This window comes from Escherichia sp. WS1118, from assembly GCF_046487695.1.
GTDB classification, from domain to species: domain Bacteria; phylum Pseudomonadota; class Gammaproteobacteria; order Enterobacterales; family Enterobacteriaceae; genus Escherichia; species Escherichia coli.
The window spans coordinates 1-52,102 of the sequence record NZ_JBJQIZ010000021.1; the positions used below are offsets into that span (position 1 = coordinate 1).

Here is a 52,102-nt window from a genome sequence, read left to right on the forward strand (position 1 = left end):
CCACAGAATGATGTCACGCTGAAAATGCCGGCCTTTGAATGGGTTCATGTGCAGCTCCATCAGCAAAAGGGGATGATAAGTTTATCACCACCGACTATTTGCAACAGTGCCCAGCGGTTTTAGTGCCCTAAATCGTACGTTTTCATCCAGTTGCCCCTCAAACCCCATGTTCAAGTCAGAATAGTGGACAGGCGGCCAAGAACTTCGTTCATGATAGTCTCCGGAACCCGTTCGAGTCGTTTTCCGCCCCGTGCTTTCATATCAATTGTCCGGGGTTGATCGCAACGTACAACACCTGTGGTACGTATGCCAACACCATCCAACGACACCGCAAAGCCGGCAGTGCGGGCAAAATTGCCTCCGCTGGTTACGGGCACAACAACAGGCAGGCGGGTCACGCGATTAAAGGCCGCCGGTGTGACAATCAGCACCGGCCGCGTTCCCTGCTGCTCATGACCTGCGGTAGGATCAAGCGAGACAAGCCAGATTTCCCCTCTTTCCATGTCAGATTTCCTCCTGACCAGTCGCCGGTGCATCCAGCCATTCTCGTTCTTCAGCTGATATTTCAGCATTCGGATCACACTGTGCCAGTAGCTCAGCCAGTGAATATTGCGGGCGTCTGTACGGCTCAACAATCAGCCGGCCATTATCAATGACCATGCCAACTTCATTATCTGTGCCCAGAGACAGCGCATTCAGCAGTGCCGGTGGGACGGTCAGCATAACTGAGCCGCCAACCCTCTTCAGTCGGGTGGTATGCATTCTTCACCTCCATAAAAGTTATATTTAAATATAACATCCACTAAAAAAACACACCAGGCTTTAACGCACAATGTTTAATAAAAATATAACTTTCAACCAAACAGTAAACCCAGCGTGGTTGCTTCCATATGCAGCAATACCGGCAGCAGCAGGCCACCACTTCTGATCCTGGCCACTGATGTAATCAACCCCACCAGGAACAGTTCTGCCAGTGTCAGCAGGTTCTGATACTGGCTGTGCGCGGCGACGAACAACAACGACGTTATCAGCGCCCCCAGCCACATCGTCCAGCAGTACCGTGAACGGAAGACGTTCAGCATAATCCCCCGGAACAGCGTTTCCTCATTCAACGGGGCAAGGATAAAGATGGTCAGCAACGTCAGGATCACGTCAGGTATGGACTTATCGGCAAAAAGTTTCGTCATAAATGGCTCAGCAGGCAGAGCCAGCGCCTTACCGAGCAGAAATACACCGACATACACCACGGCCATCGCACCGACCAGCCACGGTACGCCAACGTTGCGCAGCTGACCAACGACCGGTAGCGGAGCTATCCAACGGCGGTATACCAGGAAAACACACAGCAGGTACATCAGAACAGTACCATGACTGAAGAACAAATAGTTTTTTCCTGATCCATAAAGCAGAACGGCCTGCTCCATGACAAATCTGGCTCCCCAACTAATGCCCCATGCAGCCAGCATAACCAGCATAAACTGCAGATATTGATTACGTGTTTGAATCATTGCATCGCCTGTAAATTTTTAACTTGTCCTATTTTTGTCATTACCACGTATATACACATGTATAACAATTCAGATATCGTTACCAGGATATGCCGCATCAGCGGCATGGAAGGCGGCACTCTGTTGTTTCATATGATACAGGAGTAAAACCGCCGAAGCCCGGCGTAAGCCGGTACTGATTGATAGATTTCACCTTACCCATCCCCAGCCCTGCCAGACCATACCCGCTTTCAGCCATGAGAGAGCTTCTGTGCGCGGTCGGAGTGGTCCCGACGAGGGTTTACCCGAAGTCGGGGCGTATCTCCGCGTTAGCGGGCCGTGAGGGCCGCTTACGAGCGTGTACTGAGAACTTCCAGCGAGAAGACTGACAGCGATGAAGATGTAGTTACAACATTCATAATTAAAAGCGACTCTGTTCCGGCCCTTTGGGCCGGGGCGGGGCCGCTTTTCAGTTATGAGGGAGGGGCTTTGTGGTTTCAGTTCTGCGCTGGTTCGGGGTTTTTCTGGAGGTTGGTTTTGTGTGTTGTAACTAAAGTGGCTCCGGTTGGGGCCCGCCGTTTACGGTGGGAGGTGCATATCTGTCTGTCCACAGGACAGGCAGTGAATAGGTTTTCTTTTTAAATGAATGTAATTAAGTAGTTTAAAGGAGATATAAACAGGTGTTTAAAAGATACATTGCACCCTGTAAGGCTGGCGCCTGGCGCTTTATGACATGAACGGTTGTAACCTTATGGGGAAGTCCATTGCAGTTAAATGTGGATAAGCAAAATTCCCCGTCTGTGAGGCGTGTTTTGTATCAAAAACAGGGGGGGCCAGATGCACCAGAAGGTGGATGATGAGGTTGTTTTTTGTATGAGGTGCTGCTTTTTTGTTCGCTGGCAGGCTTCAGGCGTGCGAATGCCTCCGGTGCGGGCCGGATTATTCAGAAGAGGTCACTTTCAGGGGGAAGCTGTGGCCAGCCGGCTGTAATTACGGTTACGTGACAGAATCATGCGCTCTTTCACACGACGCTCCACTTCGCGTTTTACCGCCTCACGATTGGCAGTGAAGCGCCCTTCCGAGATTTCACGCGTCAGCTGCCGTTTCACCAGGGTGACGATATCCTGACGTTCCCTGTTCGCATCACGACGCGCACGGGCACGCTTTATTCCACGGGACTTAAGCTCTGTCTGGTAACTGCGGAAACGCTCACGCACAAAACGCCAGGCTTTCGCTATCAGTTCATCCATACCCAGGGTATCCAGCCCCTGCTTTTTGCGCTGTCTGTTTTCCCATTCAACACGACTGCGGCGCGCAGCAACCACTGCATCCTCAGACACATCAAGGGCGGCAAATAACGCCGGTGTGAACGTGATATCGGTCGGAATGTAGCACCCGATAAGCGGATCATATTCCGTCTGGTAGGTAATCAGTCCCAGCTCTGCAAGGAACGTCAAGGCTCGGGAGGCCCGGGTGATGGAGAGTTTTCCGGCAGCAGACTCCGTCGCCAGTCCGCACTCAATGGCCAGCGTAGTGATGGAGCACTGGACGCGGTTGGCCAGCGGGTCATAGTGAAAACACAGCCCCTGCAGCAGCGCATCAATAGCCCGGCGACGCAGTACCGGTGGCATGCGCCGACGCAGTCCCTTCGAACGGGCATGTGCCACATGAATGGCGAAATCAAAACGGGAGGTGAAGCCCACCGCCTTTTCCATCAGTTTTTCGCAGAACTTCAGCGTTCCGGCACCTTCACGGGGTGTGAACACCGGATTCGGATTTTTAACCTGTGAATAGTATTTTTGAAGGAGATCAGCCATGTCCCCCTCCAACACTATTCCCCCTCCTACGGGCGGTAACTAGCTCGTCTGGGCCGACACGTAAAGTTTCGAACATATCTGGTCTGAACCAGATGGTTCCTCCATCAAAAGCGATGAGATGAAGATCATTATCAAGAGTTTTGAGGGCTCTCCAAACACGAGTGTATGAACCTCCACTACAAACTGAAAGCTCTTTAACAGATAAGTTAACTTTGTTCGTATCAGGGATGTAGTGTGCGCACATTACTTGTACGAGGGAAACATAAAAACTAACCATCGACGCGCTGATTTTATTTTTACGTTTGCCATGCGCTATTGCAAGCAAACCTCTGATGAAGATCAGATGCTTGAAGGAGTCAAAATGAGCCCTTTTCTGGAGAAGGCTGCAAAACGGGTGAGGATACTTGCTGGAATCAATGTGAAGATCTGATTCAATCCCACCCGCTATTACTGAATGTGTTTCATGATTAGCCACACCATCCTGCACTTACAATGCACAGAAGGAGTGAGCACAGAAAGAAGTCTTGAACTTTTCCGGGCATATAACTATACTCCCCGCATAGCTGAATTGTTGGCTATGCGGTTTTATGGGGCCCCGGTAATCTTTCTAGTCGCCAAACTTGAAGAAGATTATCGGGGTTTTCGCTTTTCTGGCTCCTGTAAATCCACATCAGAACCAGTTCCCTGCCACCTTACGGCGTGGCCAGCCACAAAATTCCTTAAACGATCAGCAATCTACCACTCACTCCTGAGATAAGCAAGAATGTGAATATTTACGAAGTCGCTCTGCGTTTCAGCTCTGATTCAATCAGTTTTTCAAGCATCTGCGCCTGAGTAATACCTTCCTCATCCGCCAGTTCACTCAGCCTGTCTTTTAACCGGGCCTGAATAACCGCATGAAAAGCCTTATGAGTGTTGCTTCTGCGAGCCAGAGAAGCTCTTTGCCTCTCTCTGGCCGGAACAGGGTTACCTTTCCGGTATGTACGCTTGGTGCCTGATGAGGAAGTCACTGCATTTTCTGTCTGCGACATCTCGCCTCCTCAATTCTCAAACAGGGATCGTTTCGCAGAGAATACTACAGTTTTTTGAAATCAGCGACTTGAAAGTTGTGACGATGATCTGTGTTGGCGCACAAATCATGTCTGATTACGACCGTTTAATGTGATTTTGATAATGAAATGACTGAAAAGCTGGAAATGCCTTAGCCAGGGTGCCGGCCCCGGGCGGGACCGGCTGTTTCTGGTATATAGGGTGTCTGCCCCTGAAATACCTCACACTTCCGGAAAGCGGGGACTTCCGTCCCCGCCCGGCAGCTTACTTCCGTGCTTCGTAGGCCAGAGTTACCTGCACCACTGTATTTCCTCTGTGAATATTCAGCTCACATAACCGTTCCCTGAATATCAGTGAAAAACACAACACCGTGGCGCACACGGCGAGCAACCCGATAAGGGCATATTTCGTCATAAACTTTGACCTCTCAGCAAAGAAGAGGCTACAATCAGTAGTGTTAAGGTACTTCATGCAGACCTCACGAGTTAATGGATTAACGAGTGGGGTCTTCGCATTTCTGGTACCTGCGTCTTGCCTGAACCAGAAAGGCTCAAACACCCGCCGCGATAATACCACATTCCCTGTTGCTGACTATTACCCCCATTTGCCTGTTTTTGTTACAAAAACGCCGGGAGCGGGGGAAAACTTACTTTTTCCCGTTTCCGGGGGGGACAACTGAGCATTGCGAACGCGTCAGCTACGATGTTCCGGTGATTGCTGATCAGCCCCTGTTGTATTCATAAACTAATTAACATTCATTCTGTCTGGTGCATAAATCTGCCCGTGAACATCTGCAGACAATACCGGCCATGAAAAGATAAATAATACCAGTGGAATATATTTCCTCATGTTATTCTCCATATCAGATAAATGGCACCTGTATTTCAGCCCCCCTGAATATCGCAGCACACATTGAATAAGACCTTATTTTGTGAAATTAATCACAAAATATAAAATCGCGACTTAATACGGAAAAAACTCTGTGCTACTCAGAACTGGCCGGTCATACTGCCCGACCGGATATTAAAAAAAGCAAATCTCATAAACTCCTTTCAGCCTTCTGACTCCTGGAGTAATGAAGGCTGCTTTTTTCGTTACACCCTTCCCCGGCAGCGCCGGTGGCAGTGTTCAGCCCTTTTCCGGGCAAACTGTTGCCAGTCTGTCCGGGGAGCTATGCAGGCAGCCCGTCGCCATGCTTCTGCCGCTTCCATCCAGCGTCCACTGACCTCCAGAATAACGGCCCGCCCGCCGGCACGCTGGTAACGCCAGACCTGACCGTTCCGTGAACTGTTTCTGAATCCATTCATTTTTCTGCTCCTCCCTTTTAGTCGTCAGTATTATTGTGGTAAATAATTCAGTGGACTGGCTTCCTTTCGGGTACGGAAGTTATTTCCTTTTAAGCCTTATTGTTTCAGCCTCCCCGGTTTCCGGGGAGGCTTTTTTTATTTCCCATCAAGCACGGCCTGAAGTTCTGCCTTTGTCCGGTTCTGGCGGCGAATTTTCTCCAAACGCCCTGCCGCATACGCTTCCTCCTCCTGAGAAATATGCTCCGTCACATACCCTTCCGTGTCATACCGGCAGGCACCGGCTTTCATGGCACACAGATAGCTTTCTGAACGGGTGATGGCCTTCAGCGCCCGGCGCAGTTTTTTATGCGAGAGCGGGATATTCCGCTGCGCCACGTCTTCCAGTAACACGTCCCGGATACCGCAGGCCAGAAGCCGGGGCGTGTTACCGTCAAACAATCCCGGCCACCAGGGTTTCAGAGTGTTCACCGCCTCATCCAGCGAGGGCAGCGTCAGATAAATGGACAGCGCCTGTCTGGCCTGTGCTTTCTTCGCCGCCAGCTCTGCTTCCCGGGCAGCCTTCTCCGCCAGTTTCTGCTTTTTCACCTTCCATTTTGGTGGCGTGGTGACATTGATGATGGTTTTCCGGCTCCGGGTCGGTGTTTCCCCTTCCGTTTTCCGTTTCAGTGTCAGTACCGGTCGTTTCTGCTCTGTCATGATTGCCCTGACCTTTGTGAAAATATGTCCTCCAGGTCGTTGAAACTACTCACTATGATATTAAGCTGACCTCAACGACCTCTGACATATTAATACCGACAATTAAAGATGTTTTTTAAACCATTGCGTCTGTACTGCCGCCACACGTTCAAAAAACGCGCCTTTATAAATATCATAATGGCATGCGTCAGCTTCCTCGTATAATTCCTTAGTACCAGAAGCAACAGCATCATATAAGGCTCTTCCCTGTTCTGGTGGATTAACACTATCCTGGCCGGCAATAACAACCAAAACTGGGCACTGTACTTTGGCTGCGCTCTCTGCCGGTTTATATTGCAACGTCTCCATAACCGTAAGGAAAGGTATTTTTATATCCATTTCAGGATACTGACCTTTTACCTTCTCGAAGAATACCTTTGATTCATTATCACTCAGTACCCGGGTAACCCCCACAAACATCTCTTTCCCGGTATTTTTCTTCTTTTCTGCCATTTTATTCAGCGTGGACAGAAAAGAAGCTTTCTCCAGTTCATTCATTTCTCCGGTAACCAGAACCTCACCGTCAGCAAAAGCCAGCTGGCTGACAATACATTTTACGCGTTGGTCCTGCGCAGCTGCACTGAAGACATGCCCCCCTCCCAGCGATGTTCCCCATAACCCAATACGCTGATTATCAATACATACCTGCTTTTCTGCCCAATTGATAACTGAAATAATATCTTCGGTCTGCATTGCCGGAACCAGACGACCTCGTTCCCCTTCACTCTCACCGAATCCACGATAATCAAAAGTAATCGTTGCAAACCCGGCTTCTGTAAACGCATTCGCAAAGGAAGGCAGCAGAACATTCCGGATACCGCAAAATCCATGGCATAAGAGAATCAAAGGATGTTTTATATTTCCTTCCGGGACACGAAATGTCAGGGCAATACCTTCAGGGAGTTTGTGATCCGTAATTTTCATAAATATCCTGTGTTATGTTGTTTATTAATAAGCAGAATCAGCGCCAGCATCATACCAGTCACACAGCCAGAACGCCCAGCACAGTAAGATGACAGGCATAGAACGTCGGGAAAAAATCCCCGTACCAGAAACGGGGTAGTGATTTCCCTGTACAGGACACCAGACCAACAGTCAGCACCGTCATCACAAGGCCGGCCACCGCCGCTGCATCACTGGTGGCAAGGTTAAGCGCCGGAATAACAGCCAGCAGGCAGGCGACCAGCGCCAGACGTTCCATTCTGTCTTCCGCCCGGTACAGCCTGTGGCTGACTGCCAGCATCAGCAGCCCGGCAATGCCGTAACTGGTGCCGGAGAAAGGCAACCACATTGCCAGAAGCAACATGGTCTCTGCGGAACGCCACCAGGTGCGCGTTTCACACCATGTCAGCACCTGTGCCGCAACTGCAAAGGCAAACAGGATATTCCCCTCATACCAGGTGCGTATTTTCATGAAAGGAGATCACTCAATAACTTCCATCGAGATCGGGTAATAACATTTGAACAGATCGCTGAATAACATCGATGGAGATCACTTTTGACTCATTTTGTTATTCAGTGATCTCCATCAATGTTATTGGAACTTCACAGGTGTGTTGATCTGTATCTTTTGCCATTCCGGTAAAGGATACCTATGCCAACAGTTCCAATTTCTATGAGAAAACTTAAAGAAATTCTTAGGCTTAAATACGGTGTTGGACTCAGCCATCGACAAATTGGTCGTAGTCTTGCAATCTCCCCTTCCGTTGTATCCAGATATGCTAATCGGGCGGCTCAACTTGGCATAAAGCAGTGGCCCTTACCTACAGGATGGGATGATACAAAACTAAAACATGCGTTCCTTCAGACCCAGGTTAAGATGAAGAAGCACTCTCTGCCTGACTGGGCTACAGTACACCGGGAACTGCGTAATAAATGCGTGACGCTGCAGCTACTCTGGGAAGAATACTGTGAGCGTAATCCAGGCGGTTTTTACAGCTATAACCATTACTGCCGGATGTACCGTGAATGGCTCAAAACCACTTCACCATCAATGCGTCAGGTACATAAAGCTGGCGAAAAACTTTTCGTTGATTACTGTGGACCTACCGTTGGCGTTACCGACCCTGAGACCGGAGAAATAAGAACTGCTCAGGTCATCGTAGCTGTTCTCGGGGCATCAAGTTACACATGGGCAGAGGCCACCTGGTCTCAGCAGCTTGAAGACTGGGTGATGAGTCATGTTCGCTGCTTCCAGTGGTTGGGTGGCGTTCCTGAACTTGTTGTTCCGGACAATCTGAAAAGCGCCACATCCAGGGCATGTAAGTATGATCCTGACGTTAACCCTACCTACCAGCAGATGCTTGAGCATTATAATGTCGCAGTTTTGCCTGCGCGGCCACGTAAACCGAAAGATAAAGCCAAAGCTGAAGTTGGCGTTCAGGTTGTTGAACGCTGGATCATGGCCCGAATCAGGCATGAGATCTTCTACAGCCTTGCATCGCTTAATCAGCGCATTCGGGAGTTGCTGGAAAGACTGAATAACAAAATAATGCAGAAGTTGGGTTATTCACGTGCAGAACTCTTCATCCAGCTTGATAAACCCGCACTGAAGCCTCTTCCTGAAGCCAGTTACAGTTACACCCTGGTGAAGAAAGTCAGAGTTCATGCCGATTACCACGTGGAAATCGACAAACATTACTACTCGGTTCCATGTTCGCTGTTAGGCCAGCAACTGGAAGCATGGATCTCCGGAGAACTGGTAAGACTCTTCAATCAGGGGCAGGAGGTTGCTGTGCACCCGCGCAAGCGTACTTATGGCTACAGTACCCGCAACGAGCACATGCCTGAAGCTCATCGACAGCATGCCACCTGGACGCCAGAGCGTCTTCTGGAATGGGCGGGGCACATAGGCAGTGAAACTCATAGTTATGTGCTTCATATACTGAACTCTCGTCCACATCCGGAACAAAGCTATCGCTTCTGCCTTGGACTCCTGAACCTTCATAAAAAATACAGTAAAGCCAGACTTAATGCAGCATGTGCAAGAGCTCTGAAAACAAAGGTATGGCGTCTGTCAGGTATTAAATCGATCCTGGAAAAAGGTCTGGATAAACAACCTGTTCAGGATCCAAAACCAGATCTGTTATCCACGATGGAACACGAAAACGTACGCGGCAGTGAGTATTACCACTGATACGGGATCCAATGATGAATCATCTTTACGAACAACTGACCGCACTTAAACTCACCGGCTTCCGTGATGCGCTTAAAAAGCAACTTGCTCAACCGGGCACATACCAGGAGCTGGGCTTCGAAGAACGCCTGTCATTACTGACAGCAGAAGAACTAACCTGCCGTGAAAACAGGAAGGCAGAGCGTCTGATCAAACATGCACGGTTCAGACTTAATGCTGAGTTATCAAAGCTGGATTATCGTAACAATAGAGGGCTGGACAGGGCCCTCATCCGTTCACTCAGTCAGGGAAACTGGTTAACCCTGAAACAAAATATTTTACTGACCGGGGCCACCGGCAGCGGTAAAACGTTCCTGGCATGTGCACTTGGTCATAATGCCTGCCGACAGGGATACAAGGTCTACTATTATCGCCTTAAAGCGCTGATGGAACAGTGCTATCAGGGGCATGCTGATGGAAGATACAGCAAACTTTTGACCAGGCTGAATAATAGCGATCTGCTGCTTCTGGATGACTGGGGGCTGGAACCTCTCTCATCAGAACAGCGTAGCGACCTGCTGGAAATAGTGGATCTGATGTACCAACGAGGCTCAATCATCGTAGTGAGCCAGTTGCCGGTGGAAAACTGGTACAAAATGATCGGAGACTCCACACATGCGGATGCCATCCTAGATCGACTGGTTCATGGCAGTATCAAGATCGAACTTAAAGGAGAATCAATGCGGAAAATACAATCTCCGTTGACCGAAGGAGATCAGTGAAGGTAATTTAAAAACGGTTCTGTGAAAGTGACACGAACCGATCTCCATCGATGTTACTCACCGATCTCCTTCACGGTAATACGCACCAGGGAAAGCCGGCCAGATAATATGCGAACTGGGCAATCACCGCCCATCCCCACAGCCGGTTAATGGCCTCCTGCCGGATATGCGTATGACGGGACAGATTCAGCCCCCACACCAGGGCAAACAGCGGAAAGGCCCCACGCCCGACCAGAAACATCCACGACTGGTCCAGATGCAGAATGCGGTTTGCATGGTCCAGAACCATCAGCACCAGTGCCACCGTTTTGATGATATCCCGCTGTCCGGGTGACCAGACCAGCAACGACTGCAACCAGGTATCGGTCCGGGCAGCCAGTGAATCATTACGTGTTGTGTTCGTGTTATCCGTTGTCATCAGCGTTTATCTTCCTGTGTCAGTCTCCGCCCAGGGTTTTCTCTTTCTGCAGGTCACGAACCATATCCCGCTCCATCTGCTGCAGTCGCTCCTGCAGCAGATTTTCCCGGGCAACCTCCCGGACCGCTTCCCGCACCCGTTGTGGTTCACGCAGTACACTCTCCGGCAGCGCGGCTTCCCGTTCAGATATGGCAGACCGGTCACGCTCCAGCCCGGCAATATCCCTGACAGCCTGCTCTGTTTTGCCGTCCGGCAGGTCAGGTTTGTTCTCTGCCATTTTACGGACAATTTCATCCGCACGGCGTTCCGTTTCACGGCGGATGGCCTCTTCAGCCTGCCGCTGTGCCAGTACCTCTGCCGTGACCGGTTCGCCATTTCCGGCTCCCGGCTGAACGCTGTTGTCCGGGATATCCCCCCACACGCGACCACCGGTGATGGTTCTGGGATTCCACGGACGACCTTCACCGGCGATTCTTACCACCACACCGCTGTCAGGATTATCACGGGCAATCCGGACACCATCCTGCATATTATCAGCCAGCAGGCTCTCTCCGTTACGGCTGCCCTGCAGGGCCACGAACTGCGCATCCCCGCTGCCTTTCACCCGGCCTTCACCACTGAAGCCCCGCAGCCCGTTTCCGTCATCCGTGGTCAGCGGGTTCAGCCAGATACCAGCTGACTTGCCGTTACGGTCAAAAGCCGGCAGTGCCACATACGGCTGCGGATATTTGCGCCCGGGTGCAATAAACCGTGCAGGACTGTCTCCCCCGGCCAGCCCTGCCTGACGGAGAACGGCACGGCCGGCCACCACGTCCCGCAGCTCCCGCGCCGTACTGAACAGCCGCTCTGCATTCATGACCTCCCGGTCCGATTTCGGCTCTAGCACATCGTGGGCAGTTCCTTTCTGTACGGCATTGTTGATGGCATCCGTCCAGCCCTGACGGTTATCGGTGTACACCTGCACATGCTGCTTCATACGCGACAGGGCCACGTAGGCTGACTCAAAGCCGGCCATCAGTTTCCGGTTACCTTCCGTGCCTTCAAGCGCGATGGCAAAGGTTTCACTTGCCCCCTGCGCACCGTGGGCGGTGATGGCATAAGCCAGGTCAATATGTTGCTCTGCCCGCTCCTGACCTGGGCGAATCACCCGGATCTGCTGTCCGTCCGACAGCGTGACACTGTCACCGGAAACCGCTGTCACCGTCCAGACGCTGTTGGCCACATAACCTCGCTCCCGGTCACTCTTCGTGAAGCGCATCCGGTCACCGGTTCCCACCCGGATGGTGTCCGGGGTGTACAGTGTGACGCCTTCAGCCACCGCCTCCCGGGGCGAAATCAGCCGCGTGTTACCTTCCGCATCCTCCAGGGTTATCAGCCCGTCATCCTTGCTGATACCGGCAATCCGGTGATACACACTATCCACCAGGGCAAGGGCATCCGGGTTATTCTCCCAGGTGGAGAGACGACGCAGTTCTCCGTCACGTATATTCGCTGTGTTCAGGACAGGCACCATGACCTGCTCTTTGCCCAGCTCACCGGCCTTTTCCCGTGCATCATGAATCATGCTGTTCAGTACGCGCCGGTCCTCATTCAGGTGTGTGACAATCAGCGTCTGCTCCCGTGCTTCCGGTGTCCTGCCGGTATAGTCGCGGACAATGGCTTCATACAGTGTCATGGGGATATCCGGGAAAGCCTCGCCTTTCAGCATCGCCTTCTGCTGCGCTTCTGCCAGTTTCGCTTCCTGGCTGTGACTGAACTCCGTCACGGAGTGCTCCGGTGCCCATGCGCCCTCCTGACGGGGAACCTGAGACGGTTTCACACTCTCAAGCCCGGACAGTGCCCTTTCCACATCCCGGTTAATCAGGCTGTATACCGCCTCCCGCAGTTCCGGCGTCTGACGCACAATCTCCTTCATGATGACCACATCGGCAGCACTGCGCGTCTGCTGGAGACGGAAAGGCTGACCGGGCGCGATGGCCTGCAACTGGTCCGTGTCACCACTGGCCACGGCACGACCGCCACCGGCCGCAATCAGGGCGTATGCCCGTGCCATGTCGGTATTGCCCACCATAGAGCTCTCATCGAGCAGGAACAGCGTGTTGCTGAAATTCGGCGTTTCTCCGCTGCGCTGCAGCAGCTGCGTGTCATGCAGAAAGGACGCCAGCGTCTGTGCATCCACGCCGGCGCTGCGCATCTCACCGACCGCACGGTGCGTGGGCCCCAGCCCCACGACACGGGGACGTTCACTCTCCGGCAGCATGTTCACGGCTGACATCACCGCCCGGAACTGTGTGGTCTTACCCACACCGGCATAGCCCTGCACCACCGTGAAACGGTCGGACGTTTCCAGTATCATGCGGGTAGCGGCACGCTGTCCTGATGTCAGTTTCTCCATGAGTTCGCCAGGTACTCTCTCCATCAGTGGCGTGACCGCCTCCTTACCTTCGAGAATATGGCGAAGAATGCTCTTTTCTGCCTCATACGACGCACGGGAAACCAGCAGGCCTGTGCCATAGCCTTTTGCCACATCCACATACAGTAAATCACCGCGTTTTATCTGCGCATTGATTTCCCCTCCCAGTTCAGTAAAACTGGTTCCTTCTGCAGCAAACGACTTCGCCTCTGTCAGCAGGTCCACCATGCTGAAGGCCAGGTTTTTACTTTCCACCACAGGAAGCGCCAGATGAATAGCCTGCTGTGCCGGCGTGTGAAGCCCGGTTTTCTGCAGACTGATAACGGTTTCCAGCAATGTCTCACCGGCACGCGCCTTTATCTGCTCAGAAACCACCGTAAAGGAGGGATGGCGGGCAAGTTTTTCCGCAGTACGGGTTTCATCCAGTGAGGAATACAGCCGGACATCACGACCGCTGCGGGCCAGACCGTTCAGGGTGGCGTTGTCCATTGCCATCTGTGTGACGGAGGCAAAAACCTTCGCACTGTCGCTGACGGAATGCCCGGGCGTTTCCACCCAGCCGTTCTCCAGCTTCAGTGCCATGAATGGTGAATCGCTCACAGGCAGGGAGGCCGGTTCAGCCCGCCCCGGCACAACAACCGTCATCGCATCTTCACTGACGGATGCCACCTGCAGGCGGTCACCGCCGGAGACGCGGAGTCCGGGAATTTTCCCTGTCACCCTCAGTCGCTCGCCGTCTGCCACCGGCATTTTTTCCGGCCGGAACAGCGACCAGCTGCTGTCCAGGGAGGAAATACGCACCACCTGCGTTTCATCCTGCGCATCCCGCAGGGTCAGGCTGTTACTCTGCGCCGTCACCCGGTCGATAACATAGCGGTCATGACTGCGTGTCTCCGGGTTCCACTGCTCCATCACCATCCCCGGACGGTACATATCCCGCAGATAACGGCTCCGGCTGTCCAGCCAGACCGGCGACAGGGCGGTCATGGTTACCTCCGGGCGTCCGAGCACGCCCTGTGTTTTCAGCTCACTGCGAATGGCCTGTGTCAGTATGGCCTGTTCCCGTACCCCGCTGACCTGTGCCACGCTCTCTTCTCCGGCTTTCACGCTGGCAGCAAAATCTCCTGCCAGCCGGGCATAGCGGACATTACGGTCCGGTTCACTGATGATGGTGGCCGGCCGCTGTTCTCCCCCCTGCCAGCGATATGTGTTCACCCCGGCATCTTTCATGGCCATCAGTGCACTGCCTGTACCGGTTCGCTGCCCGCTGTCGGTTATCAGGACCTGTACGTTATGACGTGCGGCACCGTCCAGCAGGGTTAACGTCTCTTTCAGGGAGAGTTTTTCGCCCTGGTCAACGATAACAGTATTGCCCGGCGTGAAGGCCATGCCCTCCTGCAGCTGACGACGTCCGGTTATCAGCTCACCGGACAGCCGTTCATCCTGCTTCAGGTTCATCTGCGAGCGACGGTCAGCGGCGATAATCTGCACCTCCCGCCCCTGCTCCCGGGCCATCATGACCAGCTCCGCCACCCGCTCACGCTGCCCGGCTGCACCGCCCTGCCCGGACACAATAGCCAGCGACGGGCGATCCTGTGCCAGAACACTGACCGCATCGCTGTAACCGGCCGTCCGGGGGACACTTTTCTCCGGATGTACGGTCACCCGGTTCTGTTTCATGATGTCACGACTGAGTGCCCGGACTGACAGCTCATCGAGCACATGAATCCCGGACGTGAACAGCCCCTTCTCACGATCGAGGGGGATAAGCTGCTCACGGCTGATGGCCTCATCGATACCGGCGCGTGCCCGTTCAATCACACCATTTTCCGGCGGCAGTATGCCGACCGTTCTGGCCAGCACGTCCGTGTACGTAAACTGCACTTTGCGTTCACTTAATCCGGCAATGGCCTGTGTCACCGCCTGCTGCACATCCGGCCCGTCCTGTGAAGCGGGTCCGGGCGTCTGCGTGCGGGTCTCCGCCCGTTGGTCCGCCGCGTCACGATACGCCCGGATGTCGAACCCGGTTTCCTTCAGCGTCTGCATCCATTCAGCCATTCTGACTTCAGGATCGACGTGCTGTTTGGATTTTCGCGTATCCAGTGCCGCCACATCCCGGGATTTCAGCGAGGCGTCTTCCCCGACGGCCTCCCGGATAGCCTGTGAGCGTCCGGAGAAGGCCTCCACCGGTACGCCCGGCATCTCCCACATACCGTGCTTACCAACCACTTCCGTTTCATAGCCTAGCGCCTCAACCTGCTCTTTCAGTTTTTCCCGGTAGAGCCTGCCGAAGGCAATCTGATTAGCGTACACATTCTCAATGAACCCCGTTTTCCCCACTTTGTCACTGCTCAATGTCTTCCACTCGCCGTTATGCTGCGTGACATTGGCCACTACCGCATGTGTGTGTAACTGTGGTTCCTGATCGCGACTGGTGTCGTGGTTAAACAGTGCCATCACCAGATTACCGGTCAGCACCGTTTCTGACTGTCCGTCCGTCATAACCCGTGTGGAAGCCAGCGCCTCCACCTGACGGACAGCAAAATCCACGGCCTGGTTATGTGCATCAATAAGACGTTTATCACCGCCTAACATGGCCATCACGGAGACACTTTTGGGGGCGGAGAAGGTCAGGTCGTAGCCGGGACGATGCTTATTACTGCCATCCTGCATGCGGCTTAAATCCGCTCCGTCCGGCAGCTTCCCCTCCAGAAGACGGGTAAAAACATCCTTATCGACGCTGCCCTGCAGCCCCAGCTGTTCAGCCCCCCTGCCGGCCCAGCGTTCTCCCATGCTGCCCAGCACATAGTAATTATCCTTGTCGGTATAATAGTTACCGGCACTTCCGGCCGATCTGACCTGCGCGATACTCATCATAAACGTATATCCCTTTGACATATCCCGGTATCAATCCCACAATGGATATACACAAGACATATCCACATAAGGAGGCAAATAATGGAAACCACCGTATTTTTCAGCAACCGCAGCCAGGCGGTCAGACTGCCAAAAGCGGTTGCATTGCCGGAAAACGTAAAACGCGTTGAAGTGATTGCTGTCGGACGAACCAGAATCATTACGCCAGCCGGAGAGACATGGGACGAATGGTTCGACGGACACAACGTCAGCGCCGATTTTATGGATAACAGGGAACAGCCCGGCATGCAGGAAAGGGAGTCATTCTGATGCTGAAGTTTATGCTCGATACCAACATCTGCATTTTCACGATAAAGAACAAACCCGCCAGCGTCAGGGAGCGTTTTAACCTGAACCAGGGGAGAATGTGTATCAGTTCGGTCACCCTGATGGAGCTGATATATGGTGCAGAAAAAAGCCAGATGCCTGAACGTAATCTCGCTGTGATCGAGGGATTTGTTTCCCGCATTGATGTTCTGGATTACGACGCTGCCGCAGCCACACACAGCGGCCAGATAAGAGCAGAACTTGCCCGTCAGGGACGCCCTGTCGGGCCATTTGATCAAATGATCGCAGGTCATGCCCGCAGTCGGGGACTGATTATTGTGACTAATAACACCCGGGAATTTGAACGTGTGGACGGTCTGAGAATTGAAGACTGGAGCTGACCTGTTCATCAGAAATCATCTCCCGGCTCAACATCCTCCCCGCGCTCCCGGTGCACATTGATGTTCACCTCTTCACGACGCTGCATCTTCTGCTGGATATCCGGATTCTGCTCCCGTTGCCATGCCTCATAAACGGCCATATCCACCACTTCACCGGATTCACTGATCCCGGGTGGCAGTTGCTGTTCCATCTCTTCTTCCGGTTTCATTTTCAGCTCCTGCTCGATCCCCCCTGCCGGAACATTCACACCTGCATCTGACTTCTTATCGTTGATGGCAGGAGACACCGGCTGTTGCGGCTGTTCAGCCTGAGTCACGTCTTCTCCGGAAACAACCTCCGGGACATCCGGTTCGAAGAGGCTGGCCATCTGACGACCTTCTGCTTCCCTTGCGGCAAGTACGGCACTCAGACGGTTCTCCATTTCCGGGTTGATGTCACGCGGAATAAACTCCGGAGCGACCTTCGGTCGTGTCTGATATTTCAGGGAGAGTTTTACTGCCGGATACGGTCCGGGCAGGGTGACATAACAGGTCAGATCCGGCAGAGACTGAATGTCGGAATAACTGACCAGCGTCTGACGCTCCATATCCTTACCGGTCGATACCCCGTCACGTACCGGATCAGCACCGTAGGAATACTGCTCGCTGGCTTTCAGGTGCTCTTTCTCACCAATTTCACCGGCAGCGAACTCTGCAATCTTATGGCTGGGAGAACGGAAAAAGGCACGGGTGTTCATGACGTCAAACAGCGTGGCAGCCGCTTTCTCACCGTAGATATCTTCCAGCTGGGCATAGGACTGGATACCAAACACATAACAGCCACCGAACTTACGGGCTTCCGGCAGGATCTCCACCAGATCCGGCAGTTTGTGTAACGTGGGTAACTCGTCACAGAAAAACCACACACGACGGTTACGGTTTTCTCCCATTGCCAGCAGACCACGAATAGCAATGGACAGCCACATGGAGATCACCGGCTTCAGGGAGGCATGGGTGTCGGCGTTCGACGAAATAAACAGCCAGCCGTTTTTCTGATCTTCCCGGACACCACGCATCCAGTCACGGATGGTGAAGGGCTCACCGTTATGCTCAATCCCCTGCAGGTAACGGATGGCTTTCACGTAGTTGGTCAGCACAGCACGGATGGATATGGCCGTTTTCTCGATTTTCTCTTCCACCAGGTTGGCCGCCGGTGAATTACGCAGGAAGGTACGCAGCTTTTCAATTTTGATGGAAAGCAGTGTGTCCACCAGTTTGCTGTAGCTGCGGTTGGGGTCATTACGCATCAGGTATGCCGCTTCCGCAAAAATGGTACGTCCTGAACCCTGCCAGAACGGGTCCTCTTTTGTCCCCATCGGGATCAGAGTATTTGCGGTATTATCAAAATCTGGCTGTGTCAGGCACTCCTTCCACAAATCCCAGGCAGCACAGCGTGCATCCAGCGGATTCAGGATTTTATCGATGGAGGGATCATAGTAACTTTTAACAAATTCCCCCGAACGGTCATAAATCACCACCATATCACCACGCTGACGGGCGTAGTTGGCCAGACGACGGATAACCTCCGACTTACCGGCCCCGACAGTGCCGTGCAGACAGAAGTTCTGGATTTCAGAATCCCGGATAATCGGCAGATCGCCAATCCGGATATCGGAATCCTTGCCATCTTTTTTCAGCATCCTGGCCACCTCTTTCGGATTGTCAGTCAGCTGACGACCACCTGTGATTTCATTTTCGCTCTGTTGTTTACCCTGACGCCCCAGAATCCAGGAGACAACAAAGAAGGTGATCAGGCAGATAACCAGGGCCACGACAGACGCCAGAACGAATGCCGACCATAACTGCTCACCGCACCAGATCATATATTTATCATGCAGTACCTGAGCCGCGTTCATCCGGAAGGTTTTGCCGTAATACTGGATCTCATAGACCGGCTGGGACCTGATTAAATCCCGCATGCCTTCCAGCGTGGTGCACCACCAGTAAATGCAGCCATTCACAAACGTCTGCCAGCTTATTTTTACCCATAAAACCAGACCAACTAGGATCCAGAAAAAAATAAACAGGCAGTAAAGTATGATATTGGCGATCTGACTGAACATGCGGATACGCATGGACGCAATCTGACCGCCCTGGGTCATATCCTTTGCGTTAAAACTCATGATGATATTCTGAAGAAAGAAAGTCAGTCGGACTGATTATTAATGATGAAAAGATTAATAACCGTTAAATTCCGGCTTCGCCGGCAACACTTCACGGTCGCACAAAGAATTTGCACAACCGCTCAGTGTTTTCATATTTATTTCGGAAACGCCGGGGAGAAATAAAATTTATTTTATTTCTCCCCGGGGTTGGACAACGAGCAAAGCGAGGCGTCAGTCAGGAGGCCGGTCAGACCAGCCTCCGGAAGATAATCAGAGAATATTTGCGATTGATTTGGCCAGCTGGTCTTCGAGAACAGGCTTCGCCTCTTCAAATTTCAGGTTAACCTTGTTCGCATTTGAGACCACACGGGTCTGGTATTTATGCTGGTTACCTGTTTCAGTACTGGTCTGAATTTTCGCACCTGATGTGCCCTGACGCAGGGCGGCAACATTATCCGTTGTCACCGTTGCCTTAGTACGCTCTGCAATCTGCACATCCGTGATCATGGTATAGTTCACATCTTCCACCATCGCATCTGCAGCCATACCCACCAGACCGGCAGCAAGGCCCACACCGAGTGTGGCACCGGCAGAATTGGAATTATATCCGGTGATACCGGCACCTAACGCTGCACCAACTGCTGCGCCTTCATAACCACGGTTCAGCCATCCCTGAGACTCCCGCAGATCCATCTTATCGGCCTTCAGCACATTCGCCTGAATCCAGTAGTAGGCTTTATCCGGAGAAGTCACCACCTGATACCCTTTTGCTTTCACAGCATCAGCAATTTTGCCCTGCAGCCCACTCATGTCTTTATCAGACGTGTTTTTGATCTGCAGAAATACCGTGCGTTCGCTGGCGGGTTCAAGCCAGATGGTCTCACTCATCTGAGTCTTCACCTCAAGGTTACGCTTCTTGATTGCTGTGCTCATCGCACCACACCCTGAAAGGGCCAGAGTGGAACTGACCAGTGTAACCATCATCAATTTTTTTGTTTTCATCAAATTACCTTTTTTACAAACTACAGTTTTCTTATTGCCTGTCATAATAGTCCTGCCAACGAGTCCCAAAAGTATTTCCCGCTGAATCAAAGCCTCCATGCATAGGATATCCGGTTGAAGGGTTATAGTAGATCGTTGGGGTCTGTTCAATGCCCCCGAAGTCTAACTTTTCACTCCCATCATATTGGTCTTTGAGTTGATTTTGCCCCCATTTTTTTATGCTTATGCAACCACTAACTTGCCTTAATTCGTATAGTGTACCAATGATAAAAACCATCAGGCTTAATAACGGAGAGAGTAAGGAAGATACTGGCATCGTTATATACCAAACGCCTTTACTAAACTTAAACTCATCCGACACATCCCGTTTTTTTCGTATTTGAGAGAACAACCAGATAAACAGTCCCTGCCATAGCACTATGAAGAACAGCATAAAAACTGTTTCGGCATTCCCCCAATCAGCCAGATAACAGGCGATAAACTGTATCACTGTTACCAGAGCAATATGGGCTAAACATCTCATTATCATCTCCCAAACACAGTATTATTGCTTATACTTATCCTGATACTCCTTTGCCCTTTTCATCAGTTCCTGTGGACTGTCAGCCCCGGGCATTCTTTCCTGAGCCGACTTTTCTTCATTATATTTATTATTCTGAGATAATGCCTCTGTTTTATGGTGATTCTGCAGTTCAGAATACTGTCCTCTTACAATATTTTCCTCGCCACGTATGCTGTTCTGAGTATCACCTATATTCCCTTTATATTCTGTGACCATATTATCAACCTGATGTTTTACATCATTACGGATATTACTGTCCTGCGTTCTTTGCTCAATAATGGCCTGATGTCCCTGATGGTCAGCAATAATATCCTGACTGCCTCCACCCGAAGGTACGCTCTCCATTCCTTTACCAATATCGCCACGGGATTCCCGCCAGGCATTATCAACACCAGGCTGTATCTGTTCCTGCACAAAAGACCAGGCCATTGCCCGACGGCGTTCTGCAATCTCCGGCGAACTGGTATTTGTCAGAATAGCTTCGGCATCCTGCGGTGCGTGTTTCATCACATACTGTGCAAACTGTTGCGACAAATCTTCGCTCATCTGCCCACTCATGCTTTCAGTACGGGATGCCATTTCAGCATATTCATGGCTGCGGGTCATATTCGTCGTGTACTGGTCGTAACTCTGTTTCGCTGAATTCAGGGCTGCAGACAGTTGATCCACCCGGGAATCAGCATTATTGTCAGTATGGCTGCCGGATTCACTGACTTTGCGACTGGTAAAGTAATCGCTGGCCTCTTTAAAGTCCTTACTGGCTTTAGCGTCAATATCATGACGAGCATCATAGCTGGCCCGTGAACCACTGCTGGCCTGATGCGCATCATCATCACTCCAGTCAATGCCAGCCCGACCACCACCTCTAACGCCTAATCCTCCACCAACACCAAGAATTTTAGGTTTAACCCCCCATTCAGCATGAGCATCTCCATACATCCCGGCAGAAGCTCTCGTACTTCTGGATGCCAGTTCCTGAGTCGCCTGCTCATTACTGATATTATGCGCCTTCGCATAGCTTTCCACTGCACTGCGCATACGGCTGGCCATCATGGAGTCCTGTGCACTCATCGTACTGTCAGCACCACTGGTGACAGAGTCACTGCTCCCCCGGTTAGAACCAAACTGACTGAGCGTGTTCCAGGCACTGGCAATACTGCTGCTGAAACCATGCAGGGCACTTTCTGCTCTGTTCGACGCCTCCCGGGCCATTTCCTGTTGTGCCACTGCAATCTGACGCGTTGCATTGATACCGACCGGTAAACGGGACATCGCTCCGCTTGCATCCATCACCATATTACCGTCACGGGTCTGTGTGGCGGTTGCGCCACTGCCGGTCTGGTACATCATCTGACCAAACGACGTGGTGCTGTTGGTGCTCCAGCTGAAGCCGTTCACGTTTTCCGTCTGCATGTTGCCGTAGGAGTAATTACCGTCAACCACACTACCTGCCGCACTGGCAGTCGGGCTGATAGCAGAGGAAGCGAAATGGCTGTACACACTGGAAAATCCGGCCCCAAGCCCCCTGACCATCATCCAGGATAATGGCGGGATCATCATGGAAAGATACCCGGCAGTGGAAGCCAGATCGGAGTATTTCAGTTGTATCTGTGAAATTTCAGAGAGCACCACCGGCGCACCATTCTGTTTCGCATAAAATGTCATGGCACTGTTCAGAATGGCGTACAAGAGTGGCCATGACTGCAGCCACATCAGGGCAAACACATAACCTTTCAGGACAGACAGCGTCAGTTTGTTGAATACAGCCGCCAGTACCAGGAGCGGGAAAATACCGATGGCGATCCCCGTCAGGATGGTCTGCGTCATGGGCAGTGTCCGCATCGCCACATGACCGATGGAGACATGTGCCAGACGTTGTTTCTCCATCGATGACGTGGTGGCCAGATTCACCAGGCTGGCCGAATCACCATTACGTGCGGCATAACTGGTGATCCCCTCCTTCAGCGCATTGATGGTGACATTCTGGCGGATGATCTGGCTGGCTGATTTACTTGAGCCATAGAAGTAACTGTAACTGTCGCCAATCAGCGTACTGAACAGCAGGTTAGGATCAGGGCGTCCACCAAATAGCTGCTGGGCATAATAATGCCAGGTTTTTCCGCCACTCTGTGTGTCCAGATTCAGCTTGTCTTTCAGCGAAACCGACGCGTCCTTACAGGTTACGAAATTATTATTGCTGTCATAAACGCCCCGCAGCGGGCTGGGGCGGGAAAAAATCAGCGTGTAGGGATCAGCGGAGGCCATCAGCTCCTCCAGCGTGTATTTGTGGTTCAGGTAAATATCCCCCATAACACAGTTCTGCACATAATCCTGGAAAAGATTGGCGATTTCCGGATTGCGGGACAAAAAGTCGGTGCTTTTTGATACCAGTTCTGCGCCAAACAGCATCCCCGTTTTGCTGTAGGTGACACTGTCCGGTTGCGTGAAGATCATCTCGTAACTGGCCACCATTGCATGCCCGATACGGGTCGTCAGTGAAAGTGGCATCGCCAGTCCGACCGGCACATTATCCACCCGGTGAACTTTGACCAGGTCACTGTTATCAATAATCTGCACCGATGTGCGGACATTAACCAGCAGGCTGATAAGCACAAATACGGCCACCCAGCCCAGCAAATCCATCACGTTGTGCCGCTGTACCCACATTACGGCCACCGCGAGAACAGACAATGTGAGCGCAATTTTTTCAATGGAATCCCACGTCCTGGTTCCCATAAAGGCGGCAATGGCGTTCAGGTTATTCCGCAACCACTCACCACCGGCAATCACATAAACTTCATTCACCGCGTGCTCCCTCCGAAGTGATAGTTGTTTTGGTAACGACTGAGCATGCGGGCGGAAAGCTGCTGACGCATGTAGCTCATCTGACGATCGACAACCAGCAGCGCATCCTGCTGTACCTGCACCTGTGACTGAAACGCCGCAATCTGCCGGGTGGCATCATTCATGTTGTCGTTAATATGTCCGATAACCGCTTCGTCATAATTTCCCGTGGCCACCATCGCCCGGGCCTGCTGTATCAGCTCCTGAATGTACTGCAGCAGGATGTCGTAACCGATATAGTCCGTCAGCTGGTAAATCATGCTGTTGGAAACTCCGAGCATCTGCGGGTCAACCAGGTATTTGAAGACGGGGATGGTGGTACTGGAAATAAAGCCTTTTTCCTTGTCATCCAGAGGCGTGTCACTGACCGCCTTGTTCTGAATGCTGGCCAGAAGTTTAGTAATCTGAGACTTCAGTGCATTATCCCGGCTGATAGTCACCGGTGTGTCTGCCACCACTTTCAGGCATTTATCAGAATCGTTGCAGTGATAAATTTTTGCTGTGCCGCCTTCCATCATGGCCCGGATAATTGAGCGGTCAGTGGTTCTGGCTGACAGCGGTGTGATTTCGCCGTTGGGACCAAACACCAGTGAGCCGGTCAGCGTCATCACAAATTCTTTCAGCTCTTTGTTGCCGTCAAACATTCTGTTTTTGGAAAGCGCATTCCACATGATGTTGATGTTTTTGGTCACCCGCTCCTTATCCTTGTCGCTGGCTTTATCCCTGACACTGTCAGATTTCCCGCCAACGGTACATCCCTGCCGGGAAGCCGCCCAGTCAGCAAAAATATTGCTCTCACCGGCAATGTCCTGACAGACTTTCTGCTGGGACACCTGCGTCCGGGGGAAAAGCCCGCCGATAATCCCCTGTGCAGCCTGGCAGGAACTGAGGTTCATACTGTTAATGTCGCTTGCCATTTTCTGCACGAAGTCTTTTGCGGTTTTTATTTCCGGCACCGTTGTCTGCAGGGCAAGGTCAAAAAAGTAACCGGCAGCATTGCTCATAATCTGCTTAACAAAACGCTGCAACTGCTCACCATTAATAAAACTGAACGAGCCGAGATAGGCGTCGATGCCGCCACATCCAGCATTGATATCCGGCAGCGTCATGGAAATTAGCTGAACATTTTTGACCTGAGTACGGGCATACAGGGAGCCACCGTAAGCATAGCCGGCGGCCTGCCCCTGCCAGACGCCCGGCTGTGTGGTATTGGAAGCAAATCCCAGCTTATTAAAGAACTGATTCATGTCGCTGTTCACATCCGCTGACGCTGCAGGCGTCACCGTCAGTAAGGCGGCACAAAGAACCAGAAGAGGTTTAATGCGTGGCATCATTCTTGCCCTCCCTTAATGTGTTCTCCCGGTGCATACGACATTTCATCAGGAATATCTCGATATTTCCGTATATTAATTCGTACATTGGGGACAGAAAAAAATGTAACAAGAAACCCGGCTGCAAGCGCATATAACGCATACGGAATGGCATATATCAGGATATTCCACATATAACTCGAATTATTTAATTCCGGGTCCGCTTTCCACGAATCAATACAGGCATCAAAAATAATATCCATAACTGTCCATAAAACAATTCCGGCAGTCAGGAATACCAGAGACAACCCAGCATACCTGCCAGTAATTCTGGAAATGTATTTATAATCTCGTTCTGTACTTCTGATTTTGAGCTCAGGATTACTTTTATTTTCTCTCATTATAAGTTCCCTCTGATATTTCCGATGATTCATTCAGACCGGTCATGCGGCTGTAATATATTTCAGACACCGAAATCCATCCCACAATTGCCCCCACAAAAAACACAACAGAAACAGAAAAGGTAAGACTCAGCGAAACGACAATTTCTACAGGGCTGGCGGGATAAAAAAGCCCCTGACGGATAAAGGGGATATTCAGGCTGACGATTATTCCCGTCACGATGCCGGATATTCCGGCAATGAGTAACACCACCTGCTTATTTCGCACCTTTTTTTCCTCCGTACATCTGCAAAACGGTATCCACCCGCGCCATAAAACCGGCGGCATCCGTTGCCCCCTGTAAAAGCGGTAATGCCTCAAGCGTGTTGACGTTGACCAGGAAGGTGGTCGGTGTGGCCACCGGGATATTCGGGAAGAAGGTCTGCATCACCTCCGGTGGCACCGGTAATGCTTCAGGAAAGGCCGTATCCCCCTGACCATCCAGGGTGTAGGAAAAAACGGAAAAGCCGTACTGCTGTGCCAGCTGTTTCAGTACCGGGTCAAACTGGTGACAGTAAGGGCAATGCCCCTGCATAAACAGCACCACCTTCCAGTCGGCCAGGTTAACCTGCCTGCCATTACTGAGGCGGAACCAGCGGGGAGCCGGCTTTGCTGTCCTGGCTGACGTGCCTGCTGCCGGTTGTGCAGGCTGCGTAGCCATACCCTGCGGATTCCAGAGTCGCTCTATTTCATCCCGGGTGGAGGCCTGCACAGCAGCGGCGCTCAGCAACAGGGTGAACAGCAGTGATTTAGTGAGAGACATGTCCGCCCTCCTGCTGCCCTTCCATCATGGCCTGTTGCCTGGCTTCCAGTGCCTCACGCTCTTCCCGGCTGACACGGGCAATCCATGCATCCAGCACCTGGTATGCGCCGAACAGTACGAGAATGGCCGCAATCAGCTCCGCCAGAAAAAAAGCCATCCAGGGTTTGCTGTAAACAAGACGGGCGACGATATGAAACCAGACACCCAGGGAAAATACCCACATTCCCGTAATATCAAGCCGGGGTAAAGAGAATCTGCGTTTACTTATCATGTTAAACTCCGGTTATTATTTACATGAGAGTATTCATGTCTGTAATATTCGCGTTTGTGTGATATTAATCAGAGGTACAAATGGAAAAGCGATCTTTTAAAGAAAAACTGGAAATAATCAGAAACATAATAAGAGAGTCGTTACCGGGAAATGCGGCAATTATTGCGCTGATATATGCAGCATCACATTCATTACCGGTCAATGCCTTCCCTGACTATCTTGTAATAAGTTTATTAAGTATCGCAGCAGGCATCGTTGTATTATGGTTATTTTCAATTATCTATATTTATTTTTGTGAGCTATTCAGAAGCCACTGGATTGCGGTATGGTTTATCATATGGTCTTCAGTAATCAACCTCATTATTTTGTATGGTTTTTATGACCGTTTTATATGACTTAGCCTGTCATAAGCCCCCTTATAAAAAACCACATCACTCCGGACCATACCGATGACAACACAATACAGATAAATATTCTTCTGAACCTGTCGAAGCTCGTAACGTCCGGTAATGCGGCCGCAACTATTGAAACAACCAGTGCTGCGCCCTGACTCATAATTGCACCACACAGAAACCAGAGACTGGCGGTAAGCACATATAAACACGCGATATTAATAACAAGGAAAACCAGTGAGCTCAGGAGAAACATTTTCCTGTCATTACGCTCAGAAAAGAAATAACCGGCAATAATGACAAATATTAACAGAACAACACCTGTAAACATTTTCAAATAATCTTCACTCATAAATCAAATCCGCGATTAAAAATTGGGTTTAAAATCTTCAGAAACGTTCAGGAACTGTTTTGCCAGGTCGTCCTGCGAAATAAAGCCGTATGATAACGGGCGAATACTGCCCTGTTTCGGGTCAACCAGCATCATGGCCGGGAAATATTTCACGCCGAGGCGCTGCGCCTGCCCCTGGTCAGTCCGGGAATCCGGCAACAGCGGATTAATCACGCCATCCACGGAAACGGGAATAACACTCAGACCATACGTATCCCGGAAGCCATTAATGACCTGCGCCAGTTGCCCGTCGATGGGGTCCTGCCCCCGGTAAAAAAACATGATGCCGTAGTGTTCAGCCAGTTTCGCAATGGCCTGTCGCTGCTGCGCCTGGTCTGCTGCCAGCTGGTTCCGTACCGTGCCGTTGTAATGGCTGTACTGCAGGTTATAGTCCAGTTCAGGATGTGCCAGCATGGCCTTTCTGGCGCTCATGGTGAAAAGCCCGGCCTGCTGAGTCCAGTAATTTTGCAGCCGGAAATATTTCACAAAATTATCCACGCCGGGATACAGAATGGCTTCGTACAGCGCCCGCTTTGTTGCCGTCTGCAGTGCGGCCAGTTTCTGCATAATATCCGGTTCCTGACGGGGGGCTGCAGATACAGGTTTATTTTCTTTTTCCTTCGGATTTATTTTCTCGTTATACCACTGCCAGCCTGCATCTTTTCCTGACGCCGGAAAAATAAAGCAGCAGAGTAACAGTGGCAGTAATGCTTTATTCATCTTCATTCCTTTCATCACTTTTTCTTTCATCAGGTTTCTGCAGGTCAGTCAGGGCAGAAAAACAAAAATACAGAATAAACAGGAGCACACCGGAGTAAAGGATAACGAAAGCAGCGGCAAGCATCCCGTCTGCCGTGGTTTCTTTTACCGTATCCCACGACCAGATAATTACCGGAGAAATGACAATCGCTGTAATCAAAAGCCGGATAAGAAAATCAATAAAACGGTTCGACGTGAATATGACTTTCATCATTTCCCCCGGTTATTTCCCATACCTTACTGTCCTGCCTGTTTCAGCTGGTCAGCAATCTGCTCTTTCACTTTCTGCGTCAGAACGCCACTGTCCGGGATTTTCTGGTTATTCATCAGGTCTTCGTAGAAGTTAGTGAAATCCAGTCTGTTGAACTGAATTTTCTGCAGCTCATCAACCGTAATCCCCCGACAGTCAGGATGCTTCGCACTACCAAAACTGATACGCAACTGACCGTTGCGCCCCTGCTGCTGGACTATCTGCGCCAGCTTCGAATCAAACTGACAGTAGCTGCGTTTTTTCTCCAGACAGACACCCAGCACTTTCTTCGAACAGAACTCCCCGACGCTGACGGTCAGTTTGTTTGATTTTGCTTTAGCCAGGGCCTTTTCATCACTGCTGCATTTGGCCAGCCCGATATCCTGTCCCCAGCCGCTGTCCTTACAGCAGTTGCTGTATCCGGCTGCAGCCTTCTTACAAAATTTCGCCTGACCGGTGAAAGCACGGACATCCCCCCCGTTCAGCGCCGCAACATCCTTACCTGCTGCGGCCAGTGCCGCCAGCTGAGAAACGGCTTCGGCAAAATCATTACTCTGCCCGCTCTGAGCCTTATCGCATTCGCCATCGAGACAGAATACGTCTCCCCCACAGACCATCACTTTCCCGGATGTTTTTGACTCACAGGAGTACGTGGCATATTCATGCAGACAGGCACCTTCTTCGGAGTAAAAGGCACACTGGTGTGACACCAGGGTACAGGCAGGATTGTCGGTGTAGGTCTGACAGGTTCCCTTGTCTGCTGACTGCGTGACATACGTGTCCCGGTATGCCCAGCAGCTCTGGTACATGCTGTATGACTGACCGTCTTTCACCAGCGTCCTGTTCCCGCCAGCCTCCGTACATTCTGTTTTTGTCAGTTTCCCCTGCTCCTTGCTGAACGGGCAGCTTTCAGACCAGACAACATACGGGGTGTACGAGGCTTTTTTTACCCTGACAACCAGACGCAGCTTCATTGCCGTATGACGTTTGAATTTTGTATTCCCGACCCGGACGGGGTGAGATGACGTAAAAGCCACACCGGCAGTCAGTGTTTTCTGTACTGGTGTAAATGAGGCATCTGCTGAGTATTTGGCATTCCAGCTCAGTGGGGTTCCCAGTACTGTAATTGTCATAGGTACACTCTTCTGCAAGTAAGTACGACTCCAGCTGTAATGCGCATCGACAATTTCACCGGTAACGGGAGAGGTAATGGAGACAACATACTGACCATTCACTTCACGTGCAGGTAGCTGACTCATTTCATACTCCAGCGTCCGGGTTTCCCATGTGGTACTCCCCTGCAGCTCCATACGGGCAGTTCGTGTGCAGTACTGCTCCACCTGTAAATCCCGCTCACAGGTGTAATTCGTGTATTCACTCCTGCTAATCTCCTGCGCACTGCACTGCTGCCCGGTGTTTCCCACAATGCTGTCAGCCCGGTTCACCACATCCCTGCCGGTCTGGATAAACGGTGCATCCGGTGAAAGAATGTCTTTCGGCTTGTTCATGAATGACTCTGTAATGGTTTTTCCGGTTTCACCGGTCGCCCATTCCGTGGTGCCGTCATTTTTCAGGCCGCCATCCCCGCCGGCAGTCACGCCACCGTAATATTTTGTCTCGTCCGGATTCGCGTTATAGCCGGGGATACTCTCCTGTGGCTTAAAGCCCTGAATACTGCTGCTTCCCTGCCCTTTGATCTGGTGAGCAAAATCAGAACCGGCCCGGTAATCACTGTTGCTGTCAGCCTGTGCCATGCCGGCAACCAGAGCCAGTATCAGAGGTAAAATACGTTTCATTTCCCGGAATCTCCTTTCCCTGCCAGTAAATCATGAGCCACCTGCCGGCAGTCACCCGTGGCGGCCACTTTCTCCAGCGCCTGGCCGACCCGCAGGTTTCCCCGGATGATGTCGTATCCCTGACTGCAGAACACCACCAGTGCCGGTACAGTGCGAATGCCGTACTGTGAAAACAGCGTCGGGTCGATCTGAACACCATCAGTCGCTCCGTCTTTCACCAGGGACAACACAGCTTCAGCGGTGGTCTTCAGGTCATTGTTCACCATGCCCCGCAGTGTGGCCGGAATACCGTAGTGCCGGGTTTCGCCCAGCATTCGTTTCAGCCCCTCTTCGGGAATGGAAAACGACACAAAATACAGAGCACCCTGCCGGGGTTTCCCGTCCTGCGAAGCCTGCTGTTTACGAACCAGCTCATCCAGGAAATGGTTATCTGAACGCTGAAGGGGGGTTTCCAGCACCTGTTTCTCCGCCCAGGCTTTCAGCTGATGGTCAGGTTTTTCACGCAGTTGTCTGCTTAAATTTTCCTGCTGCTTCAGGAACTGGCGGTTTTCAGGAGTGTTCACGTTTTCTGACGCCATAACCGCCCCGTTCAGCATCATCAGCAGTGCTGCCAGAGATTTCATACTCAGCTTCATCATTCACCTCACAGGAAGACACAGTTACGTTTACGCCACATCAGGTAGCCGAAGTTTTTCTTTGTGTTGGGCGGATTTTTCCCGGTTTCCCAGCGGGTCACGCTGCGCCCGAACGGGTGGCACTGCCCGCTGTCCGGATACATATTCACCATCTGGTAACGCCAGCGTTCTTTGGGCAGGATTGGGGACGGATATTCATTACAGACGGCGTTATTTTTCCCGATGGTTTCCATAATCATGCCCTGACGGTGCAGCTTGAACGCCATGCGTTCACTGACCAGCAGGGAGGACTGCAACGGACTGGACTCATTACTCACCCAGCCATTGAACGGGTACATACTTCCCTGCGAACCGGCACACCAGAACAGAACATCGAGAGGCATATTAAAGGCGCTGGCAATCGCATCTGCTGCGCAGGCTCCCTGTGCTATCGGATTGGCAAAGATGACAGCTTCCGGATTGAGAATGGTGGTCAGGCTGCTGTCCGTCCAGGTGGGGTCGATTTCAGAAAGATAAGCGATATCCAGGTCACCACCTTCCAGACAGCCCAGCGATGTGATGATGTTCAGCCAGTACGTCAGCGGGTATTTGTACCAGTGAACGTGATAGAACGCCCCATTTACCTGCTTCTCATCCTTTTTCGCCGTTCCCTGTGCCGTTTTACCAAAAGCCGGCAGGCTGAAGCCCAGGTTCACCATGCATCCCGGTGACCGGGTGACGTCCGTCAACGCCATCGGCTCCCAGTAACCAATGGCCAGCCCGATACGCCTGAACAGCGGCGGCGGTGCCGGACAAATCTGAATGGGCATCGACGGGTTCGCCGTGTCGGGGACCTTACCCTGACTGACTTTGATACTGCCCAGCGAGAGCGGGAAAATACAGCTCCAGCAGATATCTGTGATCGGGTTTACAAAACGCCCCTCACAGGCAGAATCCGCAGACGCCGCAGGGACATGACCGGCGAAAAGGAATAACATCAGCAGCCACAGCCTTCGCTTCATTTTCTGCCCTCCTCTGCCGGAATAAATTCCACCTTCAGGAAGCGATCGCCGGGAACGGCGCTCACCCGTGCCGGGACCTGATCAATGCCGAGGCGCTGGCAGAGCACACCGTTCTGGTCAAAGTAAACACGGCTGTCCAGAGACTTCTGCATCTCCGGGATACTGCCCTGCACGAGGATAATTTTGCTCTCCAGTGTGGGCGGCGTCTGGCGTTTCATCCAGGCCACCTGCGCCGGATCATCGCCATTGATGAAATACAGCGTCTGGTTAAAAGGAACATACTGCAGCGGATTCATCACTTCACCCTGACGGGCAAACACCCGCCCTTCGTTATCCCGGATATCCGCAGCCAGTCTGACGGACGGGTCAAACAACCGGCTGCCGTATTTCTCCGTGCGTCCGATACCGGGCACGGCAGGGGGCCGCAGACTGTTGCGGATCACCCGCTCCTTAAAGGCATCCATTTTCCGGCCCATCTCACCGGACTGCTCCAGTGCCGTCAGGCGCTGCATGATCACCGTCAGCATGTCCGGCTCCTTTACCGGCCACAGATCGCCCCAGGTACCAAGATCGGCGGCGGCCACACTCTGCCCCCATATCAGCAGGGCAATCAGCCCCCGGCATCTCATGGTTCCGCCCTCATTCGCCGGGCAATATCCTGCTGGATTTCCCGGGTGATATCCGGTGCCCCCTGTACCACAGCAGGCGACACCAGAATGACCGCGTGGTGTTTCTGCTGCCACGCCTGCAGGCTGGCTTCCAGTGCCGTGTTAAAACGCGCTGAAAGGGCTTTTGACTGCGCTTCTGACAGTTGTTTCTGACTGGCTCTGTCAAAAAACGCATCCACGGTCTGTTTCATGTTGAAGGCGACAGTCACCGGTGCGTTCAGTCTGACAATGCCGTAACTGACGGCTGCGTTCAGTAACACCATTGCCAGGCATCCCGGCACCGTCCACCACCAGTGGCTGCGTCGTTCTGCCATGACGTCGGCGGGTTTCTGCGTTGAACTCATGCCACACTCCTGTATTTCTCATGTTCTTCCAGCCAGGCTTCCAGCGAAGCCATTTCCGGCCCTGACTTCTTCCACGCCAGCTGCCACACTGCCTCATGAATACTCAGCCCCTCTTTACGCTTCTGCTGCACAAACTCAAAATCCGGGCCGTCAGAGCTGTACATGGCGCGGCTTAACGGGTCCACAAACAGACGGTGCCAGGAGGAATGGTTTTCCACCTGCAGCAGGAAGGAACTGAACCACTGGTCTTTGGCCGCACCAAACTTACCAATCATGTCGCGCTGCAGTGGCAGGAACTGGTCCGGATACAGTTGGTTGTATTTCGCGAACTCCTTCGCACTCTGTTTGAGGATAATTTTGTAGGAGGAGTTACCCCATGCCGCGCGGGCAGCACTGGAGGCCTTATCAGAGTCAAAGTCGACGATGTTCTGTGTGATGGTGATATAGGCACCGGTATGACGGCGGGCCGTACGGTAGCCTTTCTCAATAAATTCACCGACCTTGTGATTTTTGAAGTCCAGCAGACGCCAGCCTTCATCAATAACGTTCAGTTTCTTGAGGTTACGCGGCGTGCGGTACATCCTGTTCTCGATGTAGATAATCAGGGAGAACATCACCGCAACCAGCAGTGACGGACGGTCTTCCAGTCCGCCCAGCTCCAGCACCACCATTTTTGCGTCATCCCGCAGGGACGGCTCATCAGAGTTAAAATACTGGCCGTAAGTGCCGTTGGCAGTGTACTGGTCAAGCAGCACAATCATTTCGTCCAGACGGCTGCGGATAGTCGGTGACTCGGCATACTGCTCGCTGTCACTGGCGTTTTTCAGGAAATCCACCACGTCATCAATACGTGCTCTGTTCTCTTTGGCCAGCCAGGAGGCTCTGACCGCCTGCAACAGCAGACCTTCATGCACTTCATCCAGGTTACCGTTGGGGCTGGCCATCACTGACAACTGGTCACGGACACGCTCCGCTGACTGGTCAATATCGGTGATGTTCGCAAACGGGTTAAAACGCAGGGTTTCACCGTCCAGATACACCCCGCCCATGTTCTCACACAGGGACTTGTATCCATCCCCCATGTCGAACACCACGGCAAAGCCTCCGGAGTCCAGCACGCTGCGGATAAGTGGCTGTATCAGCCCGGTTTTACCGGCCCCGGAGGTGCCACAGACCGCCATGTTGTAGTTGGTGTTATTCATCCCCCGGAAGAAAATATCGATAAACGCCAGCTGGTTACGGTAGGTGGGTGCCAGCAGACCTGCCGGTGTCAGGGGGTTATCCGCCACTAACGGCATCAGGTTGGCAACATTAAAGCTCTCTGCGCGCTGAACCACTCCGGCCTCTTTCAACTGTTTAAACAGCCCTTTCCCGGCCATAAAGGGCAGGCAGGTCAGGAAATTGCGCATGTGGTTAAAGCGCGGTGAAATCAGCTCAAAACCGTTTTTACGAAAGCTGTTCAGGATGTCCTGCTCCACTTCCAGCGCCGTTTCATTATTGTCCTTGCAGAATGCTGTGATGTTGAGGAAGTAGGACACCACGGAGGACTGACCGGAGCCCAGCCGCTGACGCAGTTCCCCCCACTCCTTCGCCTCTTTCTCCACGGACGGAAACCATTTGGCATAGGAGGTCTTCGACTTTTTCTCCAGGTCCATGTACTTCAGGTTGGCTTCGCTGTGGGTTTTCACCTGGTCTTCCACCACCAGAGTCAGCGTCAGGATGAACGGACAGGAGATGGACAGTTCCGGGTTCAGCAGGTTGCTGTAGTTGTCGGCCACGTTCCACAGGAAGGCGATTTCCGGGTTACGGGCCAGATGGAAATTCAGGATGCGGGCCGTGCTGTTCCTGCCGTTCTCACGCAGGCCCAGCGTCAGGTAATCAGCCCGGACTTTCAGATCAAAACTGTCCTCCACACACTGATAATTCAGATCAGAATACGGGTCCAGCTGACGTCTTTTCGGGTACAGGGAGTCCGGGTTATGGTTAATCATCTCCCCGACAATATCGATAAAGGCCTGTGCATCCACCGTCTGTGTGGTGATACTGGCCCCCTGTAACGACGCCCGGATGATTTTCACCAGGTTTTCCATTTCCAGAATGTCGGCCCGGCTTTTTTTCTTCGAAGGAGAACAGTACGAGATAAACACCCGGTAATGGCGCAGGGTCAGGGGCAGATTCATCCCCTCCGGCAGCGGAAACTGTGTCGCTGCCGCTTTCATATAATAGGCCCGGGTAATGGCGTTAAACCGTTCAGCCTGTTCACCTGACCAGGAGAACTCACGCAGCCCGTATTCAATCCTGTCACCAACCAGCTGACTGGACATCAGATGGATACACAACGGAATACCGCGCGGCAGTTTGGTGCGCAGCATGTGATCGAGGGCCTCCACAATGGACTCATTCGCCCCATTGATGGGGATGGCTTCCAGCATAAAGCCCATCGTGGTGTCATTCATGAACAGACCGGATTCCTGGTTGTAATCACGGTACGGCAGCAGACGGCTGAACTGCGGGAAGCTCATTTCGCCCAGAACTTCATTGGCCTTTGCGGATTCGTCAGGCAGTTTCAGTGCTGTGACGAGGGAGTTAACCGCCTGAGTGACGGCCTCAAGTGGGTTATTCACATGAATTCCTTAGTTGAAAAATAAAGCGAGAAATGCGGTAGCCATGAAGGGAATACCTGTAATTAACGCGCCATTTCCCGGCGCATATACAAAGATTTCTGTTTTCTGAATATCCACTCATGTTCATCCGGAATTAAATCACTATGTTCTGCGACTGACTTATGCATAATGTTTTCTCTGTCTTTCCTGATACGCCTGACATTCAACGCACAACGTCACACCGGGAAATATTTTCCGCCGGGCTTCCGGAATAGGATTTCCGCATGCTTCACAGAGATAAACAGGAATACCATGAGCATTTATTTTCTGGCGTATCCGGTTTATTCCTGTCATGGTCAGTTGTTCTGTCACTGAATATGCTTCATCGGCTTCATCACTCACGGAATATTCCTCCCGACATGTTCTGACACGCTACCGCCCATCCCTTTTCACGCACAGGGCACTCGTTTTACAGGCAGATTTTGAATACAGAAAGCCCGCCGGCATTGCCGGCTGATATACAACTTCAGGGCCAGTTAATTAATACGTGGTTTTCCCCACGCAGACGGTTTAATAACAAAAAACACGCTGGATGGCTGATGATAAACATCCTGGTTATCAATATAAGGCGCTATCCATAATGCTGCCGTCTGCTCACCCGTTCTTAGCGGACGAGGAGGTGTTACCGGCGTAACTGAACTGACCGGAACAACCGTTTTCACTTCCCGGGCAGCGGTAAACAGCGGGCGAGGTGCCAGCAGTTTCTGCTCCGGATGTGCTGTCACCGCAGGTCTGCTGCCGGACGGAGTGGTCGCGGTGACGGTCTGCACCGGCATTGTCCGGAAGTTCCCTTCAGCCAGGCGCGGCAGTGATGCCGCAACCGGCTTTGCTTCTGAGGACTGCTCCAGTTTTTTGGCCTTCTCATTGGCCTGCTCCATCGTCATACAGGTATCGGATGTGGTGGCGTTACACTCAAATTCCGTACTGGTTCCGGCACAGCCGGAAAGTAATAAGGTCCCCAGCAGAGGAATAAAGAAAGAAATCTGTTTCATTGTCCCTCACCTTTCTCATCGCAGTTCACAAAATCCTTCTTCAAATCCCTGACCGTACAGGTTTTTACAATGTCAGGATTTTCAAAAACCGTACTCCGTGATGATTTATAAACATATGCCACAATGCGTTTCCCACCCGCATCAGGTTCTGGTGCACTGACTTCACATAACGGAGGTGTTATTCCGGACTCATACAGCACCGGATAATTTATTTTTTTGACGCTGCCATCAGAAACCAGCTTATTCATCGAAGGGTTCCTTATATTTCTGAATTCTTCATCACACCGACAGCAGTCATATTAAAATTGTCCGGCAATGACTCAGAACCGAATTTCTCCGGTGCAGGAAGTACGATTCTTGTGGCGCAGTTACTGAGAACAGCATGCATAAAATCATCTGACACGGTTTTACCCGGCACAGAGAGGGCTGTAATAACATTAATATTACGCATGTTCATTTTTATCTCCGTTGTTTCTGTTTGTTCTGTCATCAGGAAGATAAACAGGGCATTTCCTGATTTTTCCCGGCAGGGAAGCGTCTTCCGTATAAACTTCCTTCAGATGTTCATCTGCGGTTACCACCCGGATACATTTCATTTTTCCGGGTCGCACCGGATATTTCCCGGTGATCGCTGCCAGCGAGACATACATCAGTGCCAGTGTTGCCCATAATGCGGTGACCAGTTGCATCAGTGACCGGTCAGTCTCCCTGACATAATCTGCAGCATCAGCCGCGCGGTAATGGCAGATATCCTGTATTTCTGATCTGCCTGAAGAATCAGAGGAAGAAAACCAGCATTCACTGACCGGGAACTGTCCGGCAGGTGCTGTTTGTCTTACGAAGTTAATCTCCTTAACCAGTAATTTCCCCGGCGTGGTGTTGTCCTTCCATAAAACAAACAGAGCCATCAGGGCCATTGTGGCCAGTGGCAGAATGACGGTGTACTTCAGACACCAGAACAGTCCTCGCAGAACCCGGGCGACAACATACCGGGCGGCATGGCCCGCCTGACGGGACGACGTATTATTTGCCATCATTGCCCCCTCCCTGACTGCCGGACATAAACTGCTGCGGATTCAGGTTGCCCAGCTGCTTCAGCATCTGGTCAGTATTAAAGCCGTTAAGATGACTTTCAGCTGATGGCGGAACAGGAACCGGACTTTCCGGATTGTCTTCTTCCGCTCTGCTCTGCGTGCGTTCCAGCGCCATCTCTTCCACGGTTTTCAGCTGGAAGCCGTCCTGGAACACCACGGTCACTTCGTTGCCCGCACCAATCGGTATCACCGGGTGATACTGTTCGGCACGTTTGATGTAGTAGTCACTGAGCGTCTGTGCGGCTTTCGATGCGCCGCCACCGATACCCATTTTAAGGACATCGCCGGCCCCGTAAGCAGCAGTGGCACCCAGCCCGACAGCCGGCTGGGAGGCGCGCTCCATTCCCTGACCGATACCGTCAACAAATCCCGCGCCCCATGCCCAGCCGAGGATTTTGCCGTTACGCATCACCACTTCGCCCTTGATACCGTTTTTACCCCGGAAGCTGACATGCCCCTTAATCGGCATATCAATAGTTTTGCCGTCCTTCAGGCAGCTGATATTGCGGGTACGTACAATGGCACGCTCACTGGACACATCCCCCCAGGCTTCCAGACCAACAAAACATCCCGTTGCGTCATACGTCTTGCTGTTCGGCATTTCCACCAGGCCGGTGATACGCAGCTGCATCGGCACCGTGGATTCATTACCGGTGACAGAGGCATTGGCATCCGCCCCTTCAATCAGCATGGCTTTCGCAAAACTTCCTGACGGAATGTACGGCAGTGATGGTCCCTGTTTTCCCTCATTACGGGTAAACACCTTACGCTGTATCCGGTTAGGCACCGGCACAGACTGGTACGTCACCTGTGGTGGTGGCGTGACACCATTCCCGGGATAAAACGCCGTCGGCGGTGGAACAGCAACGCTGCCCTGCGGCGGGAAGGATACGGGGGTGTTTCCTGGCTGTGGTTCGCCTTCCGGGCCGGGCGGTGAGGCAGGCATCTGCGGTACAGGCTCACCGGTCGCCGTGACGGGATTAGCACCCAGGGCTTTTACCTGCTCTGCCAGGGCGGCATTGTCCTGTCCCAACTTTTCAATACGACGCTGGTCATCACCGCGCTGTTTGTTCAGAACATCCAGCTCACGACGGATTTCCTCATACTGCTTCTGCATCTGCGCTGCCGTCACCTGCATCTCGGTGGTGGCATGCTGACGCACCTTGTCATCAAAGGTCGTATCCACCACACCGGTCATATCCGGCACAGGCTCCTGTTCAGCCACGGTTTCACCGTTACCGGACATGTCCACATCAGACAGATACAGTGCCCCACCAATCGCGGAGGCTGTACCGACAACCACAATCCCCAGCCACAGGTACTGCTTGCGTTTCACAATGGTATTGATACTGGCCATCAGTTGCCCTCCCCGTCACGGATGACATACACATCCATGCGCGCACCTGCCAGTAACTGGCTGGCAGGCTGGCTGAACATCACGGCACGGGTTCCCGGCTGCCAGAAGTCACTTTCCCGGATATTCAGGGCAGACAGCGTTTTATTTTCCACGGCAAAGCGGACCATCTTCAGGTGATTCCCCGTCCATACGGCATCTGCCACTGAAGACAGCCCCGCCGGGGCCTGCAGGGTTTCCTTTGTCACTGGGACCTGATACCAGCCTGCGGGTAATTTTCCGCCACGGACGGCCTGGCTGATGGTCACAAGCAGGGATTCGTAAGGCGTGGACGTTTCCCACGCACCGGCTTCTTCTCCGGTTCCGCGCAGGTCACTGACCAGCTGAATGGTACGCCCCGCGCCTTCACGGGGAACGGCCTGAATGGAAAGATTCAGACCACGTTCTGTTTCCAGAATGAACGTAAAGGGCTTTTTGTTGACGGTGGCAACCACCACACCGCCGGAGGCGGTCTGCTCATTATTGGTCAGGGCACCATCCAGACTGTTCACGGCGATAATCCGGTCACCGGGAACGGTAAACAGATTCGGGCTGGTATTGCTGATGGCAATACTGGCCTGACCACCGTTCACCATTGGCACCACGGTGGGGGCCAGCGTACCGTTTGCGGCCATCACGCTGCAGGAAAAAAACAGGCTGCCGAATATTATTGCCGTATTATTTTTTCTCATCGTCTGTTTCCCCGAAATTATCCAGCCAGGTCACCCCGTTTTCCCGCTTCAGAATAAGGATGTAATGTTTGATATCAGTGAAAGGTTTTGAATCACCAATCCAGGTTTTAAGCACACCTCGAATTTCCACACGGCCATACTGAGGCCAGACACGAACACTGGTCTGGAAAAAGGCTGAGTTCACGTTATCGTTTTTAATACGCTTCGCTTCTTCAGCCAGAATAACTTTCATCTGGTTCTGTGCGCCCGGGCGGATATATTGCAGAAGCGCCTGATGTGAGGCATCGACGGTTTCTGATGAAACATTCAGACGGAGGGCAATAAATGACAGCGCCATCTGCTGTAAATAAGAGGCGTCGGCACTGTTCTGTGACACGGCAAAGGGGGCATTAAATGCCATTGGCGTCACGGCAGTGCGTTGCTCATTCTGAAGACGGTAGTTATTCACCCCCTGAATGACGTTAACAGAGAGGCTGAGAACAATAAGCACTGACATAAATATAAAGGCGATGGCCATTACACGACTGGTACTTAAACGGGCACCGTGTTCCATATAACAATCCTGGTATCAGTTCTATTTAATCCACTGCCGGAAACACGAATCGGGAACATTATGAAAAATACCGCGCAGCAGGGCTGTTGGCATATACCAGTAAATCAGGTCACGTAACCAGGAACTGCCCCGCCCTTTTTTCAGTTTTTTAATCCCGAAATAAACCAGAACCGCTGCACCAATACCGAACAGATATTTCGATGTTGTGATACCCCAGCCAATACAGATTGCTGCGGGGATCAGTTCATCCAGTGGCAGGCCAAACCAGCGGCTCTGGTTGGTCAGTGTTTCCGGGAAACGATATTTCTTAAGTTTATTCTCGTCTCCCGACATCGTTTTATTTCCTGTCAGAGGCCAACGACGGCCATACCCACAGCAATAAATACAGAGATGATGGCAAAACCGGCCAGGAACTTGACGTTTTTGGTCATCATGTACATGACAGCACCGACCAGAACTTCAGCCAGAACAACCCATTTAACAACACTGGAGTCCTTACCGAAGGTCGCCTTAACCGTGGTGTTACCGCTTGCCATCAGGTCCTGACCACTGCTGCCGGCGGCCATCGCCAGCTGCGGGAAGAACATCATCAGAACAGCAGCCGGGATCACTGCGCGAGCCAGGCGAAGCATATTCAGACGAGTGAATTTAGAAAAAAACGACTTCTTTTTGACGGGCGCAGAAGCACCCTGAACACTTAAAACAGCATTCATAAGTTACCTCAATTTCGGATAAATGAATAAAACTAGAGTGTATTAAATGTTATATCTTCCTCTTTATCTGCCTCCCTGAATATCTCCGAGTTATAAAAATCAGGAAACTTGATCAAATGATCAATAACTCTGTCTGCAGCCTCATCTGTTTTACACCATCCACTACGATTTTTGGCTGCAATAAGTAGCTGGTTAGTTTCATCATCCAGACGCATTGTCAGATACTTAACCAGCGACTTACCATAGATATTCCCTGCCCTGTTAAACTTTGGATAGCGGTGAAGATGATCTTTAAGTCTTATTACTGCCTCAAACGATCGACTTCTTCCGCTTCTGTTACTTGCCTCAATTAATAGACTTTCCACATCTACAGGTAATTTTAGTTTTACCATCTTACCTGTTGCAGAACGTGTACCAAATCTTTTCAATAACACCTCCCGCTGTTTATCTTCTGGTTACCACTTATGTTTACAGAATAATCAGAAAAGGTAAATAGACGGAAAGTCTATATTTTATTAACACCTTATTAACGCGTATTTATGATACACATAGCCTTCTCGTATAAATAATAAATAAACTTTTTATTGTAGAGTAAGATAATTAACTCATCTTTATTAGAAACAGAGAAGTAGTCGCATATCAGAGATGCGTGTTTCTTTGATGTGGAGATGGATATATTTAATATTCTTGCTATAGCATTATGACTGATTCCGGTGCTATATAAGTAAAAGACATCATTTACATATGATGATACAGAAGAATCATCACTCATTCTTCTGATTATATTTATGATATCATCACTGACAATCGTTTTTTGATTATAACTGTCTTTATGACGAACATGAGCAGCATCATAAAATTGCCACAGAATAATATTTCTGTGTCCATTAAGAAATGACTGGACAGATATTGTCCAGAATCTGTTCTGAATAAAAACATCCTCTACAAGATTAAGATGCGTATGCTCATTCCTGTATGCTTCCATCTCTGTGACAGAGATCAATTCACAAAAATCTCTCTGCGACAGAAGCCATTTTTCAGCACTTTGATCTTGTGTAAGAAATGACTCATGAAACAGCGTATTGCAAAAAATAAATTTTCCAGTTTCGTCCCTGATACAGGCTGGATTTGGATAATCCTGAATAACTGCCGTCAGATTTTCCAGCAGATCTATTTGACGAGCATGTTTTTGTTGAATACGATCCATCGGATACATAGGAACCTCCTCACAAAGGATTCTATGGACAGTCGATGCAGGGAGGAGAGAACTCCCTGCATCGGCGATTTTCAAATTCAAATTTTAACGTGGCATTAACCACGTAATTAATATACTAATTATCTTTCGTACTGTCACCTTTTTAAATCATAAAAACTCTGATATTTGAACGAAGTCAAATTTCTTTTATTCATCATCATTTTTTGGAAAAAATCGTTCCATCTCAGATGATACCTTCTCCCTGATATCTTCAACCATATTGGCATATTCAAACTTTGGATTTCCGGAGACATGAGGACTGAGAGACTCAATACCCAAAATTTTCGCTACTGATGATTGTGTTTTTACAACGCATTCAAGAAGCAATTTATTAAACTCAGTCTGATTAAATGCAGACTCTTTACGCTCCATCTGAGCCTCATGTACACGAAGCCCCAGTTCAAGAAGCATTGAAGCTGTTGCTGAAAAACTGACATCTTTTTCCCTTGCCCCTTCCTGTCGACGCTTCTCAATAATCGCATTTATTTTTTCATAGGCATCATTGCTGATATACAGGTTCACCTTAGCCATTAGAGATTACCTTTTTTGAACATAAAATAAAGTTAATTTCGAAACACTAAAATTCATAATGCAAACAGGGACGCACCGCTAGCAGCGCCCCTAGCGGTATCCTATAAAAAAACACACCGCGCCGCTAGCAGCACCCCTAATATAAAATAATGTTTTTTATAAAAATAGTCAGTACCACCCCTACAAAGCGGTGTCGGCGCGTTGTTGTAGCCGCGCCGACACCGCTTTTTTAAATATCATAAAGAGAGTAAGAGAAACTAATTTTTCATAACTCTCTATTTATAAAGAAAAATCAGCAAAAACTTGTTTTTGCGTGGGGTGTGGTGCTTTTGGTGGTGAGAACCACCAACCTGTTGAGCCTTTTTGTGGAGTGGGTTAAATTATTTACGGATAAAGTCACCAGAGGTGGAAAAATGAAAAAATGGATGTTAGCCATCTGCCTGATGTTTATAAATGAGATCTGCCAGGCCACTGATTGCTTTGATCTTGCAGGCCGGGATTACAAAATAGATCCTGATTTACTGAGAGCAATATCATGGCAAGAATCCCGTTACCGGGTTAATGCCATCGGTATTAATCCGGTAACGGGATATGGCAGCGGACTGATGCAGGTAGATTCCCAGCATTTTAACGAACTGGCCCGCTACGGAATTAAGCCAGAACATCTGACAACAGATCCCTGCATGAACATTTATACCGGTGCTTATTATCTGGCAATAGCATTTAAAAAATGGGGCGTCACCTGGGAGGCCGTTGGTGCATACAATGCCGGATTCAGGAAAACCGAACGCCAGAACCAGAGACGTCTTGCCTACGCATCAGATGTTTACCGGATTTATACTGGGATAAAAAGCAGTAAAGGTATCCGGCTTCCGGCCACGAAGAAATCACTTCCGGAAATTAACAGCGTGCAGAACAATTAATCTTACAGACATTGTCAGATACCGGTTATGCCGCAAAAGCGGCATGGAAGGCCACACACAAAAATATCATATGAGTGACAATACTGACTGGCCGAAGCCCCGCGAAGCGGGAACCCATCTTATATATACCCGGTAACTGTGCAGCCTCCTGCCAGACCATTTTTCGCGGGCACAATATTTACAGACAACCGGAAATCCGGTTGATGAAATTGAGGTATATCAGACGACACAGCAATGCCGAAAAATGATAATATAAGTAAAGCCCCGAAAATTTTTTCGGGGCTTTACTTATATTATCATGACTTCCACTTTCTGAACTGTTCGGCAATCACCCATAACGCCTTGTTGATTCTTATATCACCATCAATACCTGTAATGGCTCTTGTCCTGGTATTTTTCCCGGAGGCACTTCGCCCCGATAATCCACCTTTTATCATATTCTCCTGAACCCGCTGCCAGGTTGTCCAGAGATCGTTCTGTTTGTCTTCCCGACGACGGGGAGTAATTATCTGTTCAGGTGTCACTGGCGTTTTATTTTCATCTTCATACCTGACCATCAGTGCAGCTCTGCCAAATAAATGTTGCTCGTCACTGTTAAGATGAATTTCTTTCATCGCCTCCATATTATCAGTGACCTTATCAAAGACACCGAGCACTTCATACGCTCCCTCGATAACCTGCCCGACAATATCACCTTTATGTGGAACGCGGATTTCGCCAAAATTATTTCCGCACACCAGGCCATTTGTGCAGACAAAACGAAAAATTCCGGGGATCATCTGATAACTGGATGAACCATCATGTGAATTAAGCAGGATAATTTCAGGAACTTCCTGTCCGTTAATATGCCCTTCCCTGCGAAGACGTAACATATGTTTACTGTATTCGCGACGTCCCAAATCACGAATCCGACTCTGACAGGCAAAGAATGGCTGGAAACCTTCATCACGTAACTTATTGATGATATTGATTGTTGGAATATACGTATAACGTTCACTCCGGGACTCATGTTTATCACCGGAAAATACCGAAGGCACGAACTGCATTAATTCATCATCCGTTAAAGGACGTTCACGGCGGATGGAATTATACCGACCAAAACGGGAAGCTAATCGCATAACAGCTACTCCTTTATGAAAGAATAAATTTAATAAAAAATTTTTCCGCTTAATATCATCCCCCCGATCTCCATTAACAAGATTGCAACAATCAGGAGGGATATTCATCACATCCGGTCAGCAGATCGCCCGGATATCGAGGCCGGCACGCTTAATCTGACGCAGGAACTGTTTGAAGTGATCGGCTTCCGCAATGTTGATATGGCGGAACTGCTTATCCACACCCTGACTGAGCGCGTAGCTATAACTGAAGGCCATCTTTTCCGGGTGTCTTTTGCGATATTTTTTCAGCTCAGTCAGGCTGCTGAATTCCAGGACGTCCCACTCTTCCCCGGTGTTTTTTTTCTTCCCGGCAACAAGAAGCGTGTACGACGCGGTGTTAACGTGGATATTTCGGGTACTCATCCTGCTTTCTCCTCTCTCTGGTTTTCAGCCCCCATCATCTGTTGAGTTTCGGGAGCCGCGGTTTTGACGTTTTGCGGGGACCTGCCTTTTGTTCCCTCCGGTATTCACCATCACCTGTTTGAGAACCTTCGCCGCATGGGGCATCACTGCCACGGCCGGAAACGACTGTCCGGGGGCAGACCGCAAAAGTTTTTGCCTGCTTCTGGGCAAAAAGTTTTGCGGGATGTGCATTTCACCCCTGGACTGGCGGAGACGGTTGTGGCTGTCTATGCCCCCGGCGACAGGGGCTTAAACTGGTGAATGGCACCGGACACAACAACGGGCAGGGACCCGCCGCAACGACGTGAAGCGCGGTTTGCGAAACGGCGTTGCGCCTTACATCCCGGCGCCTTTTGCCGGGATGCCGGGAGCGCAGGTCACGGCGCGACAGAGGCGGCGCGACCGGAACGGTCGCTGCAAGCCAGGGGTTTTCACGCATCGGACCGTAGCGACAGCCCGAAACCGCGCCAGCGGGTTCGGCGGAGACTGGCAGGTGCGCCAGCAGCTGCCTGTCGGAGTCGGGCCTGACGACCGGATGCCGCCAGGCAGCCGGGAGCCGAAGGTACGCCCGGCAGACAGGACAACACTGCAGTAGTCAGAATCAGAGCAGGAAGAAAAAGAGAATAATCACAGGGAAGGTGATGTGATTTCTGACAGGCCATAACCAGAGAAGGCGGGGGAAAAGAACGGGCGCCGCAGGCGCGCGTTCATCCCCGTTCCTGAAGGGAAACGACCTTCCTGAAGTCAGGTTGTTCATGCCCGTACAACATCAGCAAGGAGAAAGGGGCTACCGGCGAACCAGCAGCCCCTTTATAAAGGCGCTTCAGTAGTCAGACCAGCATCAGTCCTGAAAAGGCGGGCCTGCGCCCGCCTCCAGGTTGCTACTTACCGGATTCGTAAGCCATGAAAGCCGCCACCTCCCTGTGTCCGTCTCTGTAACGAATCTCGCACAGCGATTTTCGTGTCAGATAAGTGAATATCAACAGTGTGAGACACACGATCAACACACACCAGACAAGGGAACTTCGTGGTAGTTTCATGGCCTTCTTCTCCTTGCGCAAAGCGCGGTAAGAGGCTATCCTGATGTGGACTAGACATAGGGATGCCTCGTGGTGGTTAATGAAAATTAACTTACTACGGGGCTATCTTCTTTCTGCCACACAACACGGCAACAAACCACCTTCACGTCATGAGGCAGAAAGCCTCAAGCGCCGGGCACATCATAGCCCATATACCTGCACGCTGACCACACTCACTTTCCCTGAAAATAATCCGCTCATTCAGACCGTTCACGGGAAATCCGTGTGATTGTTGCCGCATCACGCTGCCTCCCGGAGTTTGTTCGGCACCATCCACCGCTCCATCTCACGAACAGCATGACCGACCACCCTTGCCGCCATACCAGCCTCTGCGATGACCTGCCAGAATGGCATATCCTGCCACTGCCAGCGTTCCATTCCGGCCAGTGACGGAAAACGCTCGCCCCACTGCCAGAACAGGGTTTCCAGGTCATGCTCTGCCACCCGGTCACTCCAGCGTGCATACCAGCTTCCGACTGTTTCCGGCGAATGGAATGCCAGTTCGATTTCAGCCTGAGCGACCAGCGCCTGGTACGCACGGGCTTTCTGCTCTGCCTCCCTCGCCTGCTGGCGGCTGTACTTCTGCATGACCAGCGCGGATTTATGGCGACTGCGTTCCCTGACACGAAACCGCACCGACGGGAACAAGCGTTCTGCTGCATCGCCTGGAAGGGGAAGGAGGCAAACCTCGCCCTGTGTTTCAATCAGCACATCGATGGCATACAGCCACTGAAGACGGTTGCCGTGCAGTTCTTCTGCGGTCAGGGACGGCATGAAAAATCGCAGGTCAGACAGCGATATCCTGCGGCTTCCGTTCAGACAGCGGAAAAACGCCCCCGCATACGGATATTCAGCCAGCGTGTTACCCTGATGGCGGCGTTTTTCGGTCTCCGCCACCGCCCGCCATGCGGCCTGTTGCTCTGTGCTGAGAGGAACCAGTGCCTGTGAACGTGCGCTCATGCCTGACTTCCTTCCGCCATCAGGATATGGATGATGTCACTGACGCTGTACCCCTGCGCGTCCAGTGACGCCGCCAGTGCCAGTGAATGGCTGACAGCTTCCGGTGCAAACCGCCGCTGTACCTGAACCACCGCAAACGGCTCACCACCGGCATTCACCAGAACCAGCACCCAGACCTGAGAGACATCGCCCGGTGAACATAACGCCAGGTGAAAACGTTCGTGGGCAGGCGTGAAACGGACCTGGACGGGGAAAAAGCCGCCAAACTCGCTGCCGTACTCGCCGTTCATCGTCCAGTTATCCGGCGCATCCAGCTCCCGCATCACGGCGTGAGTCAGCTCACGGCGTTCATCACTTCCGGCAGCCCGGATATCTTCATATTCCTGTGTGTTCATGGTCTGTAATACATTCAGGGTCAGTTCAGTTTTCATCACGGTATCTCCCTTGCTGCCGCCCCGTCTCCGGCGGGGCGGTGTGGTTGTTCATCAGGCGGCATCAGCCAGGTTATCGGTGCGTTCAGTGGCATCCGTCTGTGGGCGTGGTGCACACATCCAGCCTGGAACCCAGCGGTTGTCTTTCATATGGTGCTCTGCATGTTCAGCCGCATCACCTTTCTTCATCTTCTCCGCGTCCCGTGCGGCACCGGACAGCCCTGCCTTATTCAGGGCTGCGATAATCTGCGGCGGACGTTCGCGCGTCGGGCACCTCTCTTACTTAAGAATCCCGAAATCCCTGATGACATGGTTCATCCAGTACCCGGCACCGTCCTCAAAATTCCAGGTACGCCAGACTATTGCACCGTTATTACGGACAACCAGGCGAAACTGTTCGCCGTGGTCATCCTCGATAAAGACGTTCCGGTACTGTGCGGCAACAGCTTCGGCATGTTTGCGGGTAAAAGGACCGTCAGGCAGCCCCTGAAGTATTCTGAAATATTCGCTCATCCTCATCTCTCCGGTGATGCCCCGCACAGAACGGGGCGGGGCGGGGCGGTTATCACAGTCAGCCCGATCAGAACGGGATATCGTCTGAAAACCCGTAATCGTCACCCTCCGGCGGTTGCGGCTGAGGCTCCGGCTGCGCGGCCTTACGTCCACGGCCTTTCGTTTTTGCGCCACCTTTTTTCGTACCGGCCTCCGCCTGTGGTTCCGGCTGAGGCTGACCGCTGAACTGTTGCCCCTCTTCCGGCTGAGTCTGAGCACCTGCGGCACGTCCCAGCATCTGCATGGTGCCCGTGGTCTTAACAAGAATTTCGGTGACGTAACGGGTGATACCGTTATCCTCCCAGCTACGGGTGCGAAGCTGACCTTCGATGTAGACCTGCGCGCCCTTGCGCAGATATTCGCCAGCCACTTCCGCGAGCTTGCCGAACAGCACCACGCGATGCCATTCTGTCTGCTCCCGCATCTCCCCTGTCTGTTTGTCACGCCAGGTTTCCGACGTGGCGACCTGCAGGTTTGCCACTGCGCCCCCGTTGGGGATGTAACGGACTTCCGGATCTTTTCCCAGGCGTCCCACGAGAATGACCTTGTTAATGCCACGAACTGCCATGATGTGCCTCCTTCTGTTGATGTTTTCAGCCCCCATCATCTTTTGAGTTTCGGGAGCCGCGGTTTTGACGTTTTGCGGGGACCTGCCTTTTGTTCCCTCCGGTATTCACCATCACCTTTTTGAGAACCTTCGCCGCAAGGGGCATCACTGCCACGGCCGGAAACGACTGTCCGGGGGCAGACCGCAAAAGTTTTTGCCTGCTTCTGGGCAAAAAGTTTTGCGGGATGTACATTTCACCCCTGGACTGGCGGAGACGGTTGTGGCTGTATCAGCCCCCGGCGACAGGGGCTTAAACAGGTGAATGGCACCGGACAGAACAACGGGCAGGGACCCGCCGCAACGACGTGAAGCGCGGTTTGCGAAACGGCGTTGCCCCTTGCATCAACGCCAGCCCGGCTAAGATGGAGGCACGGCACAGCCCGCACACGACTCGACGTCCACATAACTGAACCCCCACAAGGCCATGCTCCGCATGGCCGGGTAAAGCGGAGCCGGCGGCGACTTCCTTTGTGCTCTGTCCGGGGACCGGCAGGAAAAAGGCGGGGATTTTCCCCGCCATCGTCATCATTTCCGGATTTTTGCCAGGGCATCCGCCATGCTGCGGATTTCATCCCGTGCCTCCAAGAAAACTCCCGCAGAATATAGCGGTCAAACAAGCGGCGGGGCGGTTCACCCGGTATACGCAGCACATCACAGACCAAGCCACTGGCCAAGATATGTTCCACACACTCACTGGCAGGCATTAATGGAATCGTAGTCTCACGCTGATAATCAGATCGACAATACAAGTGAGACCGTGGTCCCAGACTGATTAGCAGACCAACAATACGAGTGGGACCGCGGTCCCAGACTGATTATCAGACTAACAATATGAGTGGGACCGTGGTCGCAGACCGATAATCAGACCAACAATATGAGTGGGACCGTGGTCCCAGACTGATTAGCAGACCGACAATATGAGTGGGACCGTGGTCCCAGACTGATTAGCAGACCGACAATATGAGTGGGACCGTGGTCCCAGACTGATTAGCAGACCAACAATACGAGTGGGACCGCGGTCCCAGACTGATTAGCAGACTAACAATATGAGTGGGCCCGTGGTCCCAGACCGATAATCAGACCGACAATATGAGTGGGACCGTGGTCCCAGACTGATTATCAGACCGACAATATGAGTGGGACCGTGGTCCCAGACTGATTATCAGACCGACAATACAACTGGGACCGTGGTCCCAGATATAATATTCAGGCCAGTTAGTTATGTTTTCTAGCCTGTGCTAAAGGAAATTAAGTAAAGACAGATAAATGTAGACTAAAACGTGCCGCATCAAAGTGCCGCTTTTTCAAGTTCCTTAAGAATGGCTTCAATTCTCTCTATACACTCAGTTGGAATACGAGATCTATCTAGGTTTAACACCATTTTATCGCCCTTGTACAACACTGTCGCTCCAGGAGCAAACTGATGTCGTGAGCTTAAGCTAGTTCTTGAGGCAGATGACGTTTTAAGCACAGACGTTAAAAGAGTGATGACTTCTTCAGCTTCAAATATCACTCCTGCTTTTTTCTGCTCGTGAAGGTTAGATGCCTGCTGCTTAAGTAATTCTTCTTTATCTGTAAAAGCTCTTTGAAGTGCATCACCTGACCGGGCAGATAGTTCACCGGGATGAGAAAAAAGAGCAACAACTGATTTAGGCAGTTTAGCTGTGTTGATACAGCGGGTAATAATCTTACGTGAAATATTTTCTGCATCAGCCAGCGCAGAAATATTTCCAGCAAATTCATTCTGCAATCGGCTTGCATAACGCTGACCACGTTCATAAGCACTTGTTGGCCTATAATCGTTACCCAATCTGGACAATGCAGCCATCTGCTCATCATCCAGCTCACCAACCAGAACTCGATAATCACTTTCTGTAAGTGCAGCAGCTTTACGACGGCGGCTCCCATCGGCAATTTCTATGACCCCAGACACTCTTCGACCGAATGCTGGTGTCTGCTGACCTGTCAGTAGAAAAGAAGGGATAAGATCATCCAGGGCGTCTTCGGTAAGCAGTTCCTGGTCACGTTCATTACCTGACCATACCCGAGAGGTCTTCTCAACACTATCTCCCCGGAGCACCTCAAGGGTAAATTTCACGTCCCTACCACATACAGGCAAAGTAATAGCATTGCCACGAGCCATAGCTCCTACGCGCGCAATTAACGAATCCACCATCGGTGCAGCTGGTGCCGATGACGGAGTATCTTCAAGCGGTTGAGTCTTAATCGTATGTTTTGGAATGACAGGCGCACGCTTCATTATCTAATCTCCCAGCGTGGTTTAATCAAACGATCGAAAATTTCATTGCAGACAGGTTCCCAAATAGAAAGGGCATTTCTCCAGGCACCTGTTGAAGAGCGTTGATCAATAGCCTGTTCAAAAACAGTTCTCATCCGGATCTGACCTTTACCAACTTCATCCGTTTCACGCACAACATTTTTTAGGACCATGCTTCCCCAGGCGTCCCGAATTTGCTCCTCCATCCACGGGGACTGAGAACCATTACTATTACTGTATTTGGTAAGCAAAATACGTACATCAGGCTCGAATCCTTTAAGATCTACGTTTTTGAGCAGATCACGAAGCATATCGAAAAACTGCAGAGCGGAAGTGTAGTCGAACAACTCAGCAGGCGTGGGGACAATCAACACATCAGCAGCACATACAACATTAATCGTGCCGATACCTAGGTTAGGCGCGCTGTCAATGACAATGACATCATAGTCATGAGCGACGGTTTCAATGGCCAGTCGGAGCATCAGGTGTGGATCGGTGGGCAATTTACCTTCATCAAATTTGCCCATTAGCTCAGTTTCAATGCGGTGCAGAGCCAAACAGGAAGGAATAATGTCAAGCCCAGGCCAGCAAGTAGGCTTTATTGCATAAGTGACATCGTCCTTTTCCCCAAGATAGAAGGGAAGGAGAGTATCCTCTGCATGAATATGAAGATCTGGCACCCAGCCGTGATACATCGATGCTGTTCCCTGGGGGTCGTTACCTTCCACGAGCAGAACACGTAATCCCTTCAGAGCCAGATCCTGAGCAAGATGAACAGAAACAGAGGTTTTGTAAACGCCCCCTTTATGAGCAGCAACTCCAATCACCGGCGGAAATACGTCTTCAGCACGTCGTAGTCTCGTACCAAACACGTCACGCATATGATTAATTTGTTCAATTGTATAACCAACACGTTGCTCAACCCGTCCTCGTATTTCCATATCCGGGTGCGGTAGCCGGCCTGCTTTCTCGGCATCCCTGATAGCCTGAGAAGATACTCCAACTAAATCCGCTGCTTCACCTATTCTCCAGCGTCGGGTGATTTTCCTCGCTTCCGGGCTGTCATCATTAAACTGTGCAATGGCGATAGCCTTCGTCATTTCATGACCAGCGTTTATGCACTGGTTAAGTGTTTCCATGAGTCTCATTCTGAACATCCTTTAATCATTGCTTTGCATATTTTCATTTAATCTTGCATTTTATTGCAAAGCAACAACAAAATTGCAAAGTAGTCAAAAAACCGCAAAGTTGTTTAAAATGAGAGCAACACATCAAAAAAGGAAACAGGAAGAGCACATACCTCAGTCAATAATTATCACTAGTACTCGTAGCCGTCGTGTAACCGAGCGTAGCGAGCTAACTGGCGAGGACGCGCGCTAACTGTTCACACTCAGTATCCCTAGCACCAAAATAACTATCTGATGGTCAAGGCGGTAATGACTCCAACTTATTGATAGTGTTTTATGTTCAGATAATGCCCGATGACTTTGTCATGCAGCTCCACCGATTTTGAGAACGACAGCGACTTCCGTCCCAGCCGTGC

63 protein-coding genes and 9 pseudogenes are annotated in these 52,102 nt (G+C 51.3%); 9 read left to right on the plus strand and 63 right to left on the minus strand.

Annotated elements, in window-relative coordinates:
* Window positions 1-170: 170 nt before the first annotated feature.
* From pemK-mt to traX (ACJHYO_RS22545), 14 genes and pseudogenes are all read right to left on the minus strand, one after another.
* The gene (pemK-mt, locus tag ACJHYO_RS22480; protein ID WP_000439434.1) at window positions 171-503 is read right to left on the minus strand and encodes a type II toxin-antitoxin system toxin endoribonuclease PemK-mt; all 333 of its coding nucleotides are present in this window, start codon (window positions 501-503) and stop codon (window positions 171-173) included.
* A 1-nt stretch (window position 504) separates the two neighbouring features.
* Window positions 505-762, minus strand: a complete 258-nt coding sequence (gene pemI / locus ACJHYO_RS22485) for a type II toxin-antitoxin system antitoxin PemI (RefSeq protein ID WP_000557619.1) — start codon at window positions 760-762, stop codon at window positions 505-507.
* Between the two features lie 92 nt (window positions 763-854).
* Window positions 855-1,508, minus strand: coding sequence for a CPBP family intramembrane glutamic endopeptidase (locus ACJHYO_RS22490; protein WP_000616807.1), 654 nt, complete (start codon window positions 1,506-1,508; stop codon window positions 855-857).
* A 97-nt stretch (window positions 1,509-1,605) separates the two neighbouring features.
* Entirely contained in the window at window positions 1,606-1,746 is a 141-nt protein-coding gene (locus tag ACJHYO_RS22495) for a hypothetical protein (RefSeq protein WP_001333237.1), read from the minus strand.
* Between the two features lie 700 nt (window positions 1,747-2,446).
* Window positions 2,447-3,304: an incFII family plasmid replication initiator RepA gene (repA, locus tag ACJHYO_RS22500; protein WP_000774297.1), complete on the minus strand. Its 858-nt coding sequence runs from the start codon at window positions 3,302-3,304 to the stop codon at window positions 2,447-2,449.
* On the minus strand, window positions 3,297-3,779 hold the full coding sequence (locus ACJHYO_RS22505) for a hypothetical protein (RefSeq protein ID WP_001273588.1): 483 nt from the start codon (window positions 3,777-3,779) through the stop codon (window positions 3,297-3,299). The genes repA and ACJHYO_RS22505 overlap by 8 nt, the downstream gene beginning before the upstream one ends.
* Complete coding sequence (gene tap / locus ACJHYO_RS22510; protein WP_001442103.1) at window positions 3,772-3,846, minus strand: RepA leader peptide Tap; 75 nt, start codon at window positions 3,844-3,846, stop codon at window positions 3,772-3,774. The genes ACJHYO_RS22505 and tap overlap by 8 nt, the downstream gene beginning before the upstream one ends.
* Before the next feature lie 231 nt (window positions 3,847-4,077).
* Window positions 4,078-4,335, minus strand: a complete 258-nt coding sequence (locus ACJHYO_RS22515) for a replication regulatory protein RepA (RefSeq protein ID WP_000083845.1) — start codon at window positions 4,333-4,335, stop codon at window positions 4,078-4,080.
* Between the two features lie 283 nt (window positions 4,336-4,618).
* Window positions 4,619-4,825, minus strand: a complete 207-nt coding sequence (locus tag ACJHYO_RS22520) for a Hok/Gef family protein (RefSeq protein ID WP_001351576.1) — start codon at window positions 4,823-4,825, stop codon at window positions 4,619-4,621.
* Between the two features lie 303 nt (window positions 4,826-5,128).
* Window positions 5,129-5,203: pseudogene (locus tag ACJHYO_RS22525) on the minus strand (endonuclease); the annotation flags it as partial.
* A 245-nt stretch (window positions 5,204-5,448) separates the two neighbouring features.
* Window positions 5,449-5,661, minus strand: a complete 213-nt coding sequence (locus tag ACJHYO_RS22530) for an ANR family transcriptional regulator (protein ID WP_001299730.1) — start codon at window positions 5,659-5,661, stop codon at window positions 5,449-5,451.
* A 135-nt stretch (window positions 5,662-5,796) separates the two neighbouring features.
* On the minus strand, window positions 5,797-6,357 hold the full coding sequence (locus ACJHYO_RS22535) for a fertility inhibition protein FinO (protein ID WP_000139315.1): 561 nt from the start codon (window positions 6,355-6,357) through the stop codon (window positions 5,797-5,799).
* A gap of 102 nt (window positions 6,358-6,459) precedes the next feature.
* Window positions 6,460-7,320: an alpha/beta hydrolase gene (locus ACJHYO_RS22540; RefSeq protein WP_000704514.1), complete on the minus strand. Its 861-nt coding sequence runs from the start codon at window positions 7,318-7,320 to the stop codon at window positions 6,460-6,462.
* A gap of 58 nt (window positions 7,321-7,378) precedes the next feature.
* Window positions 7,379-7,795, minus strand: a pseudogene (traX, locus tag ACJHYO_RS22545) (type-F conjugative transfer system pilin acetylase TraX); the annotation flags it as partial.
* A 195-nt stretch (window positions 7,796-7,990) separates the two neighbouring features.
* Here traX (ACJHYO_RS22545) and istA point away from each other — a divergent pair.
* On the plus strand, window positions 7,991-9,532 hold the full coding sequence (gene istA, locus ACJHYO_RS22550) for an IS21-like element ISEc12 family transposase (RefSeq protein ID WP_001298859.1): 1,542 nt from the start codon (window positions 7,991-7,993) through the stop codon (window positions 9,530-9,532).
* A 14-nt stretch (window positions 9,533-9,546) separates the two neighbouring features.
* Window positions 9,547-10,293 (plus strand): IS21-like element ISEc12 family helper ATPase IstB, encoded by a 747-nt coding sequence (gene istB, locus ACJHYO_RS22555; protein ID WP_001016257.1) that lies wholly within the window; start codon window positions 9,547-9,549, stop codon window positions 10,291-10,293.
* Between the two features lie 85 nt (window positions 10,294-10,378).
* Here istB and traX (ACJHYO_RS22560) read toward each other — a convergent pair.
* Window positions 10,379-10,711 (minus strand): annotated as a pseudogene (gene traX / locus ACJHYO_RS22560) (type-F conjugative transfer system pilin acetylase TraX); the annotation flags it as partial.
* Between the two features lie 19 nt (window positions 10,712-10,730).
* Window positions 10,731-16,001, minus strand: coding sequence for a conjugative transfer relaxase/helicase TraI (gene traI, locus ACJHYO_RS22565; protein ID WP_063074904.1), 5,271 nt, complete (start codon window positions 15,999-16,001; stop codon window positions 10,731-10,733).
* Window positions 16,002-16,082: 81 nt separating this feature from the next.
* On the opposite strand from traI, the gene vapB reads away from it, so the two are divergent.
* Both vapB and ACJHYO_RS22575 read left to right on the plus strand, forming a co-directional pair.
* Window positions 16,083-16,310 carry a toxin-antitoxin system antitoxin VapB gene (gene vapB / locus ACJHYO_RS22570; protein ID WP_000450520.1) on the plus strand — a complete coding sequence of 76 codons (228 nt, stop codon included), beginning with the start codon at window positions 16,083-16,085 and terminating at the stop codon, window positions 16,308-16,310.
* Window positions 16,310-16,708, plus strand: coding sequence for a type II toxin-antitoxin system tRNA(fMet)-specific endonuclease VapC (locus ACJHYO_RS22575; RefSeq protein WP_000911313.1), 399 nt, complete (start codon window positions 16,310-16,312; stop codon window positions 16,706-16,708). The genes vapB and ACJHYO_RS22575 overlap by 1 nt, the downstream gene beginning before the upstream one ends.
* A gap of 8 nt (window positions 16,709-16,716) precedes the next feature.
* Here ACJHYO_RS22575 and traD read toward each other — a convergent pair whose 3' ends face one another.
* From traD to traQ, 9 genes are all read right to left on the minus strand, one after another.
* A complete protein-coding gene (gene traD / locus ACJHYO_RS22580) occupies window positions 16,717-18,870 on the minus strand; it encodes a type IV conjugative transfer system coupling protein TraD (protein ID WP_000009324.1) in 2,154 nt (717 codons plus the stop codon).
* A gap of 252 nt (window positions 18,871-19,122) precedes the next feature.
* Window positions 19,123-19,854, minus strand: coding sequence for a conjugal transfer complement resistance protein TraT (gene traT, locus ACJHYO_RS22585; RefSeq protein ID WP_023565183.1), 732 nt, complete (start codon window positions 19,852-19,854; stop codon window positions 19,123-19,125).
* Between the two features lie 31 nt (window positions 19,855-19,885).
* Window positions 19,886-20,383 carry an entry exclusion protein gene (locus ACJHYO_RS22590; RefSeq protein ID WP_000605857.1) on the minus strand — a complete coding sequence of 166 codons (498 nt, stop codon included), beginning with the start codon at window positions 20,381-20,383 and terminating at the stop codon, window positions 19,886-19,888.
* A 15-nt stretch (window positions 20,384-20,398) separates the two neighbouring features.
* Window positions 20,399-23,221, minus strand: coding sequence for a conjugal transfer mating-pair stabilization protein TraG (gene traG, locus ACJHYO_RS22595; protein ID WP_001007018.1), 2,823 nt, complete (start codon window positions 23,219-23,221; stop codon window positions 20,399-20,401).
* Entirely contained in the window at window positions 23,218-24,591 is a 1,374-nt protein-coding gene (gene traH, locus ACJHYO_RS22600; RefSeq protein WP_001517790.1) for a conjugal transfer pilus assembly protein TraH, read from the minus strand. The genes traG and traH overlap by 4 nt, the downstream gene beginning before the upstream one ends.
* Entirely contained in the window at window positions 24,591-24,971 is a 381-nt protein-coding gene (gene trbF, locus ACJHYO_RS22605; protein ID WP_241468324.1) for an F-type conjugal transfer protein TrbF, read from the minus strand. Before trbF ends, traH begins: the two co-directional genes overlap by 1 nt.
* A complete protein-coding gene (trbJ, locus tag ACJHYO_RS22610; RefSeq protein WP_001443031.1) occupies window positions 24,958-25,299 on the minus strand; it encodes a P-type conjugative transfer protein TrbJ in 342 nt (113 codons plus the stop codon). Before trbJ ends, trbF begins: the two co-directional genes overlap by 14 nt.
* Window positions 25,229-25,774 (minus strand): type-F conjugative transfer system pilin assembly thiol-disulfide isomerase TrbB, encoded by a 546-nt coding sequence (trbB, locus tag ACJHYO_RS22615; RefSeq protein ID WP_000059851.1) that lies wholly within the window; start codon window positions 25,772-25,774, stop codon window positions 25,229-25,231. Before trbB ends, trbJ begins: the two co-directional genes overlap by 71 nt.
* A complete protein-coding gene (traQ, locus tag ACJHYO_RS22620) occupies window positions 25,761-26,045 on the minus strand; it encodes a type-F conjugative transfer system pilin chaperone TraQ (protein WP_000624109.1) in 285 nt (94 codons plus the stop codon). The genes trbB and traQ overlap by 14 nt, the downstream gene beginning before the upstream one ends.
* A gap of 80 nt (window positions 26,046-26,125) precedes the next feature.
* On the opposite strand from traQ, the gene ACJHYO_RS22625 reads away from it, so the two are divergent.
* A complete protein-coding gene (locus ACJHYO_RS22625) occupies window positions 26,126-26,440 on the plus strand; it encodes a hypothetical protein (protein WP_001324103.1) in 315 nt (104 codons plus the stop codon).
* A 1-nt stretch (window position 26,441) separates the two neighbouring features.
* Here the strand turns inward: ACJHYO_RS22625 and trbA are convergent, their stop codons facing one another.
* The 22 genes from trbA to traM form a co-directional block, all read right to left on the minus strand.
* Window positions 26,442-26,789 (minus strand): conjugal transfer protein TrbA, encoded by a 348-nt coding sequence (gene trbA / locus ACJHYO_RS22630; protein ID WP_001287910.1) that lies wholly within the window; start codon window positions 26,787-26,789, stop codon window positions 26,442-26,444.
* Between the two features lie 15 nt (window positions 26,790-26,804).
* The gene (traF, locus tag ACJHYO_RS22635) at window positions 26,805-27,548 is read right to left on the minus strand and encodes a type-F conjugative transfer system pilin assembly protein TraF (protein ID WP_001030393.1); all 744 of its coding nucleotides are present in this window, start codon (window positions 27,546-27,548) and stop codon (window positions 26,805-26,807) included.
* A complete protein-coding gene (locus tag ACJHYO_RS22640) occupies window positions 27,541-27,798 on the minus strand; it encodes a conjugal transfer protein TrbE (RefSeq protein ID WP_000864318.1) in 258 nt (85 codons plus the stop codon). Before ACJHYO_RS22640 ends, traF begins: the two co-directional genes overlap by 8 nt.
* 26 nt (window positions 27,799-27,824) lie before the next feature.
* On the minus strand, window positions 27,825-29,633 hold the full coding sequence (gene traN / locus ACJHYO_RS22645) for a type-F conjugative transfer system mating-pair stabilization protein TraN (protein ID WP_000821841.1): 1,809 nt from the start codon (window positions 29,631-29,633) through the stop codon (window positions 27,825-27,827).
* On the minus strand, window positions 29,630-30,268 hold the full coding sequence (gene trbC, locus ACJHYO_RS22650; RefSeq protein ID WP_000777700.1) for a type-F conjugative transfer system pilin assembly protein TrbC: 639 nt from the start codon (window positions 30,266-30,268) through the stop codon (window positions 29,630-29,632). Before trbC ends, traN begins: the two co-directional genes overlap by 4 nt.
* An 8-nt stretch (window positions 30,269-30,276) precedes the next feature.
* Window positions 30,277-31,269: a conjugal transfer pilus assembly protein TraU gene (gene traU / locus ACJHYO_RS22655; protein ID WP_000830183.1), complete on the minus strand. Its 993-nt coding sequence runs from the start codon at window positions 31,267-31,269 to the stop codon at window positions 30,277-30,279.
* Entirely contained in the window at window positions 31,266-31,898 is a 633-nt protein-coding gene (traW, locus tag ACJHYO_RS22660; protein WP_001203720.1) for a type-F conjugative transfer system protein TraW, read from the minus strand. Before traW ends, traU begins: the two co-directional genes overlap by 4 nt.
* The gene (gene trbI / locus ACJHYO_RS22665) at window positions 31,895-32,281 is read right to left on the minus strand and encodes a type-F conjugative transfer system protein TrbI (RefSeq protein WP_000099686.1); all 387 of its coding nucleotides are present in this window, start codon (window positions 32,279-32,281) and stop codon (window positions 31,895-31,897) included. The genes traW and trbI overlap by 4 nt, the downstream gene beginning before the upstream one ends.
* Window positions 32,278-34,905 carry a type IV secretion system protein TraC gene (traC, locus tag ACJHYO_RS22670; RefSeq protein WP_001064245.1) on the minus strand — a complete coding sequence of 876 codons (2,628 nt, stop codon included), beginning with the start codon at window positions 34,903-34,905 and terminating at the stop codon, window positions 32,278-32,280. The genes trbI and traC overlap by 4 nt, the downstream gene beginning before the upstream one ends.
* A gap of 159 nt (window positions 34,906-35,064) precedes the next feature.
* Window positions 35,065-35,286 (minus strand): conjugal transfer protein TraR, encoded by a 222-nt coding sequence (gene traR, locus ACJHYO_RS22675; RefSeq protein WP_001278689.1) that lies wholly within the window; start codon window positions 35,284-35,286, stop codon window positions 35,065-35,067.
* A 134-nt stretch (window positions 35,287-35,420) separates the two neighbouring features.
* On the minus strand, window positions 35,421-35,936 hold the full coding sequence (gene traV, locus ACJHYO_RS22680) for a type IV conjugative transfer system lipoprotein TraV (protein WP_000809838.1): 516 nt from the start codon (window positions 35,934-35,936) through the stop codon (window positions 35,421-35,423).
* Entirely contained in the window at window positions 35,933-36,184 is a 252-nt protein-coding gene (gene trbG / locus ACJHYO_RS22685; protein ID WP_001038342.1) for a conjugal transfer protein TrbG, read from the minus strand. The genes traV and trbG overlap by 4 nt, the downstream gene beginning before the upstream one ends.
* Window positions 36,185-36,195: 11 nt before the next feature.
* The gene (locus ACJHYO_RS22690) at window positions 36,196-36,393 is read right to left on the minus strand and encodes a conjugal transfer protein TrbD (protein WP_001324648.1); all 198 of its coding nucleotides are present in this window, start codon (window positions 36,391-36,393) and stop codon (window positions 36,196-36,198) included.
* Complete coding sequence (gene traP / locus ACJHYO_RS22695) at window positions 36,380-36,970, minus strand: conjugal transfer pilus-stabilizing protein TraP (RefSeq protein ID WP_001376242.1); 591 nt, start codon at window positions 36,968-36,970, stop codon at window positions 36,380-36,382. Before traP ends, ACJHYO_RS22690 begins: the two co-directional genes overlap by 14 nt.
* On the minus strand, window positions 36,960-38,387 hold the full coding sequence (traB, locus tag ACJHYO_RS22700) for an F-type conjugal transfer pilus assembly protein TraB (protein ID WP_000146685.1): 1,428 nt from the start codon (window positions 38,385-38,387) through the stop codon (window positions 36,960-36,962). Before traB ends, traP begins: the two co-directional genes overlap by 11 nt.
* Complete coding sequence (gene traK, locus ACJHYO_RS22705) at window positions 38,387-39,115, minus strand: type-F conjugative transfer system secretin TraK (protein ID WP_001230787.1); 729 nt, start codon at window positions 39,113-39,115, stop codon at window positions 38,387-38,389. Before traK ends, traB begins: the two co-directional genes overlap by 1 nt.
* Window positions 39,102-39,668, minus strand: coding sequence for a type IV conjugative transfer system protein TraE (gene traE, locus ACJHYO_RS22710; protein WP_000399792.1), 567 nt, complete (start codon window positions 39,666-39,668; stop codon window positions 39,102-39,104). Before traE ends, traK begins: the two co-directional genes overlap by 14 nt.
* 21 nt (window positions 39,669-39,689) lie before the next feature.
* Window positions 39,690-40,001 (minus strand): type IV conjugative transfer system protein TraL, encoded by a 312-nt coding sequence (gene traL, locus ACJHYO_RS22715; RefSeq protein ID WP_000012106.1) that lies wholly within the window; start codon window positions 39,999-40,001, stop codon window positions 39,690-39,692.
* Between the two features lie 14 nt (window positions 40,002-40,015).
* Entirely contained in the window at window positions 40,016-40,381 is a 366-nt protein-coding gene (gene traA, locus ACJHYO_RS22720; RefSeq protein WP_000994779.1) for a type IV conjugative transfer system pilin TraA, read from the minus strand.
* Between the two features lie 32 nt (window positions 40,382-40,413).
* Window positions 40,414-40,809: a conjugal transfer relaxosome DNA-bindin protein TraY gene (gene traY / locus ACJHYO_RS22725; RefSeq protein ID WP_001309237.1), complete on the minus strand. Its 396-nt coding sequence runs from the start codon at window positions 40,807-40,809 to the stop codon at window positions 40,414-40,416.
* Window positions 40,810-40,907: 98 nt separating this feature from the next.
* A complete protein-coding gene (gene traJ / locus ACJHYO_RS22730; protein WP_410232577.1) occupies window positions 40,908-41,597 on the minus strand; it encodes a conjugal transfer transcriptional regulator TraJ in 690 nt (229 codons plus the stop codon).
* A 186-nt stretch (window positions 41,598-41,783) separates the two neighbouring features.
* Window positions 41,784-42,167: a conjugal transfer relaxosome DNA-binding protein TraM gene (gene traM, locus ACJHYO_RS22735; protein ID WP_001151524.1), complete on the minus strand. Its 384-nt coding sequence runs from the start codon at window positions 42,165-42,167 to the stop codon at window positions 41,784-41,786.
* 332 nt (window positions 42,168-42,499) lie between these two features.
* On the opposite strand from traM, the gene ACJHYO_RS22740 reads away from it, so the two are divergent.
* Window positions 42,500-43,090, plus strand: coding sequence for a transglycosylase SLT domain-containing protein (locus ACJHYO_RS22740; protein WP_001376243.1), 591 nt, complete (start codon window positions 42,500-42,502; stop codon window positions 43,088-43,090).
* A gap of 296 nt (window positions 43,091-43,386) precedes the next feature.
* Here ACJHYO_RS22740 and ACJHYO_RS22745 read toward each other — a convergent pair whose 3' ends face one another.
* From ACJHYO_RS22745 to ACJHYO_RS22755, 3 genes are all read right to left on the minus strand, one after another.
* A complete protein-coding gene (locus ACJHYO_RS22745) occupies window positions 43,387-44,208 on the minus strand; it encodes a DUF932 domain-containing protein (RefSeq protein ID WP_001234426.1) in 822 nt (273 codons plus the stop codon).
* Between the two features lie 117 nt (window positions 44,209-44,325).
* A complete protein-coding gene (locus ACJHYO_RS22750) occupies window positions 44,326-44,613 on the minus strand; it encodes a hypothetical protein (protein WP_063121090.1) in 288 nt (95 codons plus the stop codon).
* A 24-nt stretch (window positions 44,614-44,637) separates the two neighbouring features.
* Entirely contained in the window at window positions 44,638-44,844 is a 207-nt protein-coding gene (locus tag ACJHYO_RS22755) for a hypothetical protein (RefSeq protein ID WP_000547968.1), read from the minus strand.
* Between the two features lie 69 nt (window positions 44,845-44,913).
* Between ACJHYO_RS22755 and ACJHYO_RS22760 the strand changes: the two are divergent.
* Window positions 44,914-45,086: pseudogene (locus ACJHYO_RS22760) on the plus strand (hypothetical protein); the annotation flags it as partial.
* Here the strand turns inward: ACJHYO_RS22760 and ACJHYO_RS22765 are convergent.
* The 3 genes and pseudogenes from ACJHYO_RS22765 to mok all read right to left on the minus strand — a co-directional run.
* Window positions 45,084-45,314, minus strand: coding sequence for a hypothetical protein (locus ACJHYO_RS22765; protein ID WP_071586998.1), 231 nt, complete (start codon window positions 45,312-45,314; stop codon window positions 45,084-45,086). The pseudogene ACJHYO_RS22760 and the gene ACJHYO_RS22765 overlap by 3 nt on opposite strands.
* Before the next feature lie 219 nt (window positions 45,315-45,533).
* Window positions 45,534-45,659, minus strand: coding sequence for a type I toxin-antitoxin system Hok family toxin (locus ACJHYO_RS22770; protein ID WP_001372321.1), 126 nt, complete (start codon window positions 45,657-45,659; stop codon window positions 45,534-45,536).
* A pseudogene (gene mok, locus ACJHYO_RS22775) lies at window positions 45,601-45,750 on the minus strand (plasmid maintenance protein Mok); the annotation flags it as partial. The pseudogene mok and the gene ACJHYO_RS22770, both read right to left, overlap by 59 nt.
* A 21-nt stretch (window positions 45,751-45,771) precedes the next feature.
* On the opposite strand from mok, the gene ACJHYO_RS22780 reads away from it, so the two are divergent.
* Entirely contained in the window at window positions 45,772-45,960 is a 189-nt protein-coding gene (locus tag ACJHYO_RS22780) for a hypothetical protein (protein WP_001299721.1), read from the plus strand.
* Here the strand turns inward: ACJHYO_RS22780 and ACJHYO_RS22785 are convergent.
* The 6 genes and pseudogenes from ACJHYO_RS22785 to ACJHYO_RS22810 all read right to left on the minus strand — a co-directional run bounded on the left by ACJHYO_RS22785 (window position 45,929) and on the right by ACJHYO_RS22810 (window position 48,474).
* Window positions 45,929-46,691, minus strand: a pseudogene (locus ACJHYO_RS22785) (plasmid SOS inhibition protein A). The gene ACJHYO_RS22780 and the pseudogene ACJHYO_RS22785 sit on opposite strands and share 32 nt — an antisense overlap.
* Window positions 46,688-47,122, minus strand: a complete 435-nt coding sequence (gene psiB / locus ACJHYO_RS22790; RefSeq protein WP_000845936.1) for a conjugation system SOS inhibitor PsiB — start codon at window positions 47,120-47,122, stop codon at window positions 46,688-46,690. The pseudogene ACJHYO_RS22785 and the gene psiB overlap by 4 nt, the downstream one beginning before the upstream one ends.
* Before the next feature lie 54 nt (window positions 47,123-47,176).
* Window positions 47,177-47,380 (minus strand): annotated as a pseudogene (locus ACJHYO_RS22795) (hypothetical protein); the annotation flags it as partial.
* A 21-nt stretch (window positions 47,381-47,401) separates the two neighbouring features.
* Window positions 47,402-47,635 (minus strand): DUF905 family protein, encoded by a 234-nt coding sequence (locus tag ACJHYO_RS22800; protein WP_000005987.1) that lies wholly within the window; start codon window positions 47,633-47,635, stop codon window positions 47,402-47,404.
* A gap of 67 nt (window positions 47,636-47,702) precedes the next feature.
* The gene (locus ACJHYO_RS22805; protein WP_000290840.1) at window positions 47,703-48,242 is read right to left on the minus strand and encodes a single-stranded DNA-binding protein; all 540 of its coding nucleotides are present in this window, start codon (window positions 48,240-48,242) and stop codon (window positions 47,703-47,705) included.
* Between the two features lie 25 nt (window positions 48,243-48,267).
* Window positions 48,268-48,474 carry a hypothetical protein gene (locus ACJHYO_RS22810; RefSeq protein ID WP_000275856.1) on the minus strand — a complete coding sequence of 69 codons (207 nt, stop codon included), beginning with the start codon at window positions 48,472-48,474 and terminating at the stop codon, window positions 48,268-48,270.
* A gap of 69 nt (window positions 48,475-48,543) precedes the next feature.
* Between ACJHYO_RS22810 and ACJHYO_RS22815 the strand changes: the two are divergent.
* A pseudogene (locus ACJHYO_RS22815) lies at window positions 48,544-48,624 on the plus strand (hypothetical protein); the annotation flags it as partial.
* Between the two features lie 182 nt (window positions 48,625-48,806).
* Here ACJHYO_RS22815 and ACJHYO_RS22820 read toward each other — a convergent pair.
* The 4 genes and pseudogenes from ACJHYO_RS22820 to ACJHYO_RS22835 all read right to left on the minus strand — a co-directional run.
* Window positions 48,807-48,976 (minus strand): annotated as a pseudogene (locus ACJHYO_RS22820) (hypothetical protein); the annotation flags it as partial.
* A 593-nt stretch (window positions 48,977-49,569) separates the two neighbouring features.
* Window positions 49,570-50,541, minus strand: coding sequence for a ParB/RepB/Spo0J family plasmid partition protein (locus tag ACJHYO_RS22825; protein WP_000817028.1), 972 nt, complete (start codon window positions 50,539-50,541; stop codon window positions 49,570-49,572).
* Complete coding sequence (gene sopA, locus ACJHYO_RS22830) at window positions 50,541-51,707, minus strand: plasmid-partitioning protein SopA (RefSeq protein ID WP_001238646.1); 1,167 nt, start codon at window positions 51,705-51,707, stop codon at window positions 50,541-50,543. Before sopA ends, ACJHYO_RS22825 begins: the two co-directional genes overlap by 1 nt.
* A 299-nt stretch (window positions 51,708-52,006) precedes the next feature.
* The coding region (locus ACJHYO_RS22835) for an IS1 family transposase (protein ID WP_000851394.1) at window positions 52,007-52,102 on the minus strand (96 nt) is incomplete at its 5' end.

Excerpts from the sequence above, each read along its gene's own strand:
- ACJHYO_RS22745 (WP_001234426.1), bottom strand. The coding sequence starts at position 44,208 with ATGCGATTAGCTTCCCGTTTTGGTCGGTATAATTCCATCCGCCGTGAA.
- trbJ (WP_001443031.1), bottom strand. The coding sequence starts at position 25,299 with ATGCCGCCGGTTTTATGGCGCGGGTGGATACCGTTTTGCAGATGTACG.
- ACJHYO_RS22540 (WP_000704514.1), bottom strand. The coding sequence starts at position 7,320 with ATGAAAATTACGGATCACAAACTCCCTGAAGGTATTGCCCTGACATTT.
- pemK-mt (WP_000439434.1), bottom strand. The coding sequence starts at position 503 with ATGGAAAGAGGGGAAATCTGGCTTGTCTCGCTTGATCCTACCGCAGGT.
- ACJHYO_RS22780 (WP_001299721.1), top strand. The coding sequence starts at position 45,772 with ATGAAAATTAACTTACTACGGGGCTATCTTCTTTCTGCCACACAACAC.
- ACJHYO_RS22625 (WP_001324103.1), top strand. The coding sequence starts at position 26,126 with ATGGAAAAGCGATCTTTTAAAGAAAAACTGGAAATAATCAGAAACATA.
- trbG (WP_001038342.1), bottom strand. The coding sequence starts at position 36,184 with ATGAATAAGCTGGTTTCTGATGGCAGCGTCAAAAAAATAAATTATCCG.
- ACJHYO_RS22490 (WP_000616807.1), bottom strand. The coding sequence starts at position 1,508 with ATGATTCAAACACGTAATCAATATCTGCAGTTTATGCTGGTTATGCTG.
- traM (WP_001151524.1), bottom strand. The coding sequence starts at position 42,167 with ATGGCTAAGGTGAACCTGTATATCAGCAATGATGCCTATGAAAAAATA.
- traE (WP_000399792.1), bottom strand. The coding sequence starts at position 39,668 with ATGGAACACGGTGCCCGTTTAAGTACCAGTCGTGTAATGGCCATCGCC.
- traI (WP_063074904.1), bottom strand. The coding sequence starts at position 16,001 with ATGATGAGTATCGCGCAGGTCAGATCGGCCGGAAGTGCCGGTAACTAT.
- repA (WP_000774297.1), bottom strand. The coding sequence starts at position 3,304 with ATGGCTGATCTCCTTCAAAAATACTATTCACAGGTTAAAAATCCGAAT.
- ACJHYO_RS22530 (WP_001299730.1), bottom strand. The coding sequence starts at position 5,661 with ATGAATGGATTCAGAAACAGTTCACGGAACGGTCAGGTCTGGCGTTAC.
- pemI (WP_000557619.1), bottom strand. The coding sequence starts at position 762 with ATGCATACCACCCGACTGAAGAGGGTTGGCGGCTCAGTTATGCTGACC.
- sopA (WP_001238646.1), bottom strand. The coding sequence starts at position 51,707 with ATGAGACTCATGGAAACACTTAACCAGTGCATAAACGCTGGTCATGAA.
- trbA (WP_001287910.1), bottom strand. The coding sequence starts at position 26,789 with ATGAGTGAAGATTATTTGAAAATGTTTACAGGTGTTGTTCTGTTAATA.
- traL (WP_000012106.1), bottom strand. The coding sequence starts at position 40,001 with ATGTCGGGAGACGAGAATAAACTTAAGAAATATCGTTTCCCGGAAACA.
- ACJHYO_RS22515 (WP_000083845.1), bottom strand. The coding sequence starts at position 4,335 with ATGTCGCAGACAGAAAATGCAGTGACTTCCTCATCAGGCACCAAGCGT.
- ACJHYO_RS22805 (WP_000290840.1), bottom strand. The coding sequence starts at position 48,242 with ATGGCAGTTCGTGGCATTAACAAGGTCATTCTCGTGGGACGCCTGGGA.
- ACJHYO_RS22520 (WP_001351576.1), bottom strand. The coding sequence starts at position 4,825 with ATGAAGTACCTTAACACTACTGATTGTAGCCTCTTCTTTGCTGAGAGG.
- traP (WP_001376242.1), bottom strand. The coding sequence starts at position 36,970 with ATGGCAAATAATACGTCGTCCCGTCAGGCGGGCCATGCCGCCCGGTAT.
- traT (WP_023565183.1), bottom strand. The coding sequence starts at position 19,854 with ATGAAAACAAAAAAATTGATGATGGTTACACTGGTCAGTTCCACTCTG.
- traA (WP_000994779.1), bottom strand. The coding sequence starts at position 40,381 with ATGAATGCTGTTTTAAGTGTTCAGGGTGCTTCTGCGCCCGTCAAAAAG.
- ACJHYO_RS22640 (WP_000864318.1), bottom strand. The coding sequence starts at position 27,798 with ATGAAAGTCATATTCACGTCGAACCGTTTTATTGATTTTCTTATCCGG.
- traW (WP_001203720.1), bottom strand. The coding sequence starts at position 31,898 with ATGAGATGCCGGGGGCTGATTGCCCTGCTGATATGGGGGCAGAGTGTG.
- ACJHYO_RS22535 (WP_000139315.1), bottom strand. The coding sequence starts at position 6,357 with ATGACAGAGCAGAAACGACCGGTACTGACACTGAAACGGAAAACGGAA.
- ACJHYO_RS22755 (WP_000547968.1), bottom strand. The coding sequence starts at position 44,844 with ATGCACATCCCGCAAAACTTTTTGCCCAGAAGCAGGCAAAAACTTTTG.
- traQ (WP_000624109.1), bottom strand. The coding sequence starts at position 26,045 with ATGATAAGTAAACGCAGATTCTCTTTACCCCGGCTTGATATTACGGGA.
- ACJHYO_RS22590 (WP_000605857.1), bottom strand. The coding sequence starts at position 20,383 with ATGATAATGAGATGTTTAGCCCATATTGCTCTGGTAACAGTGATACAG.
- traJ (WP_410232577.1), bottom strand. The coding sequence starts at position 41,597 with ATGTATCCGATGGATCGTATTCAACAAAAACATGCTCGTCAAATAGAT.
- vapB (WP_000450520.1), top strand. The coding sequence starts at position 16,083 with ATGGAAACCACCGTATTTTTCAGCAACCGCAGCCAGGCGGTCAGACTG.
- istB (WP_001016257.1), top strand. The coding sequence starts at position 9,547 with ATGAATCATCTTTACGAACAACTGACCGCACTTAAACTCACCGGCTTC.
- traF (WP_001030393.1), bottom strand. The coding sequence starts at position 27,548 with ATGAATAAAGCATTACTGCCACTGTTACTCTGCTGCTTTATTTTTCCG.
- ACJHYO_RS22690 (WP_001324648.1), bottom strand. The coding sequence starts at position 36,393 with ATGAACATGCGTAATATTAATGTTATTACAGCCCTCTCTGTGCCGGGT.
- ACJHYO_RS22765 (WP_071586998.1), bottom strand. The coding sequence starts at position 45,314 with ATGGCCTGTCAGAAATCACATCACCTTCCCTGTGATTATTCTCTTTTT.
- traD (WP_000009324.1), bottom strand. The coding sequence starts at position 18,870 with ATGAGTTTTAACGCAAAGGATATGACCCAGGGCGGTCAGATTGCGTCC.
- ACJHYO_RS22750 (WP_063121090.1), bottom strand. The coding sequence starts at position 44,613 with ATGAGTACCCGAAATATCCACGTTAACACCGCGTCGTACACGCTTCTT.
- trbB (WP_000059851.1), bottom strand. The coding sequence starts at position 25,774 with ATGTCTCTCACTAAATCACTGCTGTTCACCCTGTTGCTGAGCGCCGCT.
- ACJHYO_RS22810 (WP_000275856.1), bottom strand. The coding sequence starts at position 48,474 with ATGTACATCCCGCAAAACTTTTTGCCCAGAAGCAGGCAAAAACTTTTG.
- ACJHYO_RS22825 (WP_000817028.1), bottom strand. The coding sequence starts at position 50,541 with ATGAAGCGTGCGCCTGTCATTCCAAAACATACGATTAAGACTCAACCG.
- istA (WP_001298859.1), top strand. The coding sequence starts at position 7,991 with ATGCCAACAGTTCCAATTTCTATGAGAAAACTTAAAGAAATTCTTAGG.
- traN (WP_000821841.1), bottom strand. The coding sequence starts at position 29,633 with ATGAAACGTATTTTACCTCTGATACTGGCTCTGGTTGCCGGCATGGCA.
- traK (WP_001230787.1), bottom strand. The coding sequence starts at position 39,115 with ATGAGAAAAAATAATACGGCAATAATATTCGGCAGCCTGTTTTTTTCC.
- psiB (WP_000845936.1), bottom strand. The coding sequence starts at position 47,122 with ATGAAAACTGAACTGACCCTGAATGTATTACAGACCATGAACACACAG.
- trbC (WP_000777700.1), bottom strand. The coding sequence starts at position 30,268 with ATGAAGCTGAGTATGAAATCTCTGGCAGCACTGCTGATGATGCTGAAC.
- traU (WP_000830183.1), bottom strand. The coding sequence starts at position 31,269 with ATGAAGCGAAGGCTGTGGCTGCTGATGTTATTCCTTTTCGCCGGTCAT.
- ACJHYO_RS22575 (WP_000911313.1), top strand. The coding sequence starts at position 16,310 with ATGCTGAAGTTTATGCTCGATACCAACATCTGCATTTTCACGATAAAG.
- trbI (WP_000099686.1), bottom strand. The coding sequence starts at position 32,281 with ATGAGTTCAACGCAGAAACCCGCCGACGTCATGGCAGAACGACGCAGC.
- ACJHYO_RS22800 (WP_000005987.1), bottom strand. The coding sequence starts at position 47,635 with ATGAGCGAATATTTCAGAATACTTCAGGGGCTGCCTGACGGTCCTTTT.
- ACJHYO_RS22495 (WP_001333237.1), bottom strand. The coding sequence starts at position 1,746 with ATGGCTGAAAGCGGGTATGGTCTGGCAGGGCTGGGGATGGGTAAGGTG.
- traH (WP_001517790.1), bottom strand. The coding sequence starts at position 24,591 with ATGCCACGCATTAAACCTCTTCTGGTTCTTTGTGCCGCCTTACTGACG.
- traV (WP_000809838.1), bottom strand. The coding sequence starts at position 35,936 with ATGAAACAGATTTCTTTCTTTATTCCTCTGCTGGGGACCTTATTACTT.
- trbF (WP_241468324.1), bottom strand. The coding sequence starts at position 24,971 with ATGAGAGAAAATAAAAGTAATCCTGAGCTCAAAATCAGAAGTACAGAA.
- traB (WP_000146685.1), bottom strand. The coding sequence starts at position 38,387 with ATGGCCAGTATCAATACCATTGTGAAACGCAAGCAGTACCTGTGGCTG.